We start from the raw sequence: 57671 nt of genomic DNA, 5'->3' as shown, positions 1-57671 counted from the left end.
GCGCGGCCAGCGCCTCGGGCTCGATCATGTGGCTCATCATCAGGAAGCCGGACACGTCCATGCCCAGATCGCGGGCGATGCCGATGTGCTGCTTCGAAACGTCCGCCTCGGTGCAGTGCGTGGCGACGCGGACCGAACGCACGCCGATGTCATAGGCGCGGCGCAGTTCCTCCACGGTGCCAAGGCCGGGCAGGATCAGCGTGGTGAGCACGCTGTTTTCCAGCACGTCGGCCACGGCTTCCAGCCATTCCCAGTCCGTATGCGCCCCGAAGCCATAATTGAAGCTGGTGCCGCTGAGGCCGTCGCCATGCGCCACCTCGATCGCGTCCACGCCCGCCTTGTCGAGCGCGGAGGCGATCGCGCGCACGTGGTCGATGCCGTACATGTGGCGGATGGCGTGCATCCCGTCACGCAACGTCACGTCCTGGATGTAGAGCTTTTCGCCCGCATCGACGTTGAACTTGCCCATTGTCGTAAACTCCTGCGGATCAGGCCGGGGTCGCGGCGGCCATGCGGCGCTCGGCGAGAAGTTCGCCGGTGGCCTTGGCGGCGGCGGTCATGATGTCGAGATTGCCGGAATAGCTGGGCAGGTAATCGCCCGCGCCTTCCACTTCGAGCAGGATCATCGTCTTGATCCCGGTGAACACGCCCATGCCGGGGATCTTCAGCGGGTTGTTGTCACCAAAGCGTTCGAACTGCACTTCCTGCTTCAGCCGGTAGCCGGGCACGTATTTCTGCACTTCGGCCACCATGTCCTGCACCGACTGGCGGATGGCGTCCTCATCCCCGCCTTCGGACAGGGTGAAGACGGTGTCGCGCATGATCATCGGCGGTTCGGCGGGGTTCAGGATGATGATCGCCTTGCCCTTGGTGGCGCCGCCCACGGCTTCGATCGCGCGGGAGGTGGTGCGGGTGAACTCATCGATATTGGCGCGCGTGCCCGGCCCGGCGGAGCGGGAGGAGACCGATGCGACGATTTCCGCATAGTGCACTTTGCCCACGCGGCTGACGGCGGCGACCATCGGGATCGTCGCCTGTCCGCCGCAGGTCACCATGTTGACGTTCGGCGCGTCCAGATTGGCCCGCATGTTGACCGGGGGCACGATGAACGGCCCGATGGCGGCGGGCGTCAGGTCCACCACCTGGATGCCGTCGGCGCGCAGCGCCTCGTCATGCACTTTGTGGGCGTAAGCGCTGGTGGCGTCGAAGGCGATGCCGATTTCGGGATAGCAGGGCAGCTTCTTCAGCCCCTCTAACCCCTCATGCGTGGTGGCGATGCCGTGCTGGCGGGCCATGGCAAGGCCTTCCGATGCGGCATCGATGCCGACCACGGCGGCGAGTTCCATATTCTGGGGGTACTTGATCATCTTCATCATCAGGTCGGTGCCGATATTGCCCGAGCCGATGATGGCGGCCTTCACGCGTGCCATGGTTCCGGTATCCTTACACAAAGCGGGTAATTCTCAAACAAATCGAGCCTGGCAGCGGCCGATGGCCTGGCCGCCCGCCGCAGGGTTCCTGTCGGAGAGGATCATTTCGAAGCTGTCGCCCTTCACCGCGGGCGCGAGGGGGACGAGCGATCCGGACAGGATCACGTCGCCCGCATCCAGCGTGACGCCGTAAGCGCCCAGCGTATTGGCCAGCCAGGCCACCGCCTGCGCGGGATCGCCCTGCACGGCATGGCCATAACCTTCCGAAAGCGGCTCTCCGTTCTTGGTGACGGCCACGTGCAGGCCCGGCAGGTCGAACGCACGCGGATCGAGCCGCTCCTCGCCCAGCACGTAGACGCCGCAGGAGGCATTGTCGGATACCGTATCGACGATGCCGATCTTCCAGTCGGTAATGCGGCTGTCGACGATCTCGAAACAGGGGACCACGCTCTCGGTCGCCGCCAAGACCTGTCCGGCGGTGACGCCGGGGCCGGAGAGGCCTTCCTTCAGGATGAAGGCGATCTCCGCCTCCGCGCGCGGGGCGATCAGCGCCTTGGCGTCCACATCGATATCGCCTTCGACATGCATCCAGTCGGTCAGGAAGCCGAAGTCCGGCTGGTGCACGCCCAGCATGTCCTGCACCGCCTTGCTGGTAACGCCGATCTTCTTGCCGACGACCTTTTCGCCATCGGCCAGCCTCCGCCTCAGGAAATCAAGGCTGATGGCATAGGCATCGTCCACCGTCAGCGCCGGATCGCGCGCGATCAGCGGGGCGAGGGTGCGGCGTTCGCGCAGGGCTTCATAGAGTTCCTGCCCGTGGCGTGTCGCGGCCGTCATCGCAGGAACTCCACGACATAACGGTTGAACTCCGCCGCGCGTTCCACCTGCACCCAGTGGCCGGTGTGGGCGAAAGTGATCGCGCGCACGTTCGGGCAGCGTTCGAGGAAGAGGCGGGCATGGCTTTCCGGGCAGAACTCGTCGTTCAGGCCCCAGAGCACGAAAACCGGCTGCGCAATCCTGGCAAGGTGCGGGCTGAGGTCGGGCGTGCGCATCCGCACGATCACGTCCTTGGGCTGGGTGCGGGCCACTTCGAAGCGTTCGGCCACCAGTTCCTCGGTAATGAGGTGGTGCGCTTCGGCGTGGAGCAGGTTGCCGATCAGGCGGCGCTGCTCGTCCAGATTGAAGTCCGGCCCGCCGAAGTTGGAGACCATCTTGGCGATGCCGGGCATCACGAAATAGGCTTCCCGCTCGGCAACGCAGCCGGGGGCCATCAGCACCAGCTTCTCGGCGAAGGCGGGATGGTCCAGCGTCATTTGCAGGGCGATGCCGCCGCCCAGCGAGTTGCCCACCAGCACCGCGCGTTCGATGCCGTGCGCCGCCAGCGCCTCATGCAGCGTGTCGGTGAACAGCTGCAGCGTGTAGTCGATCCCCTCCGGCTTGGATGAGGCGCCATAGCCGATCAGGTCGGGCAGGATAACGCGGAAGCCCGCCGCCACGAAGGCGTCGATATTGCCGCGGAAGTTGGATCCGCCCGATGCGCCCGGCCCGCTGCCGTGGATGAACACCACGGCAGGGCCTTCGCCTGCCTCCTGGATCTGGATTTCGTGGCCGCCGCTTACGCGGTGACGGGCCGTTTTTAACGTCGCCATCGTGCCGCCTCCCCTCAAAGGAACGTGAAAGTGGGCGCCTGACCCAGCATCCCGCCGACGAAATCGGTCGTGCGGTTGTTCGGATCGTTGGCGACGTGGGCGCGGCCGGCGTGGAGATCGAGCCAGGGCTGGATGATCTCGCTGGACATATAGACCGCGCGGCCACCCAGCAGCTTGACCATGTCGTCCACCAGTTCGGCCATGCGCCGCACGACCGAGGAGGAGTTGTAGGCGTAGCGGGTGCGCTTCTCCATCGGGATCGCCTCGCCGCGTTCGGCATGGCCCATCAGGTCTTCGAACGTCAGGCGCAGGGTCTGTTCCATCTCGGTCACTTCCGCTTCGGCGCGTGAGATCGCGGCGAGCAGGAAGGGATCGTGCTTGGATGCCTTGCCGGTGTTGGTGGAGATGCGGCTCTGCGCGATGTCCATTGCCGCATTGATCGCCGCGCGCGCGCCGCCGAAGGCCGCGGTGGAGACGGAGCGGGTGAAGACCTGCGCCCAGGGCAGCGTGTAGAGCGGCCCGGGATTGGTTTCCTGACCGGGGTTGGCGCAAAGGAACCCATCCATCGCGCGGTGCGTGCGGTATTCGGGCACGAAGACATCGTCGACGATCACGTCATGGCTGCCGGTCCCCTGCAGGCCGAAGACGTGCCAGGCGTCGGTATCGATGGTGTAGTCGCTGCGCGGCAGCAGGAACGCGCGCATGTCCGGCGCGCCGCCCGGCTCGCTGGGCGGCACCAGCGCGCCCAGGATCACCCATTGGCAGTGAACCGATCCGGTGGAGAAGCCCCAGCGGCCCGACAGGCGGAAACCACCGTCCACCGGCGTGACTTTGCCCACCGGCTGATAGCTGGAAGAGGCGAGGGCGGAGGTGTTCTCCCCCCAGATCTCGACCTGCGCCTCTTCGTGGAACAGCGCGATCTCATAAGGGTGGCATCCCACCACGCCGTACATCCAGCCGGTGGACATGCAGCCCTCGGCCAGAGTCTTCTGCACATCGAAGAAGACATTGGGATGCATTTCATAGCCGCCCCAGCGGCGCGGCTGCAGGATGCGGAAGAACCCGGCTTCGTGAAGCTCGGCAATCGTTTCTGCCGGAACGTCGCGCTCTGCGACGCAGCGGCGGGCGCGTTCCTTTAACGTGGGCACCATGGCGCGTGCACGGGCAACCAGATCCTCGGGACTGGGCACGGCGGCGTCGGACGGCGCGGAGGCTGCGCTGGCCATCTTTGCGATCTCTCCCTTCATTCGAATCAATTTACGCCCTTTGGCGCTACATTCGTAATTTGAAATGGCACTCGATACGCAAATCGTCAATTGAAAACCCATTACGCTTTCGATATTGCCAAATTCGAATCTGATGCAGGAACGAATCCTGCAATCGGACAACGAAGGGAGAGAGGCCCCGTGAAGGGCAGGCAAGAGATCGATCTTTCCGGGCGCGTGGCGATCGTCACTGGCGGTACGCGCGGCCTTGGGCTGGCGATGGCGCGGATGCTGGCGGACAGCGGCGCGCATGTGGTGGTCTGCGGTCGCAACCAGCCGGAGACACTACCTGCCGGGCTGGAGTTCCGCGCCGCCGACATTCGCGAGGCCGATCAGGCGCGCGCACTGGTGGAAGGCGTGGTCGCCGATCATGGGCGACTCGATATTCTGGTGAACAACGCCGGCGGATCGCCGCAGGCCGATGCCGCCACCGCCAGCCCGCGCTTCTTCGATGCCATCGTGCGGCTGAACCTGCACGCCGCCATGTACATGGCGCAGGCCGCGCACGCGCCGATGCGCGCGGTGGGTGGCGGCAGCGTGGTCAATATCGCCAGTGTTTCGGGCATTCGCCCGTCACCGCAGACGGCCGCTTACGGCGCGGCCAAGGCGGGCCTGCTCAACCTGACGCAGAGCCTTGCCCAGGAATGGGGCCCGGACGGCATTCGGGTGAACGCGGTGATCGTCGGCCTGATGCAGACCGAAACCGCCGACGCGACTTACGGCGATGCCGAAGCGCAGGCGGCGGTCGGCAATTCGCTGCCGCTGCGCCGGATGGGGCGCGGCGAGGATATCGCCGGCGCGGTTCTCTGGCTCTGCTCCGATCTGGCGAGCTGGGTGAGCGGCGCCCGCATCAACGTCGATGGGGGCGGCGAGCGGCCGTACTTCCTCGACCTCGTGAAAGGAAACTGACAGCCATGGGTATCAAGGCGCTCGGTTACGTAGTGATCGAAACGGCCAAGCCCGCCGAATGGGATGCCTTCCTGGCCGACATCGTGGGAACGATGCGGGCGGGCGGCGGTGAGGGTGTTGCGCTCTACCGGATCGACGATCGCCCGTTCCGCTTCCGCATCGAAACCGGAAAGCGGGAACACTTCCGCGCCGCCGCCTACGAAGTGGGCGATGCGCAGGAACTGGCCGAAGTCCGCGACAAGGTGGCGGCAGCGGGCCGTCCCATCGCGGAAGGGAGTGCCGATGAAGCGCGCGAGCGCGGCGTTACCGCCTTCTTCCGCACCAGCGATCCGGCGGGCAACGGTCTGGAATTTTTCCACGGCGACGTGCGCGACGATGTCGCCTTCGTTTCGCCCGCGGGCGTCAGCGGTTTCGTCACCGGCGACATGGGAATGGGCCACACGGTCTTCGCCGCGCCGAACTTCGCCGAATGCCACGAATTCTATCGCAGCATCGGGTTCCACGACACCGACATTCCGCGCTTCCACTTCAGCGACGCGGCGGACGATCCGGGCATGGGCTTTGCCTTCATGCACGCGGACAACGGCCGCCACCACTCGGTCGCGCTGGGCGAGATGCCGATGCCGCCGTCGGGCTGCGTCCACCTCATGCTCGAAATGAAGGCGCAGGCGGACGTGGGCAAGTGCCACGACCGGATGCGGCTGGCCAAAGTGCCTGAAAGCGCCTCGATCGGCCGCCACGTCAACGATCAGACCTTCGGCTTCTACATGCAGTGCCCCGGCGGTTTCGATTTCGAGGTCGGCGCCGATCCGCTGGTGATCGACCCCGCCAGTTGGGAGCCGACCGCCCATCTCGTGCCCAGCGAATGGGGGCATGTCTGGGCCTGGCAGAAGGCTCTTGAGGAACAGGACCAGAAAGAACGGGAAGAGGGAGCATGATGCTCGACAAGCGCATGAGCGCGGCGGAAATCGTCGCGCAGATAAAGGACGGGATGACCGTCGGGATCGGCGGCTGGGGGCCGCGCCGCAAGCCGATGGCGCTGGTGCGCGAACTGCTGCGTTCGGACGTCAAGGACCTGACCGTGGTTGCCTATGGCGGCGCCGATGTCGGCATGCTTTGCGCGGCGGGGAAGGTTCGGAAGCTGGTTTTCGCCTTCGTCTCGCTCGACGCGATTCCACTGGAGCCCTGGTTCCGCAAGAGCCGTGAAAGCGGCGCGCTCGAAGTGCTCGAACTGGATGAGGGCATGTTCCAGTGGGGCCTGAAGGCCGCCGCGTTCGGCCTGCCGTTCCTGCCCACCCGCGTCGGCCTCGGCACCGATCTGGCCGCGCTGGGCGGGCTGAAGACGGTGCAGAGCCCCTACGACGATGGCGAGACGCTGATCGCGATGCCCGCGCTCAAGCTCGATGTCGCGCTGCTGCATGTCAACCGCAGCGACTGGCGCGGCAACGTGCAGGTCTTCGGGCCGGATTCCTACTATGACGAGTGGTTCGCCAAGGCGGCCGCAAAGACCTTCGTTTCGTGCGAGGAACTGGTCGACCGGATGGAGGACCACTACCCCGAGCAGGCGCGGGACAACCTGTTCGAACGCTGCTTCGTCAGCGGCGTCATCGAAATGCCGGGCGGCGCGCATCCCAGTTCGATGCCCCCGCATTACGGCTGGGACATGAAGGCGTTCAAGGCTTACGCCGCCGCCGCGAAAGATCCGGGCGACTGGGGCGCGGTGCAGGACCGTTTCGTCGGCGCGAACGAGGCCGACTATCTCAACAGCATTGGCGGAAAGGAGGCGGTGGCGGCTCTCCCGCTCCCGATATTCTGATGAACCAGATAACAACGATCAGCACGATCACACTGGCAGAACTCTGCATTTTCGCCGCTTCGGAGGCTTTCCGGGGTAATGGCGAAGTGATCGCCACCGGCGTCGGCCCGGTGCCGCGCCTTGCCGCCGGGCTCGCCAAGCTGACGCATACCCCCGAACTGATGATGACCGATGGCGAGGCCTATCTGGTGGAGCAGCCGGTGCCGATCGGCCCGCGCGCCTATGACGATCGCAAGCCGGCGGGCTACCTGCCGTTCTCGCGCTTCTTCGACAGCGCGGTGTGGACCGGCCGCCGCCACGCGATGGTAACGCCGACGCAGCTGGACCGCTTCGGCCAGATCAACCTCTCGTACATGGGCGGCACTTATCGCCAGCCCAAGACACAGATGCTGGGCGTGCGCGGCTTTCCGGGCAACACGATCTACCACGCCAATTCGTTCTTCTTTCCCGCTCACGGCCCGCGTGTCTTCGTGCCGGGCGAAGTCGATATGATCTCCGGCGTCGGGTACAATCCGGCCAAGCGCGTGGCGGGCGGCAATTACTCCGGCGTGGACCTCAAGAGCATCGTCACCAACCTTTGCGTGATGGACTTCGGGGGCACGGATAAGGCGATCCGCGTCGTCTCGCTGCACCCCGGCGTCACGTTCGAGGAAGTGCAGGAAGCGACCGGCTTCGCGCTGGAACAGGCGCCGGAAATCACCGTGACGCCGCTGCCCGGTGCAGAGGCGCTGGCAGTGATCGCCGCGCTCGATCCGCACGACATCCGCGCCACCGTCATCAAGGACAACCCGCCGGCCGTCAGGGCCTGAGCGGGACGGGAGAGGCACCATGAGCGACGATCTGGTCGAACCGAAAAAGGTCGAGATCACCTACGAGACCGACAGTCCCGTACTCTATGCAGTGGACGGGCCGGTCGCCTGGGTGACGCTCAACCGGCCGGACTTCAACAACGCGCAGAACGGCCAGATGACCTATGCGCTGGACGATGCCTTCAACCGTGCCGTGCAGGACGACGCGGTGAAGGTCATTGTCCTGGCGGGCAATGGCAAGCACTTCTCCGCCGGGCACGACATCGGCACGCCGGGGCGCGATCTCCACAAGGCGTTTGACAACCGGCTAATGGTGCCGGGCCACGTCAACAAGCCGGCGGCGGAGCTGCTCTATACGCGCGAGCAGGAGCAGTACCTGGGCATGTGCCGCCGCTGGCGCGACATTCCCAAGCCCACCGTTGCCATGGTGCAGGGCGCCTGCATTGCCGGCGGGCTGATGCTGGCCTGGGTCTGCGACCTGATCGTCGCTTCGGAAGACGCGTTCTTTCAGGACCCGGTCAACCGCATGGGCATTCCCGGCGTCGAATACTTCGCCCACGCCTTCGAACTGCCGCCGCGCGTCGCCAAGGAATTCCTGCTGCTGGGCGAGCGGATGAGCGTGCAGCGTGCCGAGCAGTTCGGCATGGTCAACAAGATCGTCCCGCGTGACAAACTGCGCGAGGAAGCGGCGGCAATGGCGGCGAAACTGGCCGCGCAGCCGCGGCTTGGCAACTGGCTGACCAAGCAGGCGGTCAACCATGTAGAGGAACTGCGCGGCAAGCGCACGGCGATGGATGCGGTGTTCCACATGCACCACTTCGCCCATGCCCAGAACGATCTGGTGCAGGGCAATTCCATCGCCGGCCTCGACGGCCGCGCCATGGCCGCGGCGAATAAAAAACAAGCGGGAGAGGCATAATGAGCGACCCTCTACACACCATCCTTGTCGAGCGGCTGGGCTGCAAGGTTCCGGTGATCCAGACCGCGATGGGCTGGGTGGCCGAACCCTCTCTGGTCATCGCCAGTTCGAATGCGGGAGCCTTCGGCTTTCTGGGCGCGGCGGTGATGACGCCGGACGAGGCGCGGGTGAAGCTGCTGGAAGTCCGCCGTGGTACGGACCGGCCGTTCGGCGTCAACTTCCACAGCTTCCAGCCCGGCGCGGACAAGATCGTGGAGCTGATCCTGGAGAACCGCGAACAGGTGCGCGCCGTCTCGTTCGGACGCGGTCCGAACGCGAAGATGATTGGCGCGTTCAAGGACGCCGGCATCCTTTGCATCCCCACCGTCGGTGCGCTGAAGCATGCGCAGAAGATGGTCGAACTGGGCGTGGACATGGTCAACGTGCAGGGCGGCGAGGGCGGCGGACACACCGGATCGGTGCCGACCACGGTGCTGCTGCCGCAAGTGCTGGACGCCGTGCAGGTGCCGGTGATCGCCAGCGGCGGCTTTGCCGACGGGCGCGGGCTGGTGGCGGCATTGGCTTACGGCGCGGTGGGCATCGCCATGGGCACGCGCTTCCTGCTGACGCAGGAAAGCCCGGTGCCGGACAGCGCCAAGGCCGCCTACCTCGCGGCCTCCACCGACGGCATCGTCGTCACCACCAAGCTGGACGGCATTCCCCAGCGCATGGTTCGCACGCGGCTGATGGACCGGATCGAGAAGTCCGGCCCGCTGGCCATGTGGCTGCGCGCGCTGGAGGCGGGCCGCGCGATGAAGCGCCAGACCGGCGCATCGTGGGGCGATTTCATTGCCAGCGCACGCGGCATGACCGCGCACGGCGCGATGCCGCTGAAGCAGGCGATGATGGCCGCCACCATGCCCATGCTGATCCAGAAGGCGATGGTGGAAGGCGATATCGAGAACGGCGTGATGGCCACCGGCGTCGTCGGCGGGCGCATCCGCGAAGTGCCGAGCTGCCAGCAGCTTGTCGACAGCATCATGGCCGAGGCGCGCGAAAGGCTTGCCGCGCTCGGCGTACCCGCGGCCGAGCCGATTACGGCCTGAACGGAAGAGGACAACCCATGCCGATTACTTGCACCATTCAGGACCGGATCGCCGAAATCGTCTTCGACGTGGCGCCGGTAAACGCCTTCGACAGCGAAACCTGGAACAGCCTGCCCGCGATCGTCAACGAAGCGGCGCGCAATCCCGAAGTCCACTGCGTGCTGATCCGCGCGGAAGGGCGCGGCTTCTGCGGCGGCGTGGACATCAAGGAGATGCAGGCCCACCCCGAACGCATCCCGCTGCTCAATCGCGGCAACTATCTGACCTTCAAGGCCATTCACGAGGCGGAAGTGCCGGTGGTGGTTGCCGTGCACAAGTTCGTGATCGGCGGCGGCATCGGCATCTGCGGCGCATCGGACACGATCATCGCGGCGGACGATGCCTATTTCTCGCTGCCGGAGATCGATCGAGGCGCGATGGGCGGCGCCAGCCACATGTCGCGCATGTTGCCGCTGCACAAAGTGCGCGCGGCCTTCTTCACCGGCGGAAATATCCCGGCGCAGGAAGCCTATCGTCTGGGCGCGGTGGAGACGGTGGTCCCGCGCGACCAACTGGAGATCGAGGCCCGCGCCTTCGCCGCGCGGATTGCCGGCAAGTCCCGCAAGGCACTGGTGATCGCCAAGGAAGCGCTGAACGGGCTGGAATCGCGGGATGTGGATCGCGGTTACCGCTGGGAACAGGGCTTCACCCTCGAAATGTACATGCATGAGGACAGCCAGAAATCGCGCGATGCCTTTGTCGAAACCGGCAAGGCGGCCTCGTTCTGATGGACCTGTCCTACACCCCCGAACAGCAGGCCTTCCGCGCCGAAGTGCGCGCGTGGCTTGAGGCGCACGTACCGGCCGAGCCGCTGGAGCACTTCGACGCCACGCGCGAAGGGTTCGAAGCGCACCGCGAATGGGAACGCACGCTGAAATCCGGCGACTGGGGCATGGTCACCTGGCCCAAGGAGTACGGCGGGCGCGGGCTGGACCTGATCGAATGGCTGATCTTCGAGGAGGAATACTACCGCGCCGGTGCGCCCGGCCGGGTCAACCAGAACGGCATTTTCCTGCTGGGTCCCACCCTGATCGAGTTCGGCACGCCCGAACAGAAGCAACGCTTCCTGCCGCCGATGGCATCGGGTGAGGAAATCTGGGCGCAGGCCTGGTCCGAACCGCAGGCGGGGTCCGACCTTGCCGGCGTGCGGGCGACGGCCGTGCGAGACGGCGACGATTATGTGCTGAACGGCCACAAGATCTGGTCCAGCCGCGCGGTCTTTGCCGACTGGGCCTTCGGCCTGTTCCGCGAACCGGAGAGCGAGCGGCACAAGGGGATGAGCCTGATCTTCTTCCCCCTCGATGCGCCGGGCGTCACCGTCAATGCGATCCGCAAGATCAACGGCCATGTCGGCTTTGCCGAAATCTTCCTGGAGGACGTGCGCGTCCCCGCCTTCAACCGGCTGGGGGACGAAGGGCAGGGGTGGCACATCTGCATGGCGACCGCCGGGTTCGAGCGCGGGCTGATGCTGCGCAGCCCGGCACGCTATCAGGTTGCCGCCGCCGCGCTGGCCGGGCTGTGGCAGGACCACAAGCAGGATGCCGATCCGGTTCTGGAAGCCGATGTCGTGCGCGCCTTCATGAATGCCGATGCCTATGCGCTGTCGATCTACCAGACCGCATCGCGGCTGATGGCGGGCGCGAAGATCGGGCCGGAGGCATCGACCAACAAGATCTTCTGGTCGGAACTGGACATCCACCTGCACCAGACCGCGTTGTCGATCCTTGGCCCCAAGGCCGAACTGGTCGCCCCGCCGGGCGAACATGACTGGCTGGACGATTACATCTTCGCCCTGGCCGGGCCGATCTACGCCGGATCGAACGAGATCCAGCGCAACATCATCGCCGAGCGCATGCTCGGTCTGCCGCGCTGAGGGAGGGCACGGCCATGGACTTCACCCTGAGCGACGAACAGCAGATGTTCGCCGAAACCGCTCGCACCCTGCTGGGCGATACCTGCACGCCCGACCACTGGCGCAAGATGGTGGAGCGCGGCGACAACACCGATCCCGAACGCTGGGCGGCGATTGTCGAGAACGGCTTCACCTTGGTCCTGCTGTCCGAAGAGGCGGGCGGCATGGGCCTTGGCGAACTGGACTTCGCCTTGATTGCCGAGGAAGCGGGCTATGTCGCGCTGCCCGAACCGCTGATCGAAAGCGCGGGCGTGGCCGCGCCGATGCTGGCCGCGCTGGCGCCCGATCATGCATTGCTGGCAGATCCGGAGGCGACCATTGCCGTCGCTCATCCGCTCAATCCGTTGGTGGCCGATGCCGACCGTGCTGCCGCGATCCTGCTGGAGCGTGACGGTCATGCATTCCTGGCGCGCACCGATCAGGTGCGCCTGACGCCGGTTGAAACCATCGACCCGCTGCGCCGCCTGTTCCGCGTGGAATGGGATGCAGCCAATGCGGAAGACCTTGGTCTTGCCGATTGGGATCTCGCGCTCGACCGGGCGGCGTTGTTCGCCGCTGCGCAGGGCCTTGGCCTTGCCCAGCGGGCGGTCGACATGGCGGTGGAATACGCGAAGGAGCGCCAACAGTTCGGCAAGCCGATCGGCTCCTATCAGGCGGTGAAGCATCACCTTGCCTCCGCACAAGTCGCCATCGAATTCGCGCGGCCGGTGGTGCGCGCTGCCGCGGCCGAGATCGGCCACCGCGACGTGCAGGCCCGATCCCGCGTCAGCCATGCCAAGATCGCCGCGCTGGAAGCGGCGGACAAGGCCACCCGCGCCTCGATCCAGGTGCACGGCGCCATGGGCTATTCCTGGGAAGTCGATGCGCATCTGTTCCTCAAGCGCACGCTGGCGCTGACCCAAAGCTGGGGCCCGCCCGCCTTCCACCGTGCGCGCATCGCCGGCCGCCTGTTCACCCAGCCGGCCGGCCCCGACCAGACTTTCGCCCGCGAAACCCATGCCGCTGCGGCCACCAGAGAGATCGTCCATGCCTGAAGCCTATATCGTCGATGCTGTCCGCTCGCCCGTGGGCCGCAAGAAGGGCAGCCTTGCCCATGTCCATCCTGCCGATCTGGGCGCGCATCCGATCAGGGCGCTGGTCGATCGCACCGGCATCGACGCGGCCCTCGTCGACGATGTCGTCTGGGGGTGCTGCGACACCATCGGCCCGCAGGCCGGCGATATCGGCCGCACCGCCTGGCTGGTGGCGGGAATGCCCGAACATGTTCCGGGCGTGACCATCGACCGCCAGTGCGGATCCTCCCAGCAGGCGGTTCATTTCGCCGCGCAGGGGGTGATGTCGGGCACGCAGGACCTTGTCGTCGCGGGCGGCAGTCAGGCGATGAACGCCATCCCGATCTCGGCCGCGATGTTCGCGGGCGCCGCCTATGGCTTCGACAGCCCGTTTCAGGGCTCGAAGGGCTGGGACGCGCGCTATGGCGATGAGGAGGTCAACCAGATCCGCTCGGCCGAGATGATTGCCGAGAAGTGGGGCATCTCGCGCGCGGCGATGGAGGAGTTCAGCCTCGTCAGCCACCAGCGCGCGCAGGCGGCGTGGGATGCGGGCTGGTTCGATGCCGAAGTTTCGCCGTTCGAGGGATTGGCGAAGGACGAGACGATCCGCGCCGGCACCACGCTGGAGGGTCTCGCCGCGCTCAATCCGGTGCGAGAGGGCGGGGCGATCACGGCGGGCGTCGCCAGCCAGAATTGCGATGCCGCCGCCGCCATGCTGATCGCCGGCGAACGCGCGGTGAAGGAGTACGGGCTGAAGCCCCGCGCGCGCATCCATCACATCTCGGTCCGCGCGGCGAACCCGGTGTGGATGCTGACCGGCCCGATCCCGGCGACGCAGCACGCGCTCGCCAAGGCGGGAATGCGGGTGGAGGATATCGACCTGTTCGAATGCAATGAGGCTTTCGCCTCGATCCCGCTCGCCTGGATGAAAGAACTGAACATCCCGCACGAAAAGGTGAACGTGCAGGGCGGTGCAATCGCGCTGGGTCACCCCATCGGCGCGACCGGCGTGCGGCTGATGACGACGCTGCTGGGCGCGCTGGAACGCACGGGCGGACGTTATGGCCTCCAGACCATGTGCGAAGGCGGCGGGCAGGCCAACGTCACCATTATCGAGCGGCTCTGACGATGCCCTGCTACGCCTATCAGGGGATCGTGCCGGTCGTCGATCCGACCAGCTATGTCCACCCGCTGGCCTCGCTGATCGGGGACGTGATCGTCGGCCCCGGCTGCTTCATCGCGCCGGGCGCCTCGCTGCGCGGCGATTTCGGGCGCATCGTGGTGGAGGGTAACAGTTCGATCCAGGACAGCGTCACCGTCCACGCCAATTCCAACCGGGACACGGTGATCCGCCGGGGCGCGACCATCGCGCACGGGGCGATCATCCACGGGTGCGAGATCGGCGAGAACAGCCTGATCGGCATGAACGCGGTGGTGCTGGACGATGCAGTGATCGGCCCGGAAAACCTTGTCGCCGCGCTGGGGCTGGTGAAGTCCGAAACGCAAACGCCGCCGCGCAGCCTTGTCACCGGAAACCCCGCCAAAGTGGTGCGCAGCTTTGAACCGCATCAGGTGACATGGCGCAACGACGGGCAGGGCGAATACCAGCGCCTTGCGAGAGAGGCGCTGACCGGCATTGTCGAAGTAACGCCGCTGCCCGCCCCCGAACCCGACCGCCGCCGACTGGCGTCGGAAGCCATTGCCGTGCGCCTGTCCGGCCGCACCGCCGCCGCGCGCGAAGCCCGCGCGGCCCAAACCATCGAACAGGAGTGAATTTCGTGGGAATCTGCGACAACCGTACCGTCATCATCACCGGCGCCGCGCGCGGGTTGGGCCGGGCTTACGCACTCGCCTTCGCGGCCGAAGGGGCCAACGTCGTCGTCAACGACATCGGCACTTCGCTGGGGGGTGACGGGCGCGATACCAGCGCCGCCGACGGTGTGGTGGAGGAAATTCGTGCCGCCGGCGGCAAGGCGGTGGCCAATTACGAGGATATTACCGACTGGGACGCGGCTCAGCGCATCGTAGGTGCCGCTCTGGACGCTTTCGGTGACCTTCACGTCGTGGTCAACAATGCCGGGATCGTGCGCGATCGCATGTTCGTTTCGGCCACTCTGGAAGAGTGGGACGCGACCATGCACGTCCACTTGCGCGGCCATTTCTGCCTCTCTCGCCACGCGGTGGACTATTGGCGCGGGCAGCAGAAGGCGGGCAAGCCGGTGGACGCGCGGATCATCAACACATCGTCCGGCGCGGGCCTACAGGGCTCCATCGCGCAGGCTGCTTACTCGACCGCGAAAGGCGGGATTGCCGCGCTGACCTTGGTGCAGGCCGCCGAACTCGGCCGTTATGGCATCACCGCCAATGCACTGGCCCCTTCGGCCCGCACGCGCATGACGGAGCAGGCCTTTGCCGACAAGATGGCGACGCAGGAAGCCGCGTTCGACGCGATGGACCCGGCCAATGTCGCCTCCACCGTGGTCTGGCTGGGATCGGCCGAAAGCGCCCATGTCACCGGCTGCGTCTTCGAACTGGAAGGCGGCAAGATCATGCTGGAGCAGGGCTGGCGCGAAGGGCCGTTCGTCGATCAGGCGGCCCGCTGGCAGCCCGCCGAAGTCGGCGCGCAAGTCGAGCGTCTGCTGGCCGAGCGCGCCCCGCCGCGCAAGGTCTGGGGCACGGCCTGAGGGAGACGGCGTGATGGAATTCGCCCTGACCGACGAACAGGCGATGATCGCGGACACCGTCCGCGCCTTCTTCGCCGAAAACGCCACCAGCGAGCGCACCCGCGCGGCGATGGAAGGTGAGGGGATCGACCGCGATCTCTGGACTGCTTTTGCCGGGGAACTGGGCCTTGCCGGCATCGGCATCCCCGAGGATTTCGGCGGTGCCGGCCTTGGCATGGTGGAGCTGGCGGTGATTGCAGAGGCGGCCGGCGCACAAGTTGCCGCCTTGCCGTTGCTGGGCCATGCCATGCTGGCGCAGGCGCTGGTGCGCGGCGGCACGCAGGTGCAGAAGGAGCAATGGCTGCCCCGCCTCGCCGCTGGCGAGGTGATCGCGACTGTCAGCTGGAACGCGGCTTTCGAGGTGCACGACGGCGCGGTCAGTGGCACCATTGCCCATCTGCCGCACGGCGCGATTGCCGACGTTCTGCTGCTGCATGCCGCGGGGCAGGTCTGGCTGGTCGATCTGACGGGTGAGGGTGTGCGCCGCACGGCCCATGTCACCATGGATCAGACCCGTCCGCTGGCGACCGTCACGCTGGATGGCACGCCGGCCGAAGTGCTGGAAAACGGTGCGGATGGCATCGGTGGCCTGCACGCGGCGGGCTGGATCTGCCTTGCCGCCGAAGCGCTGGGCGGTGCGCAGGCCAGCCTCGACCGCACGGTGGAATACGCCAAAGAGCGCGTGCAGTTCGGACGCCCGATCGGATCGTTCCAGGCCTACAAGCACCGGCTGGCCGACATGATGGTGGAGATCGAGCAGGCCCGATCCGCCGTCTACTGGGCTGCCTGCGCGGTGGACGAACAGGCGGAAGAGGCCGCGCTGGCGCTCCATGCCGCCAAGGCGTTCTGCGCCGATACCTATCGCATGTGCGCGGGCAACATGATCCAGCTTCACGGCGGGATCGGCTTCACTTGGGAGCACGACGCGCACCTCTTTTTCAAACGCGCCCGCTCGATCGCGACGCTCTATGGCGACAGCCAGTGGCACCACGAGCAAGTGGCACACCTCCTCATGGGAGACCCGGCATGAAACTGGGCTTTTCGAACGCGGACGAGGCCTTCCGCAGCGAATGCGCCGCATGGCTGCAGGCGCAGATGGCAGGGCCTTTCGCCGATATTCGCGGCATTCCCAATCTCGTCTCGAAGATCGAGCGCCGCAGGGAGTGGGAACAGGAACTGGCCGCGCATAAGTGGTCGTGCATCGGCTGGCCCGAGCAATGGGGCGGACGCGGCGCGACTTTGGCGCAGCAGGTGATCTTTGCCGAGGAATATGCCCGTGCCGGGGTTCCCGGCCGGATCAATCACATCGGCGTCGAACTGGCCGGGCCGACCATCCTTGCCTTCGGGACCGAGGAGCAGAAGGCGCGCTTCCTTCCCGGTATCGCGGCGGGAACCGCGATCTGGTGCCAGGGCTATTCGGAACCCAACGCCGGGTCCGATCTTGCCAACGTGCGCACCAAGGCGCGGCGGGAAGGGGAGGAATGGGTGGTCAACGGCCAGAAGGTCTGGACCAGCCTTGCCCACTTTTCCGACTGGATCTTCGTCATCGCCCGCAATCAGGAAGGCACGAAAGGCCCCAAGGGGCTGACCTTCCTGATGATGGAGATGGACCAGCCCGGCATCGAAGTCCGCCCAATCCGCCAGATGAACGGTGAGGCGGAGTTCAACGAGACGTTCCTGACCGATGCGCGCTGCCCGGCGGATAGCCTGATCGGCACGCCCGGCGATGGCTGGCGCGTGGCCATGGGGTTGCTCGCTTTCGAACGCGGGGTTTCGACGCTGGCCCAGCAGATGGGTTTCCGTAACGAGCTGGACGGCATCATCGCTGCCGCCCGCGCCAATGGGAAAGACCGCGATCCGATGATCCGCCAGCGCGTGGCGGAGGCGGAGATCGGCCTTCGCCTCATGCGCTATGGCGCGCTGCGGATGCTGTCCAACGCCGATCATTCCGCCATCGACGGTGCCGCGCTCACGTACAAGATCCAGTGGGCGACATGGCGCCGCAATCTGGGCGAACTGGCCATGGACGTGCTGGGACAGGACGGCGAGATCGCGCCGGGCGCCGAGTACGAATGGCCGATGCTGCCCAACCTGTTCCTCTTCAGCCGTTCCGACACGATCTACGGCGGCACCAACCAGATCCAGCGCAACCTGATTGCCGAGCGTGGCCTCGGCTTGCCCAAAGAACCCAGAGGTGACCTGTGACCGTTCCCGTACCCACCTATCCCACCCCCCTCGGCCTTCTGAAGGACCGCAGCGTAGTGGTTACCGCCGCTGCAGGCACCGGCATCGGCTTCGCCGTCGCCAAGCGCGCGGCCGAAGAAGGCGCGCGCCTGCTGATCAGCGATTTCCATGAACGCCGCCTCGGCGAAGCGGCCGATCGCATCGCCGCCGAAGTGGGTTGCGCACGGCCGGAAACCTTCGTTTGCGATGTGACGGTCGAGGATCAGGTGCAGGCGCTGCGCGATGCGGCGGTGGCCTGCCTCGGCGGCGTCGATGTGTTGATCAACAACGCCGGGCTGGGCGGAGAGGTCGATGTCGTCGACATGACCGACGACCAGTGGAGCCGTGTGCTCGACGTCACGCTCACTTCGCTGTTCCGCATGACCCGCGCCTTCCTGCCCGTGATGTACGCGGCGAAGCGGGGTGTGATGGTCAACAACGCTTCCGTGCTCGGCTGGCGGGCGCAGAAGGGGCAGGCGCACTATGCCGCAGCCAAGGCCGGGGTCATGGCCTTTACCCGCTGCGCCGCGATGGAAGCGGCAGACAACGGCGTGCGCATCAATGCCGTGGCGCCCAGCTTGGCGATGCACCCCTTCCTTGCCAAAGTGACGACCGAGGAAACGCTGGCCGAACTGGTGAAGCGCGAAGCCTACGGCCGCCCGGCGGAAGTGTGGGAAGTGGCCAACGTCATGCTGTTTCTGGCCAGCGACCTGTCTTCCTACATGACCGGAGAAATCGTGCCGGTATCGAGCCAGCACGCATGAGCGGGCCGCTCGTCTTCGCAACACCCGCCGCGCTCATGGGCGCGGAAGGGACGCAACTGGGGCCGACGGACTGGTTCGCCGTCGATCAGGACCGGGTCGATCGCTTCGCCGAAGTGACCGGTGACGACCAGTGGATCCACGTCGATGTCGAACGGGCGAAGGCAGGGCCGTTCGGCGGCACCATCGTCCACGGCTACCTGACGCTCAGTCTGGTCAACATGTTCATGCCGCAGATGATCGAGGTGCGCGGGTTCTCGGCCGGCGTGAACGTGGGGATGGACCGAACGCGCTTCCTTGCCCCCGTGCTCGTCGGGTCGCGCCTGCGTGCGCGCGGCGAAGTGGTCGCGGCCGAGGAAATCAAGGGCGCGATCCAGTCGACCGTGCGCGTCACCGTAGAGGTCGAAGGCAGCGATAAGCCCGCGCTCGTTATCGACACCATCAGCCGATATTACCCGTAAGGAGAGAAGCATGCCTGATCCCACGCATATGGAAGCCGCCGTGCACGAATACGTGGCGGCCTTCTCTGCCGGCAGCGCGGACCGCGTTGCTGCCCTCTTTGCCGATAACGCGACTGTCGAAGACCCGGTCGGATCGCCGCGCCACGAAGGATTGGCCGCGATCCGCGCCTTCTACGAAGGATCGATGGCGACCGGCGCGAAACTGACGCTGGAAGGGCCGGTGCGCGTGGTGGCCGATTATGCGGTCTTCGCCTTTTCCGTCCACCTCGAATGGGAGGGCGGGGTCCAGCGGATCGACGTGATCGACAGCTTCCGTTTCGACGAGGCCGGAAAGGTCGCCGAAATGCGGGCCTTCTGGGGCCCTGAGAACATGCACGGATTTACCTGAGAGGAACTGCCTGAAATGCGCGAAGCCGCCATCATCTCCACTGCCCGCACCGGCGTCGGCAAGGCCTATCGGGGCGCGTTCAACGATACCGAGGCGCCGCGCATGGCCGCCCATGTCGTGGACGCCGCCATCGCTCGCGCCGGGATCGACCCCGCCCGCGTCGACGACGTCTACATGGGCTGCGCGAACCAGTGGAACACGCAAAGCTACAACATCGGCCGCCTTGCCGTGCACGGTTCGGTCCTGCCCGATACCACTGCCGGTTTCGCGATGGACCGCAAGTGCTCCTCCGGCCTGAACGCGCTGGCCTTCGCGGCGCGTGGCATCATCGCCAACGAGATCGACGTCGCGCTTTCGGGCGGGACCGAGAACGTCTCGCTGACGATCGACAAGCACTATCCCAATTTCCGCAATCGTTCGGAATGGGTGAAGCAGCACGATCCCTATGCCTATATGGCGATGATCGAGACGGCGGAGATCGTGGCCGAGCGCTACGGCGTCAGCCGGGAGGATCAGGACCGTTTCGCCGCGCTCAGCCAGCAGCGCGCCGCCGCCGCGCAGGAAGCGGGCCGCTTCGATGATGAGATCGTGCCGATCGCGCTCACCAAGGCGCTGTTCGACAAGGAAGGGAACGAGACCGGCAAGGAAGAACTGACGCTTGCCAAGGACGAAGGTATCCGCGCGGGAACGACGTTCGAGAAATTGATCGAGCTGAAGCCGGTGTTCAAGAACGGGCAGGTCGTCAAGGAAGGCCGCCACGTCACGGCGGGCAATGCCAGCCAGCTTTCGGACGGCGCATCGGCGCAACTCGTCATGGACCTTGCCACCGCGCAGAGGGAAGGATTGCCGGTGCTGGGCGTCTATCGCGGCTTTCAGGTTGCGGGCTGCGGCGCGGATGAGATGGGCATCGGCCCGGTCTTCGCGATCCCCAAGCTGCTGGAGCGCAACGGACTGAAGATCGACGACATCGGCCTCTGGGAAATCAACGAGGCCTTCGCCAGCCAGGCGATCTATTGCCAGCGTGAACTGGGCATCGATCCCGACAGGCTGAACGTCAACGGCGGCGGCATCGCCATCGGCCATCCTTTCGCGATGACCGGTTCGCGGCTGGTCGGCCACGCGCTGATCGAGGGCAAGCGGCGCGGCGTGAAGTACGTCGTCGTCTCCATGTGCGTGGCGGGCGGCATGGGCGCGGCCGGCCTGTTCGAAGTCGCCTGAAGGGCATGAGCGACATGACGGAAGCGATGGGAACCTGGCCCGCGACGATCCCCGGCGCGGCGGCGGCAGCGGCCGAACGCTGGCCGGATCGGGTGGGCCTGATCGTGGGTGAAAGGCAGTGGACTTTCGCCCAGCTCTGGGCCGACGCGCGGGCGGCGGCTTCGGCGATCCTGGCCAGCGGGGTCGGTCATGGCGACCGGGTGGCGATCTGGGCACCGAACACCCGCGAATGGATCCTTGCCGCGCTGGCCACGCACGTGGCCGGGGCGACCGTCGTGCCGCTCAACACCCGCTTCAAGGGCGCGGAGGCGGGCGATATTCTGCGCCGCGCGAAAGTGCGGATGCTGTTCGCGCCGGGCGATTTTCTGGGGCAGGACTTTGCGGACCTGATCGCCGGGGAGGACTTGCCCGATCTGGCCGAAACGATCCGGATCGACAGCGGCTGGGATGCTTTTGTGGCGCGCGGCAAGGGATCGGACGATCCCGCCGTCGATGCCGCCATGGCGCGCCTGACCGGGGACGACCTCAGCGATGTGATCTTCACCTCCGGCACGACCGGGCGGCCCAAGGGCGCGCTGACCGCGCATCGGCAGGCGATCCAGATCTTCGGAGACTGGTCGGTCCGCGTCGATCTGCGGGAGGGCGATCGCTACCTGATCGTCAACCCGTTCTTCCATACCTTCGGCTACAAGGCGGGGTGGGTGCCCTGCCTGCTGCGCGGCGCGACCATCGTGCCGATGGCCATGTTCGACGTGGGCGAGATGGTCCGGCTGATCGAGACGGCGAAGATCAGTTTCATTCCCGGTCCGCCGACGATCTACCAGTCGCTCCTTCAGGAATTGGCAGGCGACAGGCCCCGAGACTTTTCCTCGCTGCGCGTGGCGGTGACCGGCGCGGCGCCGGTGCCGCCGGTCCTTGTAGAGCGGATGCGCGGCGAACTGGGCATGTCCAACGTGGTCAACGGCTATGGCATGACCGAGTGCGGTGCCATTGCGATGACGCGACAGGGTGACGATGCCGATACGATCGCCCACACTTGCGGCTATCCGCTGCCGGGGATCGAAGTGCGCTGCGTGGACGGTGCCGGCCACGACCTGCCGCCGGGCGAGGCGGGCGAGATTCTGGTGCGCGGCCATGCGGTGATGCGCAGCTATCTGGACGATCGCGCCGCCACGGCGGAGGCCATCGATGCGCAGGGCTGGCTGCACACCGGCGATGTCGGCACCATCGATGCGCGGGGCTATCTGGCGATCACCGACCGCAAGAAGGACATGTTCATCTCGGGCGGGTTCAACGTCTATCCGGCGGAAGTGGAGAAGCTGCTCAACGCTCACCCGGCAGTCGCGCAGGCGGCGGTGGTGGGCGTGGCGGATGACCGCATGGGCGAAGTGGGCCGCGCGTATGTGATCGCCCGCAGCGGTGCGGCACTGACCGCCGAGAACCTTGCCTCATGGGCTAAGGCGAATATGGCGAACTACAAGGTGCCACGCAGCTTTGTGCTGGTATCGGACCTGCCACGCAATGCCGCGGGAAAGGTGCTGAAGACAAAACTGAGGACGTGACCGCGGGGCCCCTCTCAAGGGGCGTAATGGCCTTGTGACGTGTTGCAACCAGATTAGGCTGGCGGATGGACTTCAACGAGGTGGGACCTCACCCATGGCTGGGGTTCATGTTGCCGGCCGACTTTGCTTCATCTGCTGGGGACGAGCTCCGACCGATGAAGTGCCGATTCTCTTGTTTTGGTCCGTGGCAAATCCGAGGCCGGACATAAGGGCGATCTATTTCTAAGTTCTCAAAAAATTTAGCGGAAAGGCCCTCGCCTATCGGAGTGGATTCAAAAAATTAATTCTGCGTTCGTCGGCATCAGAGGCAGTATCATGCCGATCGTGGCGGCAGCGCAACTTGATAATATTGAGATCACTTTGCCTCGCAAGAGATGACAGCGGCAACCATCATCAGGTTATTGGGCGGAGTAAAGCGGTCTGGAATCGTCCGGGCGGCTGAGATGCATGTCCAAATCTTATGTGACTAAAGGTCTCGGCCCATGTCTCAAGACACTGGTGTCCCTCACGCCCGGCACTTTTCATGAAAACTGCCGCTTGCCTTGATGAGCTCTATCCGTATGGTTGCAAATGCGCCTTCAAAGGGTGTGAAGGCGAGCCAACTGCCTTGCAGGAAAAATCGCTCGGTGCATGCATCCGGGCCGCTGGCGTGAATGTCCAGGCCTCAGGCTAAAGACGTCGGTAATCGATTCCAAGTGTTGGCCCCGTGCGGCGAACGCCGCGCGGTCTCCGGCTGGAGAACTGCCCGTGGTTTTGGGCAAGAAGAACGCGTCTTGCGTGCGCGTATTCAAAACCCCTCTCGTTGCAGGAGGGGTGATCTCATGCGGCTGAATATCGACGTAGATTGTCCGCGAGGCTCGACGCTCGGCGAAGGTGATCCGCAGCCTCCTGAAGATCGAGCTTCATTTCCGAAGGGGAACTGGATCGACCGGCTCTACCGGTCCCACCGCGATAAGCTTGTGCGATTTGCCATGCGCCACACCCAGCCCGATCGCGCGCCTGATGTCGTCCAGCAACTCTTCGCCCTCGCTGCAAGGGGGCAGGAAAATCCGCTCGAAGTGGACGCGCCAGGCGCTTATTTGCAGCAGGCTACGATCAACCTGATCCGGAGCGAGGCAAAATATGACCGGCGTCGCTGTGCAAGCCTCCACGTCTGTTCGGATAACGTTCCGATCGCCGACGTTGACGCTGTCGCGGCCTCCGAGGCCCGCGACATGCTGGTCCGGCTCGAAGCGATCATGGCCGAATTGGCCCCTTGTACCCGCGAAATCTTCCTCGCTCACCGCTTTGACGGCTTCACCTACACAGAAATTGCGGTCCGGACGGGGCTGAGCGTAAAGACCGTCGAGAAACACATGAGCCGCGCGATCGGGCATGTCACTCGAAGGCTCGATCCATGACGCCGTGCAGGAAAGCGATGGGAAGGGAATGAGCCTCGAGCAGGATGCCGATGACTGGTTCGTTCGGATGCGGGGACCGGATGCGGAGGCCGTCCGCGCCCAGTTCGAAGAATGGCGCGCCGTGCCTGCCCATGCAGAAGCCTATGAACGCAGGGTACGGTCCTTCGACACGACCATGTTTCTTGCCAGCACAGGCACTGTGCGAAACCGGAATCTCGATATCGCGAAACCCTGGGCGCAGCGAAAGTATGCAGCAGGAGCCGTTGGTCTCTTACTGCTGGGGGCGCTGGTTCTCATTGTAGCGCATCGCGATTGGAATGCGCCGCAAGCAGTCTCCCGGATGGAAGTGGCGTCACTGGAAGAAGCACCCAGGCGAATTGCTCTTCCGGACGGGTCGACGGTAATCCTGGACCGCGGATCGAGGATGCAGATTTCCTTCGATCGGCATTGGCGGCTGCTGCGGTTGCTCGCCGGGCGCGCGCGCTTTGGCGTCGCGCACGATCAAGCGCGACTATTCGTGGTCGAGGCAGGCGCGGGCAGGGTGATTGCGTACGGTACGCTCTTCGATGTGGAGCTTTCGCCGAACGTTGTGAGGGTTGCTCTTCTGCGGGGCGCTGTCGAAGTGCGCGATGCCAGTGCCGAGCATGGCAGTAGGAGACAGGACCTCACAGCCGGGCAGGGAATTGCGATCGAAGGAGGCTCCGTTGGCAAACCCACACCGATCGTTGCTGCCGATAGCCAGTGGCCCAACGACATGCTGGTTCTTGACGGGGTGGAAATCGGACAGGCTGTCGCCGCTTTCAACCGGACCGCTCCCACTCCAGTCTTGTGCGAGGTGTCGTCGGCCCGGTCCATGAGGGTCACCGGAGCGTTCAGGCGATCGGATTCCGAAGGCTTCGCTCGGCAAGTGGCTGCCACATTCGGCTTAGGCTTCGAGACGCGCGAAGACGGCAGTTTCGCGATTGTGGGCGGCGCGCGTTCAGGAAGGTAAGGGCACGCCGTCAAAGAGCGGGCGAGCCGAAGACATCGCGCGCGACCTGATCCCTGTCTGGCCTCGCGACACCAAGTTTGGAAACGGTTGCTGGGAACTGCTCTATCAGGCCTATGTCAAAGGCCGCTATTCACCGCACTATGTCATTCGCGACGTTGAGCTCGAATGGTTGATCGAGCGGATCGAACTGCTCGATGCTGAGGTGAAGGCGATCTGCGAGAGGCGCCTCGAGATATCTCGGGCCACATAACGGCTCGTTTTCAGGGCATTGCCGCTGAGAGTTTGCGGCGAAGCCGGGCGGTCCCAAAAAATATTTGAAATTAGCGTAGGGTGTTTCTGCACGGATGGCGCTTCGCCTCCGAAGGGTTCTGCCAAGAGCAGACCTCGGGGATGGAGGTTCATACGTGCGTTACCACCTACTGGCGTGCTGCAGCATGGCTGCGGCCGCAACGATGATCTGTGCGCCGGCTGCTGCGAAAGCCGATGCGAGGATCGAGGTCCATCTTCCGGCGCAGCCGCTTTCCGCATCACTGCGCGACCTGGGGCGCCTCTTCGGCCGCAATGTCAGCGTCGATGATGCGGTGGTCAGGGACCGGATTGCTCCTGCGGTCGATGGCAACCTGACATTCGAGGAAGCGATCGGCTCTGTCCTTGCCGGCACCGAGCTGAAGTTCAATCCTTCTGGCGGCGGCGTGATCGTCAGCAAGCGTGCCGAAAACGATGCCGAGGAGGGCGGCATCGTCGTGACGGGCTCGCGCATCCGCGGCGCCCCGGTCGCCTCGACGCAGCTCACATACGGCCGTGAGGAAATGCGCAATGCCGGGCAGTCGAGTGCGGATGACGTGATCCGCGCCATTCCGCAGAACTTCTCAGGCGGCCAGAATCCAGGTGTGGGCGCCAACCTGCCGGGCGGAAAGAACATGGACGTTGGCGGCGGGGCCTCGATCAATCTGCGCGGGCTGGGAAGCGACGCGACGCTGACGCTGCTCGATGGCCGCCGGCTCAGCTTCGATGCAGCCCTGCAGAGCGTCGATGTCTCTGCCATTCCCTTCGGGGCGATCGAACGCATCGACATCGTGCCTGACGGCTCGTCGGCGCTGTTCGGCTCCGATGCGGTTGCGGGCGTTGCCAATATAATTCTGCGCCGAAACTTCGACGGGCTGGAAACGACGGCTCGTCTCGGCGGATCGACCGATGGGGGCAACTTCCAGCAGCAATATGGGGCAACGCTCGGCAAAGTGTGGTCGTCCGGCAGCGCCATGGTCTCGGGAGAGTACGGGAGCAACTCCGCGATCAAGTCGAGCCAGCGCTCCTACCTGAAGGACACCTCACCGGGCCTCGAAGTCTTCCCGGCGATGCGTCACTACAATGCCGCGTTGACGCTTCGCCAGGACATCGCCTCCAATCTGACTTTCGATCTCGACGGCATCTACAACGACCGCCGGCGTGAGCAGGTCATGCCGCTCGATGCGACCGGGGAGCTCTCGGTCAGCCGATACGACACGCTTCAGAAGGCCGAATCCTGGGCGTTGGCGCCGAGCCTGACATTGTCGCTGCCGGCGGGGTGGGAAGTGACGCTTGCCGGCAGCTATGGGTGGAACAAGGTCTACTACGAAGGGACCGTTACCTACGGCGCCACCTCGGCGAGCGTGGGCAATGGCTTCTATCGCAATGCGACAGCCAACGTGGAAGCGAGCGGCAACGGCAAGCTTGTCGATCTTCCTGCGGGGGCCATCAAGGCGGCATTCGGGACCGGCTATCGCCGCGACGAGTTCCACCGTGAGACGACCCTTGGACCCAGCCAGTTCGTCGATAAATCCCGCGACAGCTATTACGCGTTCGGGGAGCTCAGCATTCCCGTCATCGCCCCCGATCAGAACTCGCCTCTGGGCAGAAGTCTCAATCTGAGTGCGGCCGCGCGCTACGAGAAGTATCCCGGTATCGCCTCGGTCGCGACGCCCAAGCTGGGCCTGATCTACGATCCGACGAAGGACGTGTCGATCAAGAGCAGCTGGGGCAAATCCTTCCGTGCGGCGACCTTCTACGAGCAGTATACCGCCAACCCCGGATACCTTGAGGACTCCTATTACTTCGGCGGTACGAGCGGGACGGTGATCGACTTCCAGGGCGGAAATCCCGATCTCAAGCCCGAGCGATCGACAAACTGGTCGGCAACGCTTGTGCTGCATCCGACCGCTCTCGACGGTGCCGAACTGGAAGTGAGCTACTTCGACATCCGCTATCGCAATCGGATCGTGACGCCGATCACCTATACGCGCGAAGCCCTGACCAATCCGGTCTACGCGCCATACGTCACGCTCAATCCCACGGTCGACCAGCAGAACGACGTCATCTCGCGGCTCATCACCTTCACCAACCTGACCAGCGGGCCTTACGATCCCGCCAGTGTCGTTGCGATCATCGACAACTCCAACGTCAATGCCGGGCGTCAGGACATCCATGGCGTCGACATTCTCGGCCGCTACAGCTTCGATCTTGGCGAGGGACGTCTGAGCGCCTCGCTCAATGCAAGCTATCTCGACAGCAAGCAGCAGCTCGGCCCCGGCCAGGATTGGACGCAGCTGGCCGGCACGCTCTTCAATCCGCCGCATGTTCGCGGTCGGGGTGAGCTGGGTTGGACCGGCGGCGACGTGACGGCCACTGCCGCAGTCAACTACATCGGGCCGGTCCGCGACATCCGATCGATGCCGTCGATCAAGGTCTCCGGCATGGTCCCGGTCGACTTCACGCTGCGGTTCCATCCCACCGGTCTGCATGGAGCGCTCGGCGGGATCGACGTGATCGCTTCGATCCAGAATGCCTTCAATGACAAGCCGGATACGATCGCCACCAGCTCGTTCCTCGACACGCCCTACGACAGCACGAACTATTCCCCGTTCGGCCGGGTGGTCAGCCTGTCGGTGACCAAGAAATGGTAATTCGCGTTCCAGCCATGCTCGCGGCGCTTGCCGCAGGCATGGCCTCGCCGCCGGCGCATGCCACCTGTGAAGACTTTATGCCACCGGCTGCGGGCGCGGATGGGAAGAGGGACATTACCACCCAGGACCTCGCCCGGTTGCGCGATATCGGATATCCGGAAGTCATGGGTGGGACCGCAAGTCCGTTTGCGCTTTCTCCCGATGGCAAGACCATTGCCTTCGTAATCACGCGCGGCGACCCGAAAACAAATTCGATCTGCTCGGCGCTGGTCACGGTCGCGACCGACGGCCGCTCTTCTCCCAGAGTGCTCGATAGAGGCGGCGCGCTTCCCAAGCTGGCAGGGGTGTTCAGGGGCGTGTTCATTTCGACCGGTTTGCCTGAACTCATCACGCCCGCCTGGTCGCCCGATGGCAGGTCGCTTGCTTACCGAAAACTGGTCGACGGCGTAGTCCAGATCTTTCGCGTCGGAGCCGATGGCAGCGGTGCACGGGTAGTGACGCAGTCTCCGGTAAATATCGAGGATTTCTCCTGGTCGCCCGACGGGTCGCACATAACCTACCTCGCCAGACCAGGGGAGCTCGAGTCGAAGCGAAAGGCGGTGGCAGATGGCCTTTCCGGCTGGCGCTACGACTCGAGCATACTTCCCCAGCAATCCTGGGAGCCGCAGCCCTGGGCGAGTGACATCCCGCAGCAGGCTTTGACTGTGGATCTCGAGACCGGGGTGGTACGGGCGGCAACCGAAGACGAGCGAACACGCTCGTGGCCGCCGCCCGTACCGGGTACCCACGGCGGCGCAGCGGTAAAGGCGAGCAATGGCGCGATCGCCTGGACCGCGGGGACTACCGATCATCCGGAAGCGCCGCTGCGAGTGTGGTCACAAATGCCCGGCGGCAAGGAGCTTCCCTGCGGTCTGGAGCAATGCGCCGGGCGCATATCGCGGATATTCTGGGAACAAGGCGGGCCCTCGGTTCTGTTCCTCCGGCGTGAAGGTTGGAACGGCGAGGATTGGGCGCTCTATCGTTGGAAGCCGTCATCGGGCCGCATCTCGCTTGTCATGCGGACGCGCGACGCACTGACCGGCTGCCTCCAGGCATCCAGCGAGCTTATATGTGGCCGTGAAAATGCGACCACGCCTCGCCGCATCGCTGCGCTCGATCTGAAGTCCGGGCGCTTTAGACCTATCTTCGATCCAAACCCGGAATTTGCCGGTCTCAGGCTGGGGATGGTTCGCAGGCTGCGCTGGGTCAATGATCGGGGCCTCCCGGCGTGGGGCGATCTTGTCCTTCCACCGGGGTACGATGGACATGCCAAATTGCCGATGGTGATCGTCCAGTACCATAGCGCAGGCTTCCTGCGCGGCGGCATCGGCGACGATTATCCAATCTATCCGATGGCCGCGAAGGGCATGGCGGTTTTGAGCTTCGAACGGCCACCGTCCTCTTCCTCGATCATCCCCGGTCTGAAGACCTGGGAAGAGACGCTTGCCGCAGATCACAAGGACTGGAATGAGCGGCGCAGCCTTCTCTCGTCACTCGATCGCGGCATCGACGCGGCAATTGCAACAGGCTTCATTGATCCGGGCCGGATTGGCATCACCGGGCTCAGCGACGGCGCCTCGAGTGTCCAGTTTGCCTTGGTCAACTCGCGGCGGTTCTCCGCGGCAGCCATGAGTTCATGCTGCGACGATCTGCTGAGCTCGCTTGCATTGGGAGGCTTTGCCTGGGCCGACGAGAACCGAAAGACCGGGTTGCCATCTTTTGTCGACGATGACCGGGAATTCTGGAAGCCGCTATCGCTGACCGTCAATGCGCGGGCGATCGACACGCCGATCCTCATGCAGCTTGCCGATCGGGAAACGCTGCTGGCGCTGCCTGCGTTCACCGCGCTTCGCGAAACCGGAAAGCCCGTGGAACTCTTCGTCTATCCCGACGAGTTTCATGACAAGTGGCAGCCGGCTCATCGCCTCGCGACGTACGATCGTTCGATCGACTGGTTCGCGTTCTGGCTTGCGGGACGTGAGGATGCGGATCCGTCAAAGCGGGAGCAATATTCCCGATGGGAGGCTATGCGGGTTGCCGCGAAGAGGACGCAGACGCCCTGAATTCCGCTTTCCTATAGCCGCAATATCCTCGCTGAAGCCGGCGCCGTGGGGCGCATAAGCCGAAATCTGGGATAGCTCTCAACTTTGTTGAAGTGGCCGGTAGGCGATTGTCCGGTTCGGGGCCGGTATGAGGAGATGGCTGCCGTTCGTCCGGTGTCGAATTTCACCCGATGAACGAAGGCAACGGGATCATCTCACTGGACCAGGTTCTGCATGAGTATTAATTAGGCTCATGGGCACCGCTTCCTCGAACCAGTCTAACATTTCCGGCTCCTGTCTTTGCGGAACCGTTCGCTTCAACATCCACGGTTCCTTCGACAGCTTCTACCTCTGCCATTGCTCGCGGTGCCGAAAGGGAAGCGGCACGGCCCATGGCGCAAATCTTTTCGCGACTGAGGCATTACTCCATTGGGTCGCCGGAGAGGCTGAAGTTAAAACTTTTCGGCTGCCTGGCACCCAGCACCAACGCAGCTTCTGCGTCGAGTGCGGGTCAGCGCTCCCGGATGTCCAGATGGATGGCGCACTGCTCAAGATTCCAGCAGGCTGTCTCGATGGACCCATCAAAATGCGACCGACAGCACACATCTGTTGCGCCAGCCGTGCAGACTGGGACGTTGATCTGGATGAGATTGTCATGATCGATGGCCTGCCCGGCTGAACGCGCCGAAGCCCGGAGTGCCAACAATGAGTGTTGATTGCCACTGAGAAGGGCTCGCATTTCGATAGCCATATACGGGGTCGCGCAGGGGATTTCCCCAATCCTCCGCGCTATAATCGTGCGGCTGCCAGAATTGACCGATCGTGACACTGCGGGAAGATCGTCTGGGAGATAGTGCGCCGGCAGCCTCGAAAGTGATCTGGAGGGCAGGCGGACGAACGGGCAATATCGCTGAATGAACTTCAGACATGGATGTTTGAAGGCTTGCAAACTCGGCGGCTCCATGCCGTCATTTCAGCAGGGCTCCCGCGAGATTTATATGACCCGGTTTGAACTCGAACCCATCACCGAGCGCATTGGCGCTTACGTGCATGTCGCCGCGCAGGACATTCTCAACGACGGTGTTCCTGACAAGATCATGGCCGCGCTGAACACGTATGACGTTCTCGTATTTCCCGAAGTCCATATGACCGATGACCAGTTCGTCGGTCTTTCGGACTATTTCGGCGAGAAGCACGATCTGGCGGCAACGCAGGACAACTCGGAAACGAGCAAAAAGGGCATCTACCGCATCGAACTCGATGCCGGTGCCAAGGACAAGAACCAGCTCGATTACATCGCAGGGAACGACCTGTGGCACATGGACGGCACGATGTACAACGTGCCGGGCAAAAGCACTCTCCTCAAATGCGAGCGCCCGGCCAGCGAGGGCGGTCACACCGAGTTCGCCAGCCTGTTCGCCGCGTATGAGGCGCTGCCGCAATCCCGCAAGGAGCAGATCGAGGATCTGCGGGTCATCCACTGCATGGAGGCGATCGGCATCCAGCTTTACGATACGCCCAGTGAGGACGACTTCGCCCGCTGGAATGCGCTGTTCCCGGCCACCGAGCATCCGCTCGTCTGGCATCAGAAGGATGGCCGCACCTCGATGCTCATTGGCGGGACAGCCTATGACATCGGCAGTATGGAACATGCGCAAGGCCGGGCCTTCCTCGACGACCTTCTCGCTTGGTCGACACAGGAGCAGTTCACCTATCTGCACCGCTGGAAGAAGGGCGATATGGTGATGTTCAACAATCCCGGCCTGCTGCACCGCTCGCACCCGTACAATGCGGCATCGGGCCGCATCATGCATCGCACGACCATCAAGGGCACCGAAGAGATCGAAAGCGAACGGGTCGCGAATTGACGCGAGCCCTTATCCAACCGTTTTGGCCGACAGCGCCGGTTTTCCGCGCCGCGTAGCCGTACCCGTCGTTTTCCAATTATTGAACAAGAGGCCCGCACATGAGCGACCCCATTCTCGACTGCTCGGACATCGATCAGTATCTCGGCAAACCCATTACCTCGTCGCGCATTCGCGAACCCATTGCGAACAATGATATTCGCCGCTGGGCGCATGCGATGCACTATCCCAACCTGCTCCACTACGATCCGACCTTCGCGGAAGGCAGCCGTTGGGGCAGGATCGTCGGTCCGCAGAGTTTCGCATGCGCCATCGACGACGGCATGGGGACCTCACCGGCCTGTGTCGGCGGCATCCCCAATTCTCACTTGCTGTTCGGCGGTGAAGAATGGTGGTTCGAGGATCGCCGCATTGCTGCGGGCGACTGGGTTCATAACGAACGCATTCCCTTCGACTATGTGGTCAAGGAAACCAAACTGGCCGGGCCGACATGTTTTCAGCGCGGCGATAATTTCTATACGAACCAGCACGGCCAGCTCCTTGCGAAGCAAAGGTCCACGGCAATTCGTTACAACGCCGCTGCCGGCGGTGCGAACGTCAACAGGGACGAATTCGACGAGCCCGAATGGACCGACGAAGAGATCGCCTTGCTGGAAATTCGCAAGCTCGGCTGGATCCGAATGCTTCGCGATCTGGGGCACAAGGAGCGCTGGTGGGATGACATCAGCATAGGCGATCAGTTGCCCGAGCGTGTGTTCGGTCCACACAGCATTGCAAGCTTCTCCACCGAATGGCGTGCCTGGATCATCAACACCTGGGGCGCTGTGCAGGTTCGCAAGATCGACATGATTGCGCTTGGCTTCACGCCAGAAATGGCGGGATGCGAGAACGATCCTGACATGCTGCTTGAAAATCCGGAGATCACCGACGGCGCATATTATGGCCCGTCGCGCGGCCACCTTTTCCCGAAGTTCGCGCGCAAGATCGGGATGCCGCGCGCCTATGGTTACGGGGGCGCGATGGGCGCCTGGGTCGTGGATTATCTTTCCGGTTGGGCGGGAGAATACGGAATGGTGCTCCATTCCGCCGCCAACTTCCGCGGTCCTGCGCTTTCCGGCGATGTTACAATTCAGACGGCGGAAGTGGTCGACAAGACCATCGACGCCGACGGGCGTCATCTGGTCCATGTCAAACATCATATGGCGAACCAGAAAGGCGTTACTATGGCCACCGGCACCGCCGAAATTCGATTGCCGAAGAAGCCGGGCTGACACGGTTACTGCGTTGCAGGCAGTCTCGGGAGTCAATCTCGAGACTGCCTGCGGGCTCCATGGTTTGTGACTTCAGACGTCCGCTCACGCGCAATTCAAGCAGGAAGGCCCGGCGAAGGTTGTTTGCCATTTACACCACTATCTGCAGTGCCAACGCCTGGAACAACCCAGCGTCGCAACGAACACGTAGACGCGCACGGCCTATGCTTCAACGCACGCGCTTCTCGCTGAAATCAATCGGAAGGTGATGACCTGGCGGTGTCGCAAAACGCAACGTGCCCTTGGCTTCGGCAGCAAGCTGCTGACGGCATCCTGCCGCAACGCGCTCGACCGTGCGCTGGCTGACTGCGATACCCAACTTCTCGCAGCAGACCCTGACGAACAACGTCGGCATTACGGCGATGGCGGAAGAAACGCTCTTGTGGCCGTTCTTCATGGCCGACCAGCTTCCCAATCGTCGCTCGGCGTTGGCAGGGCTGTCATCGCCTGGCGCTCAAATACCACTCACGGTCGTCCGGGAACAGCACAACTCGCGCGCCAGGCGCTTGTTTCCCCAACCAAGCTTAGTCAGCCTCAGCATTACATCACATCGGGCGGCCGGCGCCGCAGGTCTGTAATGGGCTTACGCACCCGACCCCAGGTTTGTCGATGCGACGCTGTTGACTGAAAAGGATGAAGTTTGCAGCTTCAGTCTCTCCGAATTTGGCAAATATTGCTTCAAGTAAACGAGGCCTGCGTGGGCGAGGAACATCGATGATGACAGCAGACATTGGCGGATCGGACTTCGAGAGATTGAATGCGCCGCTGCTGCGTCACTTTACGGTCCTCGTCACGGAACTGGGCGGCGATCTGCCAGCTTTGTTGCGCGAGGTGGGCATACCCCCCCATAGCTTCTCGGAATGCTCGGGGGTTCTGACCTATACGCAGGCGATTCGTCTGCTCGACATCGCCTCCCGGCGAGTAAAATGCCGAGATTTGGGCATGCGGCTTGCGTTGCGACAATGTGGGGGCGCCGGTTTTGGCACTCTCGGCAATGTTATGCGCAATTCGAAAACTTTCGGCGACGCCCTCAGGTCGGCCAGCGAACATTGCCGCGCGCACAGCCGGGCCGCTCGGGTCTGGCTTTCCAGTGATACCGAGCATTCGACGACGTTTGCAGGCCATGAACTGCTGCTCAGCGATACGGCCAATCGGGCGCAGCTTATCGAGCAGATCTTGCTTATCGGTCACCTTGAAGCATTGGAAATGACCGGCGGATTTTCAAGAGCGCGGCGAGTGCATTTTCGCCATGAGCCGGTATCTTCACCTGCTCTGTATAGGCGCAATTTCGGATGCGATGTCCTGTTCGGAGAACCGGCCGACGGCATCACTTTCTCTTCCGAGGACCTGAGCCACCACGTCATCAATCAGGACGCCTACGTCTACCGGGACATGATCCGCCATCTGGAAGAGAACTTTCCGAAGCGCGGGCTTCCCGTCGACGCGGAAGTGCGGGGACTGGTGCTTCGTTCGCTGGCTATGGGGGACAGCTCGAGCGACAGTGTGGCTCAGGCACTGAACCTCAACCCTCGAACGCTGCGGCGCAGGCTTCGGCATGAAGGCTTAAGTTTTCAGGAACTTAAGGACGAGATTCGCTGCGAGCTCACGCGCTATTATCTTGAGCGAACAGATCTCGAATTTCGCGAGATTTCCGAAAGACTGGGGTTTGCGGAACAGTCGATTTTCTCTCGAAGTTGTAGGCGTTGGTTCGGAAAATCACCCACGGAATTCAAAAGCGCATTGTGCCCGCGCGATGAGCCTGTCCGGAAAGGTCAAGCCAAATGCGGATGAGTTGGCGCATGCTCCACCCAATGAGAACATAAACTGTGCGTCGGACGAAGTCGTCCGGCACGCGGATCAAGGGAGGGAGAGCAGGGTGCGACTGCAATCCCCTATGCACACGGCAATCATGAGCTTGGCCTGGCGCTGAGCTCTGGCTGTCCATCATGACCGGCCGTGCTCCGATGCACGGCGCGATGGGCCGTGAGCAGGGGAAATCAGCCAAATCCTGAACTCGTCCCGAGGAATCGAGGACGAAAGAACGAGTCCAATCAAGGCGTCTTGTTGCCTCGATCGGCCGCAAAGGCCGGCGAGTTGGATCTAACCGGGGAGGAAAAATAAGTGGCAAGAATGTACAAGTATTCGGCCCGTCGATTTGCGCTTGGGGTGGCATCAATTGCTGTCATGCCGACTGCTGCGCTGGCACAGACCGATGCCCCGCAGCCTGCGCCGGACCAATCGGCTGCCGAGCAGGTAACAAGCGAGCCGATCGTTGTGATCGGCACGCTCATCCGCGGAATTGCTCCAGCCGGTAACAACGTTATCGACGTCGATACAGATAAAATCCAGTCGACGGGCGCTGCCTCGACCAGCCAGGTTCTCAGCACGATTCCCCAAGTTGGCAACTTCTTCAACGGCCTACCGGCGGGCGTCTCGCAGCAGCCAGGCGCCAACACAAGCAACCCAATCAATCGACCGAACCTTCGCAATCTGCCGGGAGCAAATACGAGCGGCGGTGCGCAGACGCTTGTCCTCTTCGACGGCCAGCGCGTCGTCGGTGCCGGCATCCAGCAGGTTGCCGTCGATCCCGACATTATCGCCCCGGGCGTGATCCAGCGGGTCGAGGCGATGACGGACGGCGGCTCGGCAGTCTATGGTTCGGACGCGCTTGGAGGCGTGATCAATTTCGTCACCCGCGATCGTTTCAACGGTGTGCAGGTCGACGCCCGTTACGGCATCGGCGAGGACTATCAGTCGGTCGATGCAAGTGCGATTGCCGGCAAGGACTGGGGGTCAGGTGGCCTCTATGTCGCGTACGGTTATTCCCATCACGACAGCGTGTTCGGCTCCGATCGGGACTGGGTGAAGCAGGTCGACTGGAACACCAATATTCCGACTGGTCGCAACTGCGCCGAGCCCAACGTGACTGTCGGCGGAAGGTCCTACATCCCATCCGGATCCGGTATTGTGGCGGGAGGCCCCAATGTCTGCGATTTCTCGGATCCCGTCGCCATCTATCCGACGACGACACTGCACACTGTCTTCGCCCGGCTCAACCAGCACCTTTCCAGCAATGTCCGCTTCGACATGACGGCTTTGTACGCCAATCGCTCGATCGATCAGATTGGCGGTACGTTGGGGACGGGCGCTCTCGGAACGGGCGCAGCGGGTCAGGCGACCCTTACCAGCGCTTCGCCGTTCTACCGCCCGACGGGTGATGTCAACGCGGGACTGCCCCAGGTTGTCAAATACGACTACAGCCCGCTTTACGGAACCCGTTCGGCGACGCAGGAAACCGATCTCGAAACATGGCGCGTGGCGCCTTCGCTCTCGGTCGAACTCGGCTCGGATTGGGAGTTCAGCGGCCTGTTCAGCTACGGCCTGTCGACGACTTCGTTCAGCAACGCCCAGATCAGCGCAGCGGCCCAATCGGCAGCTCTCGCGGCCGGCACACTCAACCCTTACGACGTGGGCTCGACCGCTCCGGGCGTCGCCTCCGGACTGCTCCGCTACGCCACGGGTACCGGCCGGAACGAATTGTTCGACTACCGGGCCATCGTCAACGGGCCGGTGTTCGCGCTTCCCGGCGGCATGCTGAGAGCCGCCGCCGGCTATGAGCACATGCAGGACAACTTCACGCGGCGTACGTCGAATGCGTCGACTTATGCCCTGCAGGATCCGACGAACTATACCCAGAAGGTGGACTCGGTCTTCGGGGAACTGTCCATCCCGATCGTCAGCGACGACAATGCCATGTCGTTCCTCAACGAGCTGACACTCTCGGCATCGGCGCGGTATGACAAGTACAACGACTTCGGCGACACCTTCAATCCGAAGTTCGCGGCAACTCTGCGCCCGGTCGAGTGGATCGCGATCCGAGGAAACTGGGGCAAATCCTTCACGGCGCCTTCGCCGGTCGATCAGCTTGGCGTTCTGGCGTCCTCGGTGGCGACGGTGCCTGCGGCATTCCTGCGCACACCGCCCGGGGTCACCGCAGGTCCCGGTGAAATCGGCCTGTTCGTCTCGGGTACGGCTCCGGGCATCCAGCCGCAGAAGGCGACAAACTGGTCGATCGGCGCACAGATCGATCCGCCGTTCGTGCCCGGGCTCACGCTGAATGCGAGCTATTACAACATCGACCTTACCGGCACGATTGGCCGTCCGGTGACCGGCGCGGATCTCAGCGATTACTATGCCAACTTCCCGCAGCTCTATGCCGTTCGGCCCAGCGGTCAGGAGCTTGCAAACTACCTTACCCAGTTCGATCCGGCCAATTTCAACTTCACCGTTGCGAACCCTACGTCGACCAGTCAGGCGATTATCACTTCGGGCGGCACAAGTTCCCCGGTTCTTGTCGCGCTCGACACGCGGGCAAGAAACCTCGGTACCGCAAAGCTCGACGGGATCGATTTTTCGGCAAACTATGTGCTCGACACCAGCTTCGCCTCGTTCGACGCGAGCGTTGCGGGTAACTACCGGCTTTCGCAGAAGTCGCAGGCGCTTCCTTCGCTGCCGGTCGCCGACGATTTGGCGTTCAATACCCCGGTATTCCGCATCCAGGGCACCTTGGGCACGCGGGTCGGCGGGCTTCGGGCGCAGATCACCTGGAACCACACTTCGGGTTACAAGCGAGGCACGGTTGAATTCGGTCAGACCCGGGTATCCGCCTTCGACGCGATCAACTTGTTCTTCAAGTACGACGTGAAATCCAAGTCTGTCTGGGCAAGCGACTTGTCCTTCACGCTGAACGTCCAGAACCTGTTTGACGCGGCGCCGCCCGAGTTCCGCTCGGCTGCCGGGCAAGGCTACGATACCACGCAGGGAAGTGCTTTCAGCATCGGCCGCATCGTCCAGCTTGGCGTAACCAAGAAGTTCTGATGGTATGTCGGACCGCCCGACCCGCAATGGTCGGGCGGTCCGCGGCCTGCTTCCTCAGTAGCGATGTGTGGTTTGCGTCATATCTTTGTTCCAGCAATTCTGGATTGCCCCACGGCCGGTTCGATACGCTATCGCCATTCCGGGTGGAAGCGCTTGCCAGTCGCATCTGAGCGGGGTTTCGCCGTTTCAAGAAAGTCCACAATGAACGACTGCCGCATTCAATCCGGTCCGACGCATTTCGACATCGATGCACGCGATGCGCAAGTTTCGGGAAATCCCCGCATCGCCCCGCTGGACCCGCACGAGTTTACCGATGAGGCACGGCAGCTGATCGCGGAGACTTTCTCCAAAGTCGAAGCCATCGACACGTCGGACATTCCGTCCATCTTCGGCATCATGTTCAAGCATCCCGGGCTGTACCGGGCTCAGTTGCAATTGGGCAACGAACTTGGCCGGGGCGGCTGCATCCCTGCGCGCGAACGAGAACTGGCGGTGCTGCGGGTCGCGTGGCTGTCGCGAACGCCCTACGAATGGGGGCAGCACCTCGTCTATGGCAAACAGGCCGGACTTTCGGACGAGGAAGTCGAGCGCGTTACCCAAGGGTCGGATGCTGACGGCTGGGATGACTTCGATCGGGCAGTCGTGCGCGCGGTGGAAGAGTTGATGGGTGACTATGCCATTGCCGACGCCACGTGGGAGGTGCTGGCCAGTCGCTGGAGCGAACCGCAACTCATGGAATTACCCGGCCTAGTCGGCCAATACGTCATGGCTGCGATGGTCTTCAACACAATGCGCTTCGACCTGCTGGAGGGAAACACCGGATTGCGCAGGCGCTGAGAGCGGGGGGCCACAGGCTTGATCGATTTCCCAATCATCCCATCGCGGTGGCGCTGAAAAAGCGGCGCCGGTGGCCTGAAGGCGCAGGTGCATACATTGTCGCCTTCGCGGACAAGCACCGGCAGCTTTTGCATCCGGCGAAAAAATGCACTGACCCCGAGGAGAGAACAGATGAAAATGATCCCCGCACCGCTTAACGGGAAAGTCGCCGTCGTCACTGGCGCTGGCTCGGGCATGGGGCGGTCGATCGCTGAGCGCTTCGCTCGCGACGGCGCCAAAGTGGCGGTATGGGATATCAATGGCGATGCCGCAGCCGAAACCGCAAAGGGCATCACCGATGCTGGAGATGCCGCCATCGCCCTCGCCGTCGATTGCGCCGATGAGGCCGCGATCAAGGCGGCAGCGGATGAGACCCGAACCGCGCTCGGCCCGATCGACATTCTTGTCAACAATGCCGGGATCGGCCCACATGTCCGGTATTTCGATCAGGACGTCGCCATGTGGGAGGAGATGCTGCGCATCAACCTGACAGGACCGCACCTGTGCATCCGCGAGATGCTGCCCGCAATGCTGGATGCCGGGTGGGGCCGGGTCATCAACATCACATCCTCCTCGACTCAGAGCGGCTCGCCCAGCCAGGCGCATTATGTCGCCAGTAAAGGCGGTTTGCTCGGACTGACCAAGGCATTGGCCCTCGAATTCGGCAAGAGCGGCGTCACATTCAATATGGTCCCCCCAGGCTCCATCGACACGCCGATGCTGCGCCGTGCGACAACGCTCGATATGGAAGCATTTGGAAAGACCATCCCGGTCGGCCGTCTGGGGGTTGGCGAGGACATCGCTGCCGCTTGTGCCTACCTCGCTTCGCCCGACGCTGGTTACATCACCGGCCAGACCATCAGCGTAAATGGCGGCAGATACATGGGGTCTGCCTGATCCCGCGCACGGGTTTTGCAGAGGTCGAAGGGCCATAAGACGCGGACCTGGTTCAGTTTGAAGGGGCGCGAAGTCTTTGCCTGGGGTCGCCTTGAAACTCCCATCGCGAGGGCCCCGGCGGCCTTGCCCATGGCGATCAGCGGAGGGCTGTATGCGTCATTGTCCTCTCGCTCCAGTACAGCACGTGTCCGCCGGTATCCAGGATCGCAATCGTGAGGGGGGCAAGTGCGAGCTCGTGACCCTTCGCGTGAGCGACGGAAATTACCCTGCGCGCCTGTTCTAGCGAGATTATCTTCGTTCCTGTTCACTCGGAAAGGTAATCGAATTCCGACATGTCGGAACAAACCATTCTCACTGGAAGGCTCACTCAGCTCAATTCACCGACCGGCAATGCCTGCCGCCAACAGGCATTCATCGCAGGTGCGAATGACCTCAGTTGCTAATGCAGCTTTTCTGTTGGGTTATCCGAGGGGCGGGGGATGGACAGCAGCAGAGCTTGAGAAGGTTGCCCTACGAATATTTTTGCGCTGTCGCTCGAAAATTACAGAATAACGGCCGAGACAAGCGCGAATACGCCGTATTTTGCGAAGCAGGTAGAACGGAGGCGTCGCGCCAATGGTGCACCTGTTGCAACGCTGCTTCCCTTGGTGGCGATCTTCCGGGTTTGCAGGATCGGGTCGAGCGCACGTTTTACGAATAAACGCGAAATTCGACTTTTCATCGAATTTGACGACGATATTTGCGGCACGAAAATCGCGATCGATCCGCGTTGTTTAGATCCTCCGGCTTCAAGCATCATACTAAATGATGGATTTTCCGTCTGGTCATGCTGGCGGAATTGGCGGTTCTGGCAAGTTCAAACCGCCTGTTATCGCGGCAGCGAAGTTCTGTGCGCGACACCGAAATGTCGCGATCCGTCAAGTTTAACGCCGCTTTTGCGGGCCATTTGACCGGAAACGCCGAAGGCGCTTCGGCGACCAAACCAAGAGACTGTGCGCGAAATACGCGACGCAGCCAGGGAGATTTTCATGGCAGGCTTATACACCGCGCGATCCGCGTCCGTTCTCATGATGGCCTGCGTGACGGCTAGCTGGCCGGCCATGGCATTCGCCCAGCAATCGACAGGCGACAAGGCCGCGCCCGCGCCGACCTCGACGGAAATCGTGGTCACCGCCCAGCGCCGCGCGGAAGCATCGCGTGATGTACCTATCAGCGTCACCTCGCTGGGTCCCGAGCAGCTTGCGACCGCCAACGTCGAAAAGCTGTCCGACACCGCAAGGATCACGCCGGGCCTGCGTTTCGACACACAGGGCCCTGCCGTCCAACCGACCATTCGCGGCGTAGGTACCGCCATCACGACCTCCGGCGGCGGCCCCAACGTCGGTATCTATGTCGACGGCTTCTTCCAGGCCAACACCTACATGTCGGACTTCGATCTGCTCAACGTGCGCAGTATCCAGGTCTTGAAGGGGCCGCAGGGAACGCTGTTTGGCCGCAATACCACGGGCGGCGCGATCATCATCACCACGGACGATCCCAGCACCGAAACGAGCGGTGAGGCCAAGATCAGCTACAGCCGCTTCAATGCAGTGAACGCGCAGGCCTATGCCACGTTCGGCATCAGCGACCGGGTCGCGATGGACGTCGAGGGGCTCTACCGGCGCAGCGACGGCTATTTCACCGATGTTTCGAACGGCAACGACAAGATCGGCAAGTCCGAGGATTGGTCGATCCGGGTCGGCATGAAGGCCGATCTGACCGATGACGTTTCGCTGTTGCTGCGCTGGATCCATGCCGAGACCGACGATCCCACCACCCAGCTGGTCAATGCCTACGTAGACCAGTCCGGCGGCGCCGGTTTCTTCGACAAGGTGTCGGCGGCCGGGCAAGCCATTTACGGAATGTCCAGTTCCAAGGGGCTGCCGCTCGTCTATCTCTATGCCCCGACCTCGACTTTCGCGACCAAGCCCAGTGACGTCCTGCTGAACACTCCGGTGAGCTTCCGGTCGAATTCCGATGCCCTTCAGGTCACGCTCAAGGCGGATATGGGCTTTGCGGACTTCACGTCCTACACGCAATATCGCAAGGACCTGTCGCCCTATTACGGCGATCTTGATGCCACGGCGATCCCGATGTTCAACATCTACGTCGGCGTGAACGACGAGACCTGGAGCCAGGAATTCCTGCTGAACTCCAAGCCGGGCTCGCCGCTGCAATGGACTGCCGGGCTCAACTACTTCCAGATCCGCGACACCTGGGACATCGGCGCCAGCTTTGGTGGATTGCCCTATGCGCCGTTCGGCGGGTCGAGCACCACGACGAAGTCTTATGCGGCCTTCCTCGATGCGACATATCAAGTGAGCGACAAGCTGTTCCTGACGCTGGGCGGACGCTATAGCCACGATATCGTCGGCGATGCCTACTTCATCACCAATTTCACGACCACGAGCTTCACCGGACCCAACGGCGAATCGATTCCCTGGACGGGCGGTGCGGGCGTGCACATTCCGGTTTCCACCCTGAAGAACGACAGCTTCACGCCTCGCGCGGTGATCCGCTTCAAGCCGAGCGAGGAATCGAGCGTCTATGCCTCCTACACCAAGGGCTACAAGGCGGGCATCCTCAACGTCGGCGGCTATTCGCAGCAGCCGGTGAAGCCGGAGAAGATCAACGCCTTCGAAGTGGGCTACAAGTACGACGACCGGGTGTTCTCGGCCGATCTTGCCGGGTTCTACTATGACTACAAGAACCTGCAGGTCTCCAGCTATCAGAACGGCACGGCCCAGATCCGCAATGCCGCGTCCTCGGAAATCTACGGTCTAGAGGCGCAGCTGCGCTACAAGGTCAGCAGCGCGTTCTCGGTGCAGGCTGGCGCGTCATGGACCCATGCTCGCTACAAGTCGTTCACCGACGCGCCCTATTACAGCTACTGCGACCCGGCGGTTACCGATCTTGCCAATTCGATGGCCTGTATTCCGAAGGATATCGGCGGCACCGGCCCCGGCGCGCTGACGCAGACGTCGACTGATGCCTCGGGCTTCAAGATGCAGCGGGCGCCTGAGTTCACCGGCAACATCGGGGCTAGCTATGGCCTTGATCTCGGCGGCGGCAGGCTGGCGCTGTCCGGCAACCTCTACTATACCTCCAGCTTCTACTTCGATCCTTCCGAGCAGTTCAAGCAGAAGGGCTACGAAGTTCTGGCCCTGCGCGCGGAATGGACCGATCCTTCCGATCGCTATACGGTTGCGGTGTTCGGGGACAATGTCACCAATCGGCGGTATAGCACGCAAGTGCTCTTCAACACGCTGGGGACGGGTGCCGTCTGGAACTCGCCCGTTACGTACGGCATCGAATTGGGAGCGAAATTCCGATGAAGGAAGTCCGCTCGCAATGGACTCGCCAGTCGGTTCGCGTTCGGGCGGCACTTTCATCAACGCGGAGCTGGCGGTCGAATACGGCCTGACGGACCGTGGCGGACGCACTATTCGGTCGCTCAGAGAAGCGCGCGGCGCCCCTCTTTGGGCGGCTGGCGGTACAACTTTGAAAGCGACATGAGCGGTCGTCGTTTCGATTGGGCGGGCGTGTCGCGCGTGCCTTCATTATCGAGACGGCGGGCTCTACCCTCCGGACTGGACCATCGATGCCGTTGGCGGCAACTTCGACGCGATCCGGGATACCAACCGCTTGTGGACCTTCCATCCTGCAGAGGACGGCTTTCCGCAGCACATGGGGCAAAGCTTCGAAATGATGCGCGCCGGTTAACGGCGCGCATCAAGCGTTTTCATCAGGGCGCGACGGCCTCTTCCAGGAAATGGTCCGCGGCTTCACCCAGTGTCCGCGTGTCTGATCCGTCGGGGAGAATGGCGCGCAGAAGGTCTACATCCTTTCGCAGCAATGCCGCTCCGTGGGAAAACGCCTTGGGTTCGGGCAATCGCGCATAGACTTCAAAGCCGAAGCTGCGCCCGCTGCTGGCCTTGATGAGGTCCTTCAGCGCCTCGGGCGCCATGCCCAGAGCCCGGCCCGCCTCAATCGCGGCATGGGCATTGCCCATGTTTGCCGCCATCAGGGCATTGTTCACGATCTTGGCACGCTGACCGGCACCGGCACCGCCCAGATGGACGAGCGTACCTGCAAAGGCTTTGAAGATGGGGCGGGCCTGCTCGAAGGCGGCGGCGCTTCCTCCACACATGACCGTCAGCGTTCCGGCCGTGGCGGCACCGCCGCCTCCGCTCACCGGCGCGTCGACAAACGCGATTCTTCGCGCCTCGCAGATGGCGGCAAGCGCTTCGCAGCTTTCCGGCAAGATCGTCGAATGCACCGCCAGCAGGCTTCCCGGACGCATCGACGGGACGAGCGCGTTGCAGACCTCGGCAACACCGGCATCGTCGACTACGCAAATGCCCACATGATCGGCGGCCGCTCCAAGAGCCGCAACATTCTCGGCCAGCACGGCTCCCTTTTCGGCGAAGGGCTGAAGCGCTTCGCGGCGCCTGCCCCAGACCGTAAGCGGAAAGCCGGCAGCGAGCATGCGCTCTGCCATAGGGCCGCCCTGGCTTCCGAGGCCGATGAATGCCGTATTCAACATTGCGAAATCTCTCTCATGCGTCCCAGCCAAGGCCGGCCTTGTAGTTCTTGATCATGGCCAGGACCGCGCTCTGGATGACCGAGGCTTTCGGCCATCCGGCATGGACGGCATACTGGAGGACGAATTCCTGCAATTCTTCCGGCGCGCAGTTGCCGCTCGCCATGGCTGCAAAGAAATGCGTCTTGATCGGTGTTGTCGCGCAGCTTTCCGATACGCCGACCAGAGTGATCCAGCGGCGCGATCGCTGGTCCAGTCCGGCCCGTTTCCACATCTCGCCGAACACGAAGCTGTCGATACCGGCCTCGAAATAGGGCGTGACCGGCGGAGGTCCGGGAAAGCCCATGACGGCGTCGAACTCATCGATCCCCTCCTGAATGCGAACCTGCGGATCCCATGGCTCGCTGCGGATCGGCGCGAAGGGGCAGGGCGTCATGCCCAGTTCGGCGGTGACGCGGGTGACGGCGCGGTCCAGTTCGAACCCGCGCGACCAGCCAGTGTAGACGGCCAGATGCAGCGCCGCTTCGCGCAGTTCGATCTGGCTCAGTTCGCCGCCGGAGAGCGCGCCACGGATGTAGTCGTCGAGCAGATCGGCCGGGCCGTTGCTGCACGCCGCGCTGGCAATCGCGATGAGGTAGCGTGTGCGGCGGTCAAGGCCAGGGCGGTTCCAGATTTCCGCGAAGACGAAATCCCGCCAGCTTGCTTCGACAGGACTGACCGGTGCGGTGATGTCCCGCGCGGTCACGGCCTGTGCAACGGTCTGGCCGCGCTCCGTGCGCTCTTGAGGATCGAGCAATGCCATCCGATGTCTCCCGTTCAGGCCTTGATGGAATCGATCACGTCCTGCGTGATGCCTGGCCGCCCCGGATCGCCCGCGAGGAACTCGCGATGCTTCTTCTCGACGAAGGCATCCGGATCGGCGGCGACTTCGACCAGTGTCTCCCACGCCTCTTCGTGCGTCGGGATGAGGATGCGGCCGGCCTCCATGCCGTCGGACAGAACTTTCGCCGTCTCCTGCTGGGTCTTGACCGCAAGGTGGCTGCCCGGCGCGCGCATCACGTAATTCTCGCTGAAATGCTTCATGGCATCGGGCGAACTCGTCATCACCGGCCCGGGGCAGAGGCAGCTGACGCTGACGCCGAACTGCTTCAGATAGAGCGCGAGGTTCTGCGACATAGAGATCACGGCCGCCTTGGAGGCGGCGTAGTGAACCCGGCTCGCGGCGAAGGGATAGAGACCGGCAAAGCTGCCGGTGTTGACGATATGGCCCGATCCACGCGCGATCATGCGCGGCACGATCACGTTGTTGGCGCGGACCATGCCGAAGAGGTTCACGTCGAACATTCGCTGCCATTCCGTCATTGGAATATCCTCGGGATTGCCGCCCGAGAGGATGCCGGCGTTGTTCATGTGAATGTCGAGCGCTCCGAGGGCCTTTTCGGCGGCGTCGATGGTGGCCGCCACCGATTCCTCGTCCATGACATTGCAGTGCAGGCCGATCGCTTCGGTGCCTGACTTGCGCAGGATTTCGGCCGTTTCCTCGGCGCCTTCGCGGCTGATGTCGGCCACGGCGACGCGGGCGCCGCGGGCGGCCCATTCCTGCGCGATCCGGCGGCCGATATTCTGGCCTGCACCGATGATGAGCGCCGTCTTGCCGGCAAAAGTCTCGGACATTTCAACCTCTCCTTACCCGTTTGCGGGGCCCGTTTTTCCGGGTCGTTTCGTTCAGATGCGTGGGTTTTCAGATCTTCATGGCATGAAGCAAGTCCGAAGCGGCGCTGATCCCAGCGCGCAGTTCGTCCTCGTTCGTTTCGGCAGTGTAATCGGCAGGCACGACCTCTAGATCGAAGATGCCCTCATACCCTGCGTCCAGCACGTCGCTCATCATGCGCTGAAGTGGCAGGTCGCCCCGGCCGATATGGGAACGACCACCTCTCCCGGAAATTGCGATATCGCCGATCTGGACAAGCGCGATATGCGGCATGGCCCGCTTGAGGGTCTCGCGAAGTCCTCGCTCCATCCAGTTGTTGCTGAAATCGGAAACGATGCCGAGGCCGGTCGTCTCGGCAATCTCAATGGCATCCGCCAGTGTCGTGCAGAAAGAGGCACTCGTCCTCAGGCTTGGCTCGAACGCCGCGATCACACCGCATTCGCGGGCATGCGCTACCGTTGGTGCAACCGCTTCGGCAAACAAGGCCAGATCTTCGTCCCAATCACAATTTACCGTGCGTCCGGTCGTGAAATAGATCGAATGGCCCTTATGCGCCGCGACCAGATCAATCATCGCCTTCTGTACTGCGCGAATTGCGTTCCATGAGGATCGATCGCCAAGCTGGAAGCCGGCGGTGATCAGCGTGCTGATGTGAATGCCGGCATCGTCGAGCGCGCCGAGATGGCGATCGGGATCCTCCGCCACCTTGTTCATCAGCAGTCCGGCATGGCGTACGCCCATGTCCTTCCACAGCGCCAGTTCGCGCTCGAAAGGCCACTGGAACGAACACATCGCATCGACGGAGAGGCGAGGGTGGATCATCAATCGTCTCCCGCCAGCGCCGCTTCGAGGCGCCGGATTTCGCTTTCAAGCCAGCGGACTTCGCTGAAGTTCTCGCGTCCGGCAGCTTCGAGAATGGCGGTCTGGGCGGCAAGCTGGAGTTCCAGCGCCCGGCGATGGGCCGGCGATCCGTCCTTGATAGCCTCTGCCACATGCAGCGCCTTGAGCGGCTGGTTTTCGCCAAGATAGCGCGCGGCAAGTTCGAGCGCGGCCGCTCCGCCTCCGGCAAGTTCGATAAGATCGCCAAGGACGGCTTGCGGCGGGACTGCGTAGAGTTCGGACGAGGACTCGTACCGGAACCAGCCCAGATGCTCTTCCCAGATGGAACGAACGATCCAGGGAACCTTGCCGTGGCCTTGCGGGATGGCGAGTTCCGGCGGCAACTTGATCGTTTCCATCAGCTCCCAGAGCGGCTTGCCTGCGTTCATGCCCTCGAACGTCGCATCGCGCAGATATTGCGCTGCATCGCGCATCCTGGTGAGGTTGGCGCGGATATTCTCCGCACCGCGCACCGGCTCGCCGTGCCCGGTGATCAGCAATTCGGGCTTCAGGTCGATCACGCGCTGGACGCTGTCGATGTACCACTGAACATAGCGGTAGCGGTCGCCGCGAAGGGTGTAGAGGTTGGGCACGTGTCCGAAGATCGGGCCGGTCATGTTCCCGGTGAAGACGATCCTCTCCTCCGGTAGCCATACGACGAGCGAATCGACCGTTTCGCCGCCGGGAACCGAAAGCAGTTCGAAGCGCCGTCCGCCGAGTTCGAAGGCGTGACTGTCGTGGAACGTGGTCGTCAGCACCGGTTCGGGCCGTTCGGTCAGTTCCTGCTTCTGATCGCGGCTCCAGAGACGGCGCGAGCGGGCGCCCATGGCCGGGCCGAGATCGCGGAACTGCGTGCGGACGAAAGGCAGGTTGGCTTGCCCGATCGTCTCGATATCGGGCGTGTTGAACGTCGGCCAGCCGCCGATGTGGTCCTCGTGGCTCTGGGTGAAGACGATCTTTCGGATCGGCTTGTCGGTCACCGCATCGAAGCGCCGCTTGTTCTCGGCGGCGCTGTAGATGATGCCGGTGTTTATGAGCACGCTGCCGGCCGGGGTCGTCACCAGATAGAGGTTCGAGACGTCCTTCGACATGAAGATGCCGCTGCCCAGATCGACGGCATCCTGCTTGCCGGCACCGTCATTGATGATCTGGGCGTTGAGGGGTTGGTTAGCGTCGCGAATGGTGGATTGCATGTCATTTGCTCCCGGCCGCGTGGGCATGGTCAACAGCGCGATGAAGGCTTGCTCGCACCGCGAGTTCGCCCTCCATCGGCCTGAGGTTGGCTTCACTTGACTTCCTGCTTCACCTGAAAGCGATCGGTGTAGAATGCGAAGCGCTGGCGCAGGGCAGGGATGTCCAGATTGAAGTCGCCCGCCAGATCGTAGATCACCCGTCCGTCTTTCCCGCGCGGGTGACTTTCCATATAGTCGCGCATATCCGCCACGCTTTCGGCGCACGCTTCAAGTCCGGCGAATTCGAGAACGCGCTGGGCAGTGCCGACATCATCCGCGATCACGTCGCCGAACAGGATGTCGAGCCGCTGCCCGGCAGGGACCGCATCCATGTCGCGCAGATAGGCGCGCAGCATGCGCTCGATGCGGTCGACCCAATAGGCCACGTGGGCCTGGATATCCGGCTGCTTCTGGTGTGCCAGTACGGAAAGGCCGCGCATCGTCAGCACCGATTGCAGCAATGCCAGTGGGTCGCGGTGGATCTGGACGATATAGGCGTCCGGATAGTTCGCGATCAGCGCGGGGATCTGCTCGCTATGCTGATTGCCCTTCAGGATCCAGCGTCGATCGGACGGGAACTGAAGCGCAATCGCCTTCAGCATGCGCTTGCCATAGGCATAGTGCGGCGTCTGGTCGTGGCCGAGCAGGTAATCGCGCCAGGCGGGGACTTCGGCCATCCATTCCCACTGGTAGGTGGTGAAGTCCGGCATTTGCAGCTCGTTTTCGCCGCATGCATGGTCGGGCGAATGCTCGTGCATGGCCGCCATGATCGCGTTCTGCTTCATGCGGTCCCAATGCGCGGTCGAGCGAACCCAGCGCGGGTCAAGGCCGTCGGGCCCCGGCGTTTCGCCGGGAGCCAGCACCGCTTCCGATCCAAGATAGACCGGAAGGTGGCGCAAGCGTCGGTCCGCCGCGATCAGGTTCTCAAGGTGCGTCGTTCCCGAACGCGGTAGTCCGACGATGATGATCGGACGGTCGATGACCTCTGCGTCGATCTCCGGATGGCTGTCGAGGAAGGCCTTGTTCTTGAGGCGGTTGGCGGCCTGCTTCACGCAAGAGGCGCGGAACTGGGCCTTGGCGAAACGCCAGAGGTTCGTGTTGGCCGAAACCTCCCCGATAAGCGCGCCGAGGCGCTGCGTGAAATCCATCGGGCCGAAATCGGAAAGCCCGGTCTGCGTCCTGGCATCGGCCAGAACACTTTCGACACTCATATCGAGCGGCTCGGCTTCGGCCGCTTCGAGTTCGGCGCGGCGCTCCGGTGCGAGCTTGGGATCGCGGAACTGTTCGACCCGGAAGACTTTGGTCTGGACCTTTTTAGTGTCCTTTATGGGTGCAGCACTCATGCCCGGCGCTCCGCCGAAGTATTGAGCTTGCCGGCATTCGCCATCCAGCCGCCATCGACGCGCACGAGGTCGCCGGTGTGATACCTTGAGGCATCGCTCATGAAGTAGACGCCGATACCTTCGAAATCGGACGGGTTGCCGAAACGCGGGATCGGGCAGCGCTCGCGCACCTGACTGCCAAGCGGGGAATCGGGCCCCTGATCCTTGACCGTCTCGCTTTCCGTATAGCCCGGGCAAACGGTGTTCGCGCGAACGCCGTACTTGCCAAGGTCGACTGCGATGCCGCGTGCGAGCGCCGCCATGGCGCCCTTCGACGCGTTATAATGCTGCATGCCGATCGAGCCGGTGACGGCGGAAAGACTGGCGCAGAACAGGATCGAACCGCCCGGATCGCCGGCTTCGGCGCGCGTGCGCATGTGGCGTGCAGCTTCGCGGGCCAGATAGAACGCACCGTGCTGGTTGACCGAGAGCAGGTCGTGCCATGCCTCGCCGGTCATATTGGTGAAGCAGCCCTGGTTCTTCATGAGGCCGGCGTTGGCGATGGCGCCATCGACGCGGCCCATTTCCTCGACGGCCTCGGCGAAGGCTTCGATCACCCGGGCTTCGTCGGCCACGTCGACCACTTGCGTGAAGACATGGCCGCCGAACTCCGCGAGTTCGCGCGCAGCTTCTTCGTTCCGGTCCTGACGGCGGCCCCAGATGACGACGTCACCACCCGCACGTGCGATGCCGCGCGCAAAACCGAGCCCGATGCCGGCATTGCCGCCCGAAATGACGACGACACGGCCGCTCATATCCCAAGGAAGACGTGACATGTCTCTCTCCAAAATGAGTCCTGATTGGTTATTGAGCGCGCATTACGCTCCGACTCCTGTTGAGATCGATCTTAAAAAGGATACTCTAAGGCTGTCAAGCACAGCATAGGGCGTGCCGCATCGCCCAGACGAACAGACTGGACGAAGCGATCGGTTTCGTGTTTTGAGAGTGCAGCATGGACAAGCGCAAAAGCAGAACGGCACTCGACACCGCGGCGGACAAGTTGAGAGAGATCGTCCTCGCGCGCGAGCCCGGAACCTATATTGGCCGGGAAGAGGCGCTTATCTCCGAGCTTGGCTTTGCCCGGGCTACCGTTCGGCAAGCTGCAAGGCTGGTTGAGCGCGAGGGCTTTCTTGCCGTTCGCCGCGGCAATGCCGGTGGCTATTTCGCATCCCGGCCGGACTCGAAAACGATCGAATCCATTGTCAGCATGTACCTGTCGATGATGGAGGTGCCGCCGGAGGATGTCACCGTCATCGCCACTGCGTTATGGGTCGAGGCCATGCGCAAGGCCGCTCATGCACCGCATAACGTGATCGTGGAGAAGACGGCGACTCTCGTGGAGCGGACCCGCGCGGTCGCCGACGATGCCGGTTTCGACGAAGTCCGGGAACTCGAGCGCGCGACGCAGGATATTGTGTTCGAGCTGGCTGACAGTGCGTACATCAAGCTCATCTTCGACATCAACGTTGCGTTCTCGCGCAGGACTTACCAGGGACCGGCAGCGGACGATGTTTCGCCTGAACATCGCCGTTTCGTCCAGAGCTGGCGCAATGCCCGGCTGATGGAATTTGGGGCACTCATTCAGGGCGATCCGGAACTTGCCGCCATTGCCAGCCAGTACAGCCGAAAAGTCTGGGCGCGCCGCATCCGAGCCCGTTTCCAGATGAAGGCGGAACAGGAAGTTCCCGACTGATCACGTGTACGTGAGGGCTGCGCTAAGGCCACCATCGACCAGCAGGTCGGTGCCGCTGATGAAGGAGGCCCGATCCGAAACGAGGAATTCCACGGCATCGGCGATTTCGTGCATCGCGCCCTCGCGGCCGAGCGGGCTTCGAGCAAACATGCGCGCCTTGTTCGGGCTTTCGGCATAGGCGCCTTTGCCCATGGGTGTGGCGATCATGCCGGGCGACAGCGACACGATGCGCGCGCCTCGGCGGCCCCAGTCGGATGCGGACGCGCGGGCGTATTTGAGCAGTCCGATCTTCGAAAGCGCGTAGGCTGCGGACGGAGTTGCGCCTTGAGGCCCGAGATGGGCTGCAAGGCGAGACGCGAGGTCTGCGTGTGTGGGATCCGAGAGTATCTCCGCAGCAGTGCCGTCGGCGCTCGACAAGTGCGCGGCCATCGATGCGATCAGCACCGCGCATATGCCGGGTCCGGCCAGTGGCAGCAGTTCGCGGGCCACGAGCGCAGGCCCGCGCAAGTTGACGTTCACGATGGCGGCAAAATTACCCGCAGCGATCGACAGTCCCGCGACATGGACGAGGGAGCGAAAGCCGCCTCGCCCGCGCACCAGTTGCCCCAGGGCGGCGACCGAAGTTTCCGACGTGACATCGCATGGGAACGCCGTGGCCTCGCCGCCTTCCTCGATCAACGCGGCCGCCTGACGCGCAGCCAGCGCCGCATCGATGTCGGCAAGAACGATGTGATGGGTCTGTGCCAGCCGCCGGGCGACGGCCATGCCGAGACCGCCCGCGCCCACGACAATTGCGGTCGGCAGCCCGCTGCGGGTCACTTCGTCTGTTGCAGTCATCGCGCCATCCTCATGCCCGGGCAGGCGCCTGAACGCCCCAGTCCGGATAGCTGCGCAAACTGAAGACCAGACCGCCCGAAATCAGGGATATGGCGACGCCGACGAGCAGCAGCGGGGTATAGCTGCCAAACCGATCGTAGGAGATCCCGGCGGCCAGCGGGCCGATCGCCGAGGCAAGCGCTATGACGCTCGTCATGAAGCCGAAGATCGTTCCGTAATTTCGCATGCCTGCGTATCGTGCTGTCAGATAGCTGCAGAGCTGGATCTTGGTACCTGCGGCATAACCGCTGATCATGATGCCGATCACGATGGTGACGGGCGTGGCAATACCTGCCATCAGCATCGGCCATCCGATCGCGGTCGATGCCAGCGTAATGCCGCCGACCATCCGTGCATGGAAGCGATCGATGAGGGTGCCCGACACGAGCTTGCCCATGACGCCTGCGACACCTGAAAGGCTCACCAGCCAGGCTGCCTGCGTGCGGCTCATGCCCGCTTCGACGAGAATGGGAAACTGGTGCACGACCACTGCAATCGTGACGGTCAGAACGAGGAACGTCGCCGCCGCGACCTTCCATAGCGAGACATCGCGCCACGCCTCGCCAATGGCGAGGCCTGGAAGAATTACGGTCTCCTCGGCGGTTCCCTGCGTCTGAAGGGATTGCCGGCGCGCACGATCGCGCACGTCGAAAAGGAAGAAGGCAGACAGTAGCAAGGCAAATCCGCCCCATCCCAAACCGAGTACGACATAGGCCGATCGCCAGCCGAACATGTCGATCAGATAATTGGACAGAGGCGGGGCGACGACTTGCGCGAGGGCCGTGCCGGACATGGTCACGCCCAGCGCCAGCCCCCGGCCGACCCGGAACACGCTGGCGATTGCGGCGGACCACAAGGTCGACTGCACCAGCAGTGCGACGACGCCCCATGCGATCCACAGTCCCAGCCATTGGGCTAGAGAGCCGTTGGCCTGCGAGAAGGCGGCGATGGCGAGGCTCGTCAGGACGAGGCCGGGCAGCGCCATCCGCCGCGAGCCGTGACGGTCGATGAGAATGCCGATGAAAGGCGAGCACAGGATCGAAAGCATCGAGGCAATGGCCATCCCGAGCGAGAGTTCGGTACGACCCCAATGAAACTCGGCGGCAAGCGGATCCATGAAAACGCCCGCTGCAGCCGTCATGAATGACATGAATGAAAAACCGATGCAGGCCGCAAGGACCATCGGCCAATAGCGCCGCCATTCGGCGCCTGCCGTTTCAAGCTGCTCCAAGTCCAGCTCTCCCAATCTGAGCGCCGCTTCCTGCGGTCGTCTACGATAGGGAATGTGCGTCATTGTGGGCACAGAGTCCATCTCAAAAGTATCCTGTTTAGGGACCTTCCGACATCGTAACCTGGGCACCAAACAGCCCTCCAAGCTGCCAATTTCGCGCTTATGCGCCAAAAAACAGCATAAATATCGCTGATTCATCGCTGGATCGATCAGTTCTTGCTGCTGAGCATGAGGGCTTTCGATCTGCTGCTTTGCGGCGTTATCGTTTTAGAGTGTACTAAATGGAAATAAACGCAGGGAGAGATTTGATGATGTGTACGAGTCTGCGCGCTCGCAGGTTTAGCCTGACCGCGGGCGTTGCCCTGACGTCGTTGATGCCGGCATGCGCGTTCGCGCAGGAGGAGAGCAGTCAGCCGCAGGCTTCCGGCGACAATCAGATCGTCGTTACCGGCACTCTGATCCGCGGTATTGCGCCAGCGGGCTCGAACGTGGTCGGCATTACGGAAGAGCAGTCCAAAGTTTCGGGCGGAACATCGACGAACGAAGTTCTCGCAAGCCTGCCGCAAGTCTCGAACTTCTTCGGTATTGTGCCTGCCGGCGTTTCGCCGGTCTCCGGCGCGAATTCCAGCAATCCGATCGCGCGTCCCAACCTGCGCGCGCTGCCGGCAGCAAATACCAGCGGTGGCGCCCAGACCCTTGTTCTGATCGACGGGCGCCGCGTGGTCGGTGCCGGAACCCAGCAATTGGCTGTGGATCCGGACATCATTCCCCCCGCAGCGGTCGAGCGCGTGGAAGCCATGCTTGACGGTGGCTCGGCGGTCTACGGCTCCGACGCGCTGGGCGGTGTCCTCAATTTCATGACGCGCAAGACTTACGACGGCGTCAAGGTTGATGCCCGCGTCGGCATCGGTGACGATTTCACATCCTACGACAGCGGCGTGATTGCCGGAAAGACGTGGGACGGAGGCGGGCTGTACGTCGCCTATAACTTCTCCAAGCACGATGCGATCTTCGGTTCCGACCGCAAGTGGGTGAAGCGGATCGACTGGAACACCGGCGTGCCAGTGGGACGTAACTGCGCCGATCCGACGGTGTCGATCGGCAGCAATACATACCTCGTTTCTGGAAGGAGCCTTGTTTCAGGAGGCCCCAACACCTGCGATCCATCCGATGACACTGTAATCTATCCGGCCGCCGAGCTGCACTCGGCAATGGCGCGCTTCACCCAGGAACTGGGAAGTTCGCTGAACATCGATATCACTGCGCTCTACGCCAATCGCCAGACCCGCGGAAACGGCGGCGCGCTGGGAACACTCGGCAATACGACTGGAACCGTCACGCTCACGCCCTCCAACCCGAATTACATCGACGCCGGCGGTGCAGATGCGGGCAAGCCGCAAACCGTCCGGTTCAATTATGCCTCGGTCGACGGCTATCGCTCGCAGACTCAGAAAACCGACCTTGAGACATGGAGCATTGCACCTTCGCTGACTTATGACATGGGATCGAATTGGCAGGCGCGGGCGCTGTTCAATTACGGCAATAGCCGCGTTTCCTACCAGAACAACCTCGTCGATCCGATCGCGCAGGCGGCGGCGCTCGCCAATGGGACGCTCAATCCCTACAATCTGGCGGCGACCAACCCCGGAGTCCTGTCCGACATTCTCGACGGCTACGAGCAGGGCTACGGGCGCAACGAACTGTTCAACTATCGCTTCATCGTCGACGGTCCGCTTTTCAAGCTGCCCGGAGGCGATCTGCGAGCCGCGCTCGGTGCGGAGTACATGCGTGATATTTTCCAGCGCCAGACTACGGATGCGAACCTGAGGTGGCTCCCGCGCGACGATTACACCCAGACCGTGAAATCGTTGTTCGGCGAACTTCAGGCGCCGATCGTGACGGGTGGCGGCGCAGGACTGAGCGAGCTGATCGTTTCAGCTTCGGCGCGCTACGACAAATACAATGACTTCGGAGACACCTTCAATCCGAAGTTCGCTCTGACCTACAAGCCGATCGACTGGATTTCGATACGGGCAAACTGGGGCAAGTCGTTTACCGCGCCGTCGCCGGTTGACCAGCTCGGGCCTCAATCGGCGACGGCGACGCTCATTCCCGGACAGTACCTTTCGCCGCCTCCGGGGCAATCGTTCGCAACCGGCGAAACCGGCGTCTATCTGGGGAACGGTTCGGTCACCGGCCTCACCCCACAGAAGGCCACAAGTTGGTCGATCGGGGCGACGATCGAGCCCCCCGTCGTCGACGGCCTGACGCTCAGTGCTTCGTATTACGTCATCAATCTCAATGGCACGATCGGTCGGCCGGTTACCGGAACGGGGCTTACCGACTTCTATAACAATTTTCCCAACCTCTGGACGTACAGGCCGACCGGACAGCAGCTTGCCCAGATCCTGTCCGGCCTCGCCAATCCCAATAACATCGGATTTACCCTGCTCAATCCGACTTCGACGGATCAGGCCTTGGTAAGCGTTGGCGGCAGCGGTGCCACCCCGGTAGGCGTCGCACTCGACACCCTGGTACGCAACCTTGGCAAGACCGATCTCAGCGGGATCGATTTCGATGCGAGCTATGTGCTCGACACCAGCTTTGCCTCTTTCGATGCGCGGATCGCGGGCAACATCCGTCTCAAGCAGGACACCAAGGCGAGTCCGACTGCAGCGCTTGTGGACGATCTGATGTACGGAATGCCAAAGACGAAGTTCACAGCGTCTCTTGGCACGACCATCGACAAGCTGAGGGCCCAGGTCACGCTTTATCACGTTTCGGGCTTTGAGCGGGCCGACAAGGGTCAGCCATCCGCTTTCGGTCAGACGCGTCTGGGTGCCTTCGACACGGTCGATCTCTACTTCCGCTACAATTTCGCCGGCACGGGGGTCACTGATGGCCTTGCGCTCTCGCTGAACGTCAAGAACGTCCTCAACGAGGTTCCGCCAGTCTACAAGAACGTCGGGCAGAACGGCTACGATCCGAGCAACGCGTTCACTCTGGGCCGCGTGTTCCAACTTGGTGTTGAAAAGTCATTCTGAACGGAGACTCGAGCTCCGAAGGCGAATTGAAACTCGCTAGCGGAGCTCGTCTCTCGCAATCGCACGAGCAATTTGACCTGCCTTGGCGTGACGACAGATGAATCACCCCAGGTTCACCGGAGACTTCAACTGTTGAGTCTCGAATGAACGAATGCCCGCTTTCGGCGGTCGCAAAAGGGTCTTTGAACGACGCTTATGTTGGCGGGTCGAGACCTTGGTATAGACTGCGGTCGTGTCGATCTTGGCGTGCCCGAGCAGGACCTGGATGACGCGGATATCGACGTCCTGTTCGAGCAGGTGGGTGGCGAAGCTGTGGCGCAGGGTGTGCGGGCTGATGCGCTTGCGGATGCCCGCGACCTCGGCGGCTTCCTGGACGGCGCTGTGGAGTTGCCGCGATGAGATTGGATCGGTGTAGCTGCGCCCAAAGAACAGCCAGTCATGGGGAAACATCACGCCGCGTCGCTTGCCCTCACGCCACCATAGACGGGGCAGTCGAAGCAGATGCGGCAACAGCATGGCGTTGCGATCGCGCGCGCCCTTGCCCTGTTCAACCCGGATCAACATGCGCTCGCTGTCGATATCGTCGACCTTGAGATGGGCGACCTCAGAGACGCGCAGGCTTGCACCATAGGCGACACCAAGCGCGGCTTTGTACTTGATGCCAGGTGCTGCCTCGAGCAAGCGGGTGGCCTCCTCGACGCTGAGGACTTCGCGTATCTTGCCCGGGCGGAGCGTCGCGACCAGTGCGCGTGCCAAGTCCCGGCGCCGGCGCCGGAGCGTGACGGTATAGAGGAAGCGCAATGCCGACGCCGCGCCATTGATGGTGCCCGCGCTGGCGCCGCTCGTGCTGGTGAATCTGGAAATTACGCAGATCCTCCGCCGTTACCGTATCTTGCGGGTGGCCCAGGTAGGCGGCGAAGCGGCGGACGTGCCGAATGTGCTGGTCTTGCGTACGCGGCAGCAGGCCTCGCATCATCATGTCGTGCTGCATGCGCTGGCGCATCGGGCTGATCGGGGCGGGAGTAGAGATCGTAGCCATCGTGAGCTCCTCTCGTTCAAGGGAACTTCACGCTCGGACGGCAACCTCACCCCGACCAAAACCTCACGATATACCCCTATCTCTCACCACGCACCTCTCCCGCGAAAGCGGGTTCGTCCATGTTGGCGAGGAGTGAATCGCATCGCAATGCCCCCCCCGGGAATGGCGGCATCGGCTTGTTTCAACGTCTTGCCACTGCGACGAAACTCTTGACGGCTCCAGATCCGCAGCGCTGCTTGGTCACTGTGACCATTTTTCCCTCCTGGACGATATCATGGAGGCTCCCTTACAAAGCCATCCCAATGCTCGCCTCGTCGGGCATGTACTCTTGTTTGCCTTCTTTCGTATTCCAGGTTTCGAAACCGTCAATATCGGCTCTCCGTGGATGGTAAGGGAAATCGCGCTACATGGGCATTGGGGCTCAAACACCGTTATTGCCCCTTTATCTGGCGCTCAAAAAGAGGCCCGGCCGGCTTGGAAAGCCGACCGGGTAAGGAGGAAGCTTGCAAATTGTGGTGGCCTGCCTTGGGCAGCGCTGTCGGGC

At 63.1% G+C, this 57671-nt stretch carries 52 protein-coding genes (1 of these 52 running past the window's edge); 35 read left to right on the top strand and 17 right to left on the bottom strand.

Annotation, left to right across the window (positions count from 1 at the left end; translation table 11 throughout):
- The 5 genes in view from dmpG to EDF56_RS23170 are tightly spaced (at most 33 nt apart) and all read right to left on the bottom strand, a layout consistent with a single transcriptional unit that may run on beyond the window.
- On the bottom strand, positions 1–469 hold the start of the coding sequence (dmpG, locus tag EDF56_RS23190; protein ID WP_021234620.1) for a 4-hydroxy-2-oxovalerate aldolase. 569 nt of this gene lie to the left of the window's left edge; 469 of the gene's 1038 nt are visible here — the first part of the coding sequence; its start codon is at positions 467–469; its stop codon lies beyond the left edge, outside the window.
- A 19-nt stretch (positions 470–488) separates the two neighbouring features.
- Positions 489–1430: an acetaldehyde dehydrogenase (acetylating) gene (locus tag EDF56_RS23185; protein WP_132392065.1), complete on the bottom strand. Its 942-nt coding sequence runs from the start codon at positions 1428–1430 to the stop codon at positions 489–491.
- A gap of 33 nt (positions 1431–1463) precedes the next feature.
- A complete protein-coding gene (locus EDF56_RS23180; protein WP_132392063.1) occupies positions 1464–2267 on the bottom strand; it encodes a fumarylacetoacetate hydrolase family protein in 804 nt (267 codons plus the stop codon).
- Positions 2264–3079: an alpha/beta hydrolase gene (locus EDF56_RS23175; protein ID WP_132392061.1), complete on the bottom strand. Its 816-nt coding sequence runs from the start codon at positions 3077–3079 to the stop codon at positions 2264–2266. The genes EDF56_RS23180 and EDF56_RS23175 overlap by 4 nt, the downstream gene beginning before the upstream one ends.
- 14 nt (positions 3080–3093) lie before the next feature.
- Positions 3094–4305 carry an acyl-CoA dehydrogenase family protein gene (locus tag EDF56_RS23170; protein ID WP_132392059.1) on the bottom strand — a complete coding sequence of 404 codons (1212 nt, stop codon included), beginning with the start codon at positions 4303–4305 and terminating at the stop codon, positions 3094–3096.
- A gap of 180 nt (positions 4306–4485) precedes the next feature.
- Here EDF56_RS23170 and EDF56_RS23165 point away from each other — a divergent pair, with 180 nt between their 5' ends.
- From EDF56_RS23165 to EDF56_RS23035, 27 genes are all read left to right on the top strand, one after another.
- Entirely contained in the window at positions 4486–5253 is a 768-nt protein-coding gene (locus EDF56_RS23165; protein ID WP_132392057.1) for an SDR family oxidoreductase, read from the top strand.
- Positions 5254–5258: 5 nt separating this feature from the next.
- Positions 5259–6191, top strand: a complete 933-nt coding sequence (locus tag EDF56_RS23160; protein WP_132392055.1) for a VOC family protein — start codon at positions 5259–5261, stop codon at positions 6189–6191.
- Entirely contained in the window at positions 6188–7069 is an 882-nt protein-coding gene (locus tag EDF56_RS23155) for a CoA-transferase (protein ID WP_347813000.1), read from the top strand. Before EDF56_RS23160 ends, EDF56_RS23155 begins: the two co-directional genes overlap by 4 nt.
- Positions 7069–7878 carry a ketoacid CoA transferase gene (locus tag EDF56_RS23150; protein WP_132392053.1) on the top strand — a complete coding sequence of 270 codons (810 nt, stop codon included), beginning with the start codon at positions 7069–7071 and terminating at the stop codon, positions 7876–7878. The genes EDF56_RS23155 and EDF56_RS23150 overlap by 1 nt, the downstream gene beginning before the upstream one ends.
- A gap of 19 nt (positions 7879–7897) precedes the next feature.
- Complete coding sequence (locus EDF56_RS23145; protein ID WP_132392051.1) at positions 7898–8797, top strand: enoyl-CoA hydratase; 900 nt, start codon at positions 7898–7900, stop codon at positions 8795–8797.
- Positions 8797–9882: a nitronate monooxygenase gene (locus EDF56_RS23140; protein ID WP_132392049.1), complete on the top strand. Its 1086-nt coding sequence runs from the start codon at positions 8797–8799 to the stop codon at positions 9880–9882. Before EDF56_RS23145 ends, EDF56_RS23140 begins: the two co-directional genes overlap by 1 nt.
- A 17-nt stretch (positions 9883–9899) precedes the next feature.
- Positions 9900–10649 carry an enoyl-CoA hydratase family protein gene (locus EDF56_RS23135; protein WP_132392047.1) on the top strand — a complete coding sequence of 250 codons (750 nt, stop codon included), beginning with the start codon at positions 9900–9902 and terminating at the stop codon, positions 10647–10649.
- Positions 10649–11794, top strand: a complete 1146-nt coding sequence (locus tag EDF56_RS23130; protein WP_132392046.1) for an acyl-CoA dehydrogenase — start codon at positions 10649–10651, stop codon at positions 11792–11794. The genes EDF56_RS23135 and EDF56_RS23130 overlap by 1 nt, the downstream gene beginning before the upstream one ends.
- Positions 11795–11808: 14 nt before the next feature.
- Positions 11809–12867 (top strand): acyl-CoA dehydrogenase family protein, encoded by a 1059-nt coding sequence (locus EDF56_RS23125; RefSeq protein ID WP_132392044.1) that lies wholly within the window; start codon positions 11809–11811, stop codon positions 12865–12867.
- Positions 12860–14011: an acetyl-CoA C-acetyltransferase gene (locus EDF56_RS23120; protein ID WP_132392042.1), complete on the top strand. Its 1152-nt coding sequence runs from the start codon at positions 12860–12862 to the stop codon at positions 14009–14011. Before EDF56_RS23125 ends, EDF56_RS23120 begins: the two co-directional genes overlap by 8 nt.
- Before the next feature lie 2 nt (positions 14012–14013).
- Positions 14014–14658 (top strand): phenylacetic acid degradation protein PaaY, encoded by a 645-nt coding sequence (locus EDF56_RS23115; protein WP_132392040.1) that lies wholly within the window; start codon positions 14014–14016, stop codon positions 14656–14658.
- 5 nt (positions 14659–14663) lie between these two features.
- On the top strand, positions 14664–15569 hold the full coding sequence (locus EDF56_RS23110) for an SDR family oxidoreductase (RefSeq protein WP_132392038.1): 906 nt from the start codon (positions 14664–14666) through the stop codon (positions 15567–15569).
- Between the two features lie 13 nt (positions 15570–15582).
- Positions 15583–16638 carry an acyl-CoA dehydrogenase family protein gene (locus EDF56_RS23105; protein WP_132392036.1) on the top strand — a complete coding sequence of 352 codons (1056 nt, stop codon included), beginning with the start codon at positions 15583–15585 and terminating at the stop codon, positions 16636–16638.
- Complete coding sequence (locus EDF56_RS23100) at positions 16635–17813, top strand: acyl-CoA dehydrogenase family protein (RefSeq protein WP_132392034.1); 1179 nt, start codon at positions 16635–16637, stop codon at positions 17811–17813. The genes EDF56_RS23105 and EDF56_RS23100 overlap by 4 nt, the downstream gene beginning before the upstream one ends.
- Positions 17810–18595, top strand: a complete 786-nt coding sequence (locus EDF56_RS23095; protein WP_132392032.1) for an SDR family oxidoreductase — start codon at positions 17810–17812, stop codon at positions 18593–18595. The genes EDF56_RS23100 and EDF56_RS23095 overlap by 4 nt, the downstream gene beginning before the upstream one ends.
- Entirely contained in the window at positions 18592–19053 is a 462-nt protein-coding gene (locus EDF56_RS23090; RefSeq protein WP_132392030.1) for a MaoC family dehydratase, read from the top strand. The genes EDF56_RS23095 and EDF56_RS23090 overlap by 4 nt, the downstream gene beginning before the upstream one ends.
- Positions 19054–19063: 10 nt before the next feature.
- A complete protein-coding gene (locus EDF56_RS23085) occupies positions 19064–19441 on the top strand; it encodes a steroid Delta-isomerase (RefSeq protein WP_132392028.1) in 378 nt (125 codons plus the stop codon).
- A 15-nt stretch (positions 19442–19456) separates the two neighbouring features.
- A complete protein-coding gene (locus EDF56_RS23080; RefSeq protein WP_132392026.1) occupies positions 19457–20659 on the top strand; it encodes an acetyl-CoA C-acyltransferase in 1203 nt (400 codons plus the stop codon).
- A 5-nt stretch (positions 20660–20664) separates the two neighbouring features.
- A complete protein-coding gene (locus EDF56_RS23075; RefSeq protein ID WP_243652806.1) occupies positions 20665–22221 on the top strand; it encodes a FadD3 family acyl-CoA ligase in 1557 nt (518 codons plus the stop codon).
- Positions 22222–23042: 821 nt separating this feature from the next.
- Entirely contained in the window at positions 23043–23621 is a 579-nt protein-coding gene (locus EDF56_RS23070; RefSeq protein ID WP_132392024.1) for an RNA polymerase sigma factor, read from the top strand.
- Positions 23596–24612, top strand: coding sequence for a FecR domain-containing protein (locus EDF56_RS23065; protein WP_132392022.1), 1017 nt, complete (start codon positions 23596–23598; stop codon positions 24610–24612). Before EDF56_RS23070 ends, EDF56_RS23065 begins: the two co-directional genes overlap by 26 nt.
- Positions 24584–24862, top strand: a complete 279-nt coding sequence (locus EDF56_RS23060) for a hypothetical protein (protein WP_132392020.1) — start codon at positions 24584–24586, stop codon at positions 24860–24862. Before EDF56_RS23065 ends, EDF56_RS23060 begins: the two co-directional genes overlap by 29 nt.
- 184 nt (positions 24863–25046) lie before the next feature.
- Complete coding sequence (locus EDF56_RS23055; RefSeq protein ID WP_165912344.1) at positions 25047–27551, top strand: TonB-dependent receptor; 2505 nt, start codon at positions 25047–25049, stop codon at positions 27549–27551.
- 14 nt (positions 27552–27565) lie between these two features.
- A complete protein-coding gene (locus EDF56_RS23050; protein WP_165912343.1) occupies positions 27566–29653 on the top strand; it encodes an Atxe2 family lasso peptide isopeptidase in 2088 nt (695 codons plus the stop codon).
- A 232-nt stretch (positions 29654–29885) separates the two neighbouring features.
- Positions 29886–30311 (top strand): GFA family protein, encoded by a 426-nt coding sequence (locus tag EDF56_RS23045; protein ID WP_132392014.1) that lies wholly within the window; start codon positions 29886–29888, stop codon positions 30309–30311.
- A gap of 319 nt (positions 30312–30630) precedes the next feature.
- Positions 30631–31500: a TauD/TfdA family dioxygenase gene (locus EDF56_RS23040; protein ID WP_165912342.1), complete on the top strand. Its 870-nt coding sequence runs from the start codon at positions 30631–30633 to the stop codon at positions 31498–31500.
- A 98-nt stretch (positions 31501–31598) separates the two neighbouring features.
- Positions 31599–32768: a MaoC family dehydratase N-terminal domain-containing protein gene (locus EDF56_RS23035; RefSeq protein ID WP_132392010.1), complete on the top strand. Its 1170-nt coding sequence runs from the start codon at positions 31599–31601 to the stop codon at positions 32766–32768.
- A 208-nt stretch (positions 32769–32976) separates the two neighbouring features.
- Here EDF56_RS23035 and EDF56_RS23030 read toward each other — a convergent pair whose 3' ends face one another.
- Positions 32977–33204, bottom strand: a complete 228-nt coding sequence (locus tag EDF56_RS23030) for a hypothetical protein (protein ID WP_132392008.1) — start codon at positions 33202–33204, stop codon at positions 32977–32979.
- Between the two features lie 320 nt (positions 33205–33524).
- On the opposite strand from EDF56_RS23030, the gene EDF56_RS23025 reads away from it, so the two are divergent.
- The 4 genes from EDF56_RS23025 (at position 33525) to EDF56_RS23010 (ending at position 39458) form a co-directional block, all read left to right on the top strand.
- The gene (locus tag EDF56_RS23025; RefSeq protein WP_132392191.1) at positions 33525–34598 is read left to right on the top strand and encodes an AraC family transcriptional regulator ligand-binding domain-containing protein; all 1074 of its coding nucleotides are present in this window, start codon (positions 33525–33527) and stop codon (positions 34596–34598) included.
- Between the two features lie 375 nt (positions 34599–34973).
- A complete protein-coding gene (locus EDF56_RS23020) occupies positions 34974–37685 on the top strand; it encodes a TonB-dependent receptor (RefSeq protein ID WP_165912341.1) in 2712 nt (903 codons plus the stop codon).
- Between the two features lie 201 nt (positions 37686–37886).
- On the top strand, positions 37887–38522 hold the full coding sequence (locus tag EDF56_RS23015; protein WP_165912340.1) for a carboxymuconolactone decarboxylase family protein: 636 nt from the start codon (positions 37887–37889) through the stop codon (positions 38520–38522).
- A 171-nt stretch (positions 38523–38693) separates the two neighbouring features.
- Positions 38694–39458, top strand: a complete 765-nt coding sequence (locus EDF56_RS23010) for an SDR family NAD(P)-dependent oxidoreductase (RefSeq protein WP_243652805.1) — start codon at positions 38694–38696, stop codon at positions 39456–39458.
- A gap of 541 nt (positions 39459–39999) precedes the next feature.
- On the opposite strand, the gene EDF56_RS23000 is transcribed toward EDF56_RS23010, so the two are convergent.
- Complete coding sequence (locus tag EDF56_RS23000; RefSeq protein ID WP_132392002.1) at positions 40000–40257, bottom strand: hypothetical protein; 258 nt, start codon at positions 40255–40257, stop codon at positions 40000–40002.
- Between the two features lie 229 nt (positions 40258–40486).
- Here EDF56_RS23000 and EDF56_RS22995 point away from each other — a divergent pair, with 229 nt between their 5' ends.
- A complete protein-coding gene (locus EDF56_RS22995; protein WP_243652804.1) occupies positions 40487–42832 on the top strand; it encodes a TonB-dependent receptor in 2346 nt (781 codons plus the stop codon).
- 410 nt (positions 42833–43242) lie between these two features.
- Here the strand turns inward: EDF56_RS22995 and EDF56_RS22985 are convergent, their stop codons facing one another.
- The 7 genes from EDF56_RS22985 to EDF56_RS22955 all read right to left on the bottom strand — a co-directional run bounded on the left by EDF56_RS22985 (position 43243) and on the right by EDF56_RS22955 (position 50020).
- On the bottom strand, positions 43243–44043 hold the full coding sequence (locus tag EDF56_RS22985; protein WP_132392000.1) for an NAD(P)-dependent oxidoreductase: 801 nt from the start codon (positions 44041–44043) through the stop codon (positions 43243–43245).
- Positions 44044–44056: 13 nt separating this feature from the next.
- Positions 44057–44842, bottom strand: coding sequence for a carboxymuconolactone decarboxylase family protein (locus EDF56_RS22980; protein WP_132391998.1), 786 nt, complete (start codon positions 44840–44842; stop codon positions 44057–44059).
- A gap of 14 nt (positions 44843–44856) precedes the next feature.
- The gene (locus EDF56_RS22975) at positions 44857–45714 is read right to left on the bottom strand and encodes an SDR family oxidoreductase (RefSeq protein WP_132391996.1); all 858 of its coding nucleotides are present in this window, start codon (positions 45712–45714) and stop codon (positions 44857–44859) included.
- 67 nt (positions 45715–45781) lie between these two features.
- Positions 45782–46573 (bottom strand): TIM barrel protein, encoded by a 792-nt coding sequence (locus EDF56_RS22970; RefSeq protein WP_132391994.1) that lies wholly within the window; start codon positions 46571–46573, stop codon positions 45782–45784.
- Positions 46573–47823, bottom strand: coding sequence for an MBL fold metallo-hydrolase (locus EDF56_RS22965; RefSeq protein ID WP_132391992.1), 1251 nt, complete (start codon positions 47821–47823; stop codon positions 46573–46575). The genes EDF56_RS22970 and EDF56_RS22965 overlap by 1 nt, the downstream gene beginning before the upstream one ends.
- 92 nt (positions 47824–47915) lie before the next feature.
- Positions 47916–49205, bottom strand: coding sequence for a sulfotransferase (locus EDF56_RS22960; protein WP_132391990.1), 1290 nt, complete (start codon positions 49203–49205; stop codon positions 47916–47918).
- Positions 49202–50020 (bottom strand): SDR family oxidoreductase, encoded by an 819-nt coding sequence (locus tag EDF56_RS22955; protein WP_132391988.1) that lies wholly within the window; start codon positions 50018–50020, stop codon positions 49202–49204. The genes EDF56_RS22960 and EDF56_RS22955 overlap by 4 nt, the downstream gene beginning before the upstream one ends.
- Before the next feature lie 176 nt (positions 50021–50196).
- Between EDF56_RS22955 and EDF56_RS22950 the strand changes: the two genes are divergently transcribed.
- On the top strand, positions 50197–50937 hold the full coding sequence (locus EDF56_RS22950) for a GntR family transcriptional regulator (protein WP_132391986.1): 741 nt from the start codon (positions 50197–50199) through the stop codon (positions 50935–50937).
- Here the strand turns inward: EDF56_RS22950 and EDF56_RS22945 are convergent, their stop codons facing one another.
- Both EDF56_RS22945 and EDF56_RS22940 read right to left on the bottom strand, forming a co-directional pair.
- Positions 50938–51774 carry an SDR family oxidoreductase gene (locus tag EDF56_RS22945; protein WP_132391984.1) on the bottom strand — a complete coding sequence of 279 codons (837 nt, stop codon included), beginning with the start codon at positions 51772–51774 and terminating at the stop codon, positions 50938–50940.
- A 10-nt stretch (positions 51775–51784) separates the two neighbouring features.
- Positions 51785–52996, bottom strand: a complete 1212-nt coding sequence (locus tag EDF56_RS22940; protein ID WP_279389734.1) for an MFS transporter — start codon at positions 52994–52996, stop codon at positions 51785–51787.
- A 422-nt stretch (positions 52997–53418) separates the two neighbouring features.
- Here EDF56_RS22940 and EDF56_RS22935 point away from each other — a divergent pair, with 422 nt between their 5' ends.
- The gene (locus EDF56_RS22935) at positions 53419–56088 is read left to right on the top strand and encodes a TonB-dependent receptor (protein WP_165912339.1); all 2670 of its coding nucleotides are present in this window, start codon (positions 53419–53421) and stop codon (positions 56086–56088) included.
- A gap of 102 nt (positions 56089–56190) precedes the next feature.
- Here EDF56_RS22935 and EDF56_RS22930 read toward each other — a convergent pair whose 3' ends face one another.
- Positions 56191–56844, bottom strand: coding sequence for a tyrosine-type recombinase/integrase (locus tag EDF56_RS22930; RefSeq protein ID WP_243652802.1), 654 nt, complete (start codon positions 56842–56844; stop codon positions 56191–56193).
- Positions 56845–57401: 557 nt separating this feature from the next.
- Here EDF56_RS22930 and EDF56_RS26250 point away from each other — a divergent pair.
- Positions 57402–57671: hypothetical protein (locus tag EDF56_RS26250; RefSeq protein WP_207904970.1), on the top strand; the 270-nt coding region annotated here is incomplete at its 3' end.

Origin of the sequence: Novosphingobium sp. PhB165 (genome assembly GCF_004341845.1) — a bacterium.
Classification (GTDB): Bacteria; Pseudomonadota; Alphaproteobacteria; order Sphingomonadales; family Sphingomonadaceae; genus Novosphingobium.
The sequence above is the reverse complement of the archived record's forward strand: the minus strand, read 5'-3'. Positions and strand labels throughout refer to the sequence as shown.

Excerpts from the sequence above, each read along its gene's own strand:
- EDF56_RS23185 (WP_132392065.1), bottom strand. The coding sequence starts at position 1,430 with ATGGCACGCGTGAAGGCCGCCATCATCGGCTCGGGCAATATCGGCACC.
- EDF56_RS23075 (WP_243652806.1), top strand. The coding sequence starts at position 20,665 with ATGAGCGACATGACGGAAGCGATGGGAACCTGGCCCGCGACGATCCCC.
- EDF56_RS23030 (WP_132392008.1), bottom strand. The coding sequence starts at position 33,204 with ATGAAGAACGGCCACAAGAGCGTTTCTTCCGCCATCGCCGTAATGCCG.
- EDF56_RS22935 (WP_165912339.1), top strand. The coding sequence starts at position 53,419 with ATGCCGGCATGCGCGTTCGCGCAGGAGGAGAGCAGTCAGCCGCAGGCT.
- EDF56_RS22940 (WP_279389734.1), bottom strand. The coding sequence starts at position 52,996 with ATGGTCCTTGCGGCCTGCATCGGTTTTTCATTCATGTCATTCATGACG.
- EDF56_RS23000 (WP_132392002.1), bottom strand. The coding sequence starts at position 40,257 with ATGATGCTTGAAGCCGGAGGATCTAAACAACGCGGATCGATCGCGATT.
- EDF56_RS23160 (WP_132392055.1), top strand. The coding sequence starts at position 5,259 with ATGGGTATCAAGGCGCTCGGTTACGTAGTGATCGAAACGGCCAAGCCC.
- EDF56_RS23130 (WP_132392046.1), top strand. The coding sequence starts at position 10,649 with ATGGACCTGTCCTACACCCCCGAACAGCAGGCCTTCCGCGCCGAAGTG.
- EDF56_RS23155 (WP_347813000.1), top strand. The coding sequence starts at position 6,188 with ATGATGCTCGACAAGCGCATGAGCGCGGCGGAAATCGTCGCGCAGATA.
- EDF56_RS22945 (WP_132391984.1), bottom strand. The coding sequence starts at position 51,774 with ATGACTGCAACAGACGAAGTGACCCGCAGCGGGCTGCCGACCGCAATT.
- EDF56_RS22965 (WP_132391992.1), bottom strand. The coding sequence starts at position 47,823 with ATGCAATCCACCATTCGCGACGCTAACCAACCCCTCAACGCCCAGATC.
- EDF56_RS23045 (WP_132392014.1), top strand. The coding sequence starts at position 29,886 with ATGGGCACCGCTTCCTCGAACCAGTCTAACATTTCCGGCTCCTGTCTT.
- EDF56_RS23040 (WP_165912342.1), top strand. The coding sequence starts at position 30,631 with ATGACCCGGTTTGAACTCGAACCCATCACCGAGCGCATTGGCGCTTAC.
- EDF56_RS23105 (WP_132392036.1), top strand. The coding sequence starts at position 15,583 with ATGGAATTCGCCCTGACCGACGAACAGGCGATGATCGCGGACACCGTC.
- EDF56_RS23065 (WP_132392022.1), top strand. The coding sequence starts at position 23,596 with ATGTCACTCGAAGGCTCGATCCATGACGCCGTGCAGGAAAGCGATGGG.
- EDF56_RS23170 (WP_132392059.1), bottom strand. The coding sequence starts at position 4,305 with ATGGCCAGCGCAGCCTCCGCGCCGTCCGACGCCGCCGTGCCCAGTCCC.
- EDF56_RS23140 (WP_132392049.1), top strand. The coding sequence starts at position 8,797 with ATGAGCGACCCTCTACACACCATCCTTGTCGAGCGGCTGGGCTGCAAG.
- EDF56_RS23145 (WP_132392051.1), top strand. The coding sequence starts at position 7,898 with ATGAGCGACGATCTGGTCGAACCGAAAAAGGTCGAGATCACCTACGAG.
- EDF56_RS22985 (WP_132392000.1), bottom strand. The coding sequence starts at position 44,043 with ATGTTGAATACGGCATTCATCGGCCTCGGAAGCCAGGGCGGCCCTATG.
- EDF56_RS23125 (WP_132392044.1), top strand. The coding sequence starts at position 11,809 with ATGGACTTCACCCTGAGCGACGAACAGCAGATGTTCGCCGAAACCGCT.
- EDF56_RS23175 (WP_132392061.1), bottom strand. The coding sequence starts at position 3,079 with ATGGCGACGTTAAAAACGGCCCGTCACCGCGTAAGCGGCGGCCACGAA.
- EDF56_RS23100 (WP_132392034.1), top strand. The coding sequence starts at position 16,635 with ATGAAACTGGGCTTTTCGAACGCGGACGAGGCCTTCCGCAGCGAATGC.
- EDF56_RS22955 (WP_132391988.1), bottom strand. The coding sequence starts at position 50,020 with ATGTCACGTCTTCCTTGGGATATGAGCGGCCGTGTCGTCGTCATTTCG.
- EDF56_RS22950 (WP_132391986.1), top strand. The coding sequence starts at position 50,197 with ATGGACAAGCGCAAAAGCAGAACGGCACTCGACACCGCGGCGGACAAG.
- EDF56_RS22960 (WP_132391990.1), bottom strand. The coding sequence starts at position 49,205 with ATGAGTGCTGCACCCATAAAGGACACTAAAAAGGTCCAGACCAAAGTC.
- EDF56_RS22975 (WP_132391996.1), bottom strand. The coding sequence starts at position 45,714 with ATGTCCGAGACTTTTGCCGGCAAGACGGCGCTCATCATCGGTGCAGGC.
- EDF56_RS22970 (WP_132391994.1), bottom strand. The coding sequence starts at position 46,573 with ATGATCCACCCTCGCCTCTCCGTCGATGCGATGTGTTCGTTCCAGTGG.
- EDF56_RS23055 (WP_165912344.1), top strand. The coding sequence starts at position 25,047 with ATGGCTGCGGCCGCAACGATGATCTGTGCGCCGGCTGCTGCGAAAGCC.
- EDF56_RS23090 (WP_132392030.1), top strand. The coding sequence starts at position 18,592 with ATGAGCGGGCCGCTCGTCTTCGCAACACCCGCCGCGCTCATGGGCGCG.
- EDF56_RS23010 (WP_243652805.1), top strand. The coding sequence starts at position 38,694 with ATGAAAATGATCCCCGCACCGCTTAACGGGAAAGTCGCCGTCGTCACT.
- EDF56_RS23085 (WP_132392028.1), top strand. The coding sequence starts at position 19,064 with ATGCCTGATCCCACGCATATGGAAGCCGCCGTGCACGAATACGTGGCG.
- EDF56_RS23150 (WP_132392053.1), top strand. The coding sequence starts at position 7,069 with ATGAACCAGATAACAACGATCAGCACGATCACACTGGCAGAACTCTGC.
- EDF56_RS22980 (WP_132391998.1), bottom strand. The coding sequence starts at position 44,842 with ATGGCATTGCTCGATCCTCAAGAGCGCACGGAGCGCGGCCAGACCGTT.
- EDF56_RS23135 (WP_132392047.1), top strand. The coding sequence starts at position 9,900 with ATGCCGATTACTTGCACCATTCAGGACCGGATCGCCGAAATCGTCTTC.
- EDF56_RS23120 (WP_132392042.1), top strand. The coding sequence starts at position 12,860 with ATGCCTGAAGCCTATATCGTCGATGCTGTCCGCTCGCCCGTGGGCCGC.
- EDF56_RS23015 (WP_165912340.1), top strand. The coding sequence starts at position 37,887 with ATGAACGACTGCCGCATTCAATCCGGTCCGACGCATTTCGACATCGAT.
- EDF56_RS22995 (WP_243652804.1), top strand. The coding sequence starts at position 40,487 with ATGGCAGGCTTATACACCGCGCGATCCGCGTCCGTTCTCATGATGGCC.
- EDF56_RS23070 (WP_132392024.1), top strand. The coding sequence starts at position 23,043 with ATGCGGCTGAATATCGACGTAGATTGTCCGCGAGGCTCGACGCTCGGC.
- EDF56_RS23050 (WP_165912343.1), top strand. The coding sequence starts at position 27,566 with ATGCTCGCGGCGCTTGCCGCAGGCATGGCCTCGCCGCCGGCGCATGCC.
- EDF56_RS23035 (WP_132392010.1), top strand. The coding sequence starts at position 31,599 with ATGAGCGACCCCATTCTCGACTGCTCGGACATCGATCAGTATCTCGGC.
- EDF56_RS23180 (WP_132392063.1), bottom strand. The coding sequence starts at position 2,267 with ATGACGGCCGCGACACGCCACGGGCAGGAACTCTATGAAGCCCTGCGC.
- EDF56_RS23080 (WP_132392026.1), top strand. The coding sequence starts at position 19,457 with ATGCGCGAAGCCGCCATCATCTCCACTGCCCGCACCGGCGTCGGCAAG.
- EDF56_RS23025 (WP_132392191.1), top strand. The coding sequence starts at position 33,525 with ATGACAGCAGACATTGGCGGATCGGACTTCGAGAGATTGAATGCGCCG.
- EDF56_RS23115 (WP_132392040.1), top strand. The coding sequence starts at position 14,014 with ATGCCCTGCTACGCCTATCAGGGGATCGTGCCGGTCGTCGATCCGACC.